39 protein-coding genes and 3 tRNA genes are annotated in these 57,671 nt (G+C 74.2%); 28 read left to right on the top strand and 14 right to left on the bottom strand.

All coding sequences use genetic code 11. The features are described 5' to 3' along the window. Positions 1–21: 21 nt before the first annotated feature. The gene (locus ACTJIY_RS02740; RefSeq protein ID WP_440675013.1) at positions 22–6,294 is read right to left on the bottom strand and encodes a hypothetical protein; all 6,273 of its coding nucleotides are present in this window, start codon (positions 6,292–6,294) and stop codon (positions 22–24) included. A 328-nt stretch (positions 6,295–6,622) separates the two neighbouring features. Here ACTJIY_RS02740 and ACTJIY_RS02735 point away from each other — a divergent pair, with 328 nt between their 5' ends. Further along, positions 6,623–8,242 (top strand): LuxR C-terminal-related transcriptional regulator, encoded by a 1,620-nt coding sequence (locus tag ACTJIY_RS02735; protein WP_440675012.1) that lies wholly within the window; start codon positions 6,623–6,625, stop codon positions 8,240–8,242. A 64-nt stretch (positions 8,243–8,306) separates the two neighbouring features. Here the strand turns inward: ACTJIY_RS02735 and ACTJIY_RS02730 are convergent, their stop codons facing one another. From ACTJIY_RS02730 to ACTJIY_RS02720, 3 genes are all read right to left on the bottom strand, one after another. Continuing rightward, positions 8,307–9,179, bottom strand: coding sequence for a heme ABC transporter ATP-binding protein (locus ACTJIY_RS02730; protein ID WP_440675011.1), 873 nt, complete (start codon positions 9,177–9,179; stop codon positions 8,307–8,309). Further along, on the bottom strand, positions 9,176–10,186 hold the full coding sequence (locus ACTJIY_RS02725) for a FecCD family ABC transporter permease (RefSeq protein WP_253052519.1): 1,011 nt from the start codon (positions 10,184–10,186) through the stop codon (positions 9,176–9,178). The genes ACTJIY_RS02730 and ACTJIY_RS02725 overlap by 4 nt, the downstream gene beginning before the upstream one ends. Positions 10,187–10,317: 131 nt before the next feature. After that, the gene (locus ACTJIY_RS02720; protein WP_253052296.1) at positions 10,318–11,559 is read right to left on the bottom strand and encodes a heme/hemin ABC transporter substrate-binding protein; all 1,242 of its coding nucleotides are present in this window, start codon (positions 11,557–11,559) and stop codon (positions 10,318–10,320) included. A 178-nt stretch (positions 11,560–11,737) separates the two neighbouring features. Here ACTJIY_RS02720 and fdhD point away from each other — a divergent pair, with 178 nt between their 5' ends. Together fdhD and ACTJIY_RS02710 are read left to right on the top strand one after the other, a co-directional pair. Next, the gene (gene fdhD, locus ACTJIY_RS02715; RefSeq protein WP_440675010.1) at positions 11,738–12,604 is read left to right on the top strand and encodes a formate dehydrogenase accessory sulfurtransferase FdhD; all 867 of its coding nucleotides are present in this window, start codon (positions 11,738–11,740) and stop codon (positions 12,602–12,604) included. Positions 12,605–12,699: 95 nt separating this feature from the next. Next, entirely contained in the window at positions 12,700–14,889 is a 2,190-nt protein-coding gene (locus ACTJIY_RS02710; protein WP_440675022.1) for an FdhF/YdeP family oxidoreductase, read from the top strand. A gap of 33 nt (positions 14,890–14,922) precedes the next feature. On the opposite strand, the gene ACTJIY_RS02705 is transcribed toward ACTJIY_RS02710, so the two are convergent. The 3 genes from ACTJIY_RS02705 to ACTJIY_RS02695 form a co-directional block, all read right to left on the bottom strand. Beyond that, the gene (locus ACTJIY_RS02705; RefSeq protein WP_253052302.1) at positions 14,923–15,591 is read right to left on the bottom strand and encodes a heme oxygenase (biliverdin-producing); all 669 of its coding nucleotides are present in this window, start codon (positions 15,589–15,591) and stop codon (positions 14,923–14,925) included. Between the two features lie 96 nt (positions 15,592–15,687). After that, the gene (locus ACTJIY_RS02700) at positions 15,688–16,989 is read right to left on the bottom strand and encodes an MFS transporter (RefSeq protein WP_440675009.1); all 1,302 of its coding nucleotides are present in this window, start codon (positions 16,987–16,989) and stop codon (positions 15,688–15,690) included. Between the two features lie 103 nt (positions 16,990–17,092). Then, a complete protein-coding gene (locus tag ACTJIY_RS02695) occupies positions 17,093–17,707 on the bottom strand; it encodes a TetR/AcrR family transcriptional regulator (protein WP_253052306.1) in 615 nt (204 codons plus the stop codon). Positions 17,708–17,839: 132 nt separating this feature from the next. On the opposite strand from ACTJIY_RS02695, the gene ACTJIY_RS02690 reads away from it, so the two are divergent. The 6 genes from ACTJIY_RS02690 to bsh all read left to right on the top strand — a co-directional run bounded on the left by ACTJIY_RS02690 (position 17,840) and on the right by bsh (position 24,253). Beyond that, positions 17,840–18,415 carry a DinB family protein gene (locus tag ACTJIY_RS02690; RefSeq protein WP_440675008.1) on the top strand — a complete coding sequence of 192 codons (576 nt, stop codon included), beginning with the start codon at positions 17,840–17,842 and terminating at the stop codon, positions 18,413–18,415. A 92-nt stretch (positions 18,416–18,507) separates the two neighbouring features. Continuing rightward, a complete protein-coding gene (locus ACTJIY_RS02685; protein ID WP_440675007.1) occupies positions 18,508–19,515 on the top strand; it encodes a hypothetical protein in 1,008 nt (335 codons plus the stop codon). A 641-nt stretch (positions 19,516–20,156) separates the two neighbouring features. Continuing rightward, complete coding sequence (locus tag ACTJIY_RS02680) at positions 20,157–21,236, top strand: pirin family protein (RefSeq protein WP_440675006.1); 1,080 nt, start codon at positions 20,157–20,159, stop codon at positions 21,234–21,236. Positions 21,237–21,246: 10 nt separating this feature from the next. Further along, on the top strand, positions 21,247–22,071 hold the full coding sequence (locus tag ACTJIY_RS02675; protein ID WP_253052314.1) for a DUF5926 family protein: 825 nt from the start codon (positions 21,247–21,249) through the stop codon (positions 22,069–22,071). Between the two features lie 353 nt (positions 22,072–22,424). Continuing rightward, complete coding sequence (locus tag ACTJIY_RS02670; RefSeq protein ID WP_047232032.1) at positions 22,425–23,156, top strand: glycosyltransferase family 2 protein; 732 nt, start codon at positions 22,425–22,427, stop codon at positions 23,154–23,156. 149 nt (positions 23,157–23,305) lie between these two features. Next, a complete protein-coding gene (gene bsh, locus ACTJIY_RS02665) occupies positions 23,306–24,253 on the top strand; it encodes a choloylglycine hydrolase (protein WP_440675005.1) in 948 nt (315 codons plus the stop codon). A 10-nt stretch (positions 24,254–24,263) separates the two neighbouring features. Here the strand turns inward: bsh and ACTJIY_RS02660 are convergent, their stop codons facing one another. Beyond that, entirely contained in the window at positions 24,264–28,973 is a 4,710-nt protein-coding gene (locus tag ACTJIY_RS02660) for a hypothetical protein (protein ID WP_440675004.1), read from the bottom strand. A 172-nt stretch (positions 28,974–29,145) separates the two neighbouring features. Between ACTJIY_RS02660 and ACTJIY_RS02655 the strand changes: the two genes are divergently transcribed. Next, a complete protein-coding gene (locus ACTJIY_RS02655) occupies positions 29,146–29,670 on the top strand; it encodes an FBP domain-containing protein (protein WP_253052320.1) in 525 nt (174 codons plus the stop codon). 2 nt (positions 29,671–29,672) lie between these two features. After that, complete coding sequence (locus tag ACTJIY_RS02650) at positions 29,673–30,227, top strand: TetR family transcriptional regulator (RefSeq protein WP_253052322.1); 555 nt, start codon at positions 29,673–29,675, stop codon at positions 30,225–30,227. A 16-nt stretch (positions 30,228–30,243) separates the two neighbouring features. On the opposite strand, the gene ACTJIY_RS02645 is transcribed toward ACTJIY_RS02650, so the two are convergent. Next, complete coding sequence (locus ACTJIY_RS02645; RefSeq protein ID WP_253052324.1) at positions 30,244–31,380, bottom strand: diacylglycerol/lipid kinase family protein; 1,137 nt, start codon at positions 31,378–31,380, stop codon at positions 30,244–30,246. Positions 31,381–31,452: 72 nt separating this feature from the next. On the opposite strand from ACTJIY_RS02645, the gene serS reads away from it, so the two are divergent. The 3 genes from serS to ACTJIY_RS02630 all read left to right on the top strand — a co-directional run bounded on the left by serS (position 31,453) and on the right by ACTJIY_RS02630 (position 33,814). Then, a complete protein-coding gene (serS, locus tag ACTJIY_RS02640; protein WP_440675003.1) occupies positions 31,453–32,736 on the top strand; it encodes a serine--tRNA ligase in 1,284 nt (427 codons plus the stop codon). Continuing rightward, positions 32,733–33,557, top strand: a complete 825-nt coding sequence (locus ACTJIY_RS02635; RefSeq protein ID WP_308202298.1) for an HAD family hydrolase — start codon at positions 32,733–32,735, stop codon at positions 33,555–33,557. The genes serS and ACTJIY_RS02635 overlap by 4 nt, the downstream gene beginning before the upstream one ends. A gap of 77 nt (positions 33,558–33,634) precedes the next feature. After that, positions 33,635–33,814 (top strand): hypothetical protein, encoded by a 180-nt coding sequence (locus tag ACTJIY_RS02630; RefSeq protein ID WP_253052328.1) that lies wholly within the window; start codon positions 33,635–33,637, stop codon positions 33,812–33,814. On the opposite strand, the gene map is transcribed toward ACTJIY_RS02630, so the two are convergent. After that, on the bottom strand, positions 33,789–34,580 hold the full coding sequence (gene map, locus ACTJIY_RS02625; RefSeq protein WP_064316124.1) for a type I methionyl aminopeptidase: 792 nt from the start codon (positions 34,578–34,580) through the stop codon (positions 33,789–33,791). The two genes, ACTJIY_RS02630 and map, sit on opposite strands and share 26 nt — an antisense overlap. A 214-nt stretch (positions 34,581–34,794) precedes the next feature. On the opposite strand from map, the gene ACTJIY_RS02620 reads away from it, so the two are divergent. From ACTJIY_RS02620 to ACTJIY_RS02600, 5 genes are all read left to right on the top strand, one after another. Further along, positions 34,795–35,823 carry a LacI family DNA-binding transcriptional regulator gene (locus ACTJIY_RS02620; RefSeq protein WP_440675002.1) on the top strand — a complete coding sequence of 343 codons (1,029 nt, stop codon included), beginning with the start codon at positions 34,795–34,797 and terminating at the stop codon, positions 35,821–35,823. A 262-nt stretch (positions 35,824–36,085) separates the two neighbouring features. Further along, on the top strand, positions 36,086–37,492 hold the full coding sequence (locus tag ACTJIY_RS02615) for an ABC transporter substrate-binding protein (RefSeq protein WP_253052332.1): 1,407 nt from the start codon (positions 36,086–36,088) through the stop codon (positions 37,490–37,492). A 182-nt stretch (positions 37,493–37,674) separates the two neighbouring features. Further along, the gene (locus ACTJIY_RS02610) at positions 37,675–38,658 is read left to right on the top strand and encodes a carbohydrate ABC transporter permease (RefSeq protein ID WP_253052334.1); all 984 of its coding nucleotides are present in this window, start codon (positions 37,675–37,677) and stop codon (positions 38,656–38,658) included. Then, a complete protein-coding gene (locus ACTJIY_RS02605) occupies positions 38,655–39,605 on the top strand; it encodes a carbohydrate ABC transporter permease (RefSeq protein ID WP_440675001.1) in 951 nt (316 codons plus the stop codon). Before ACTJIY_RS02610 ends, ACTJIY_RS02605 begins: the two co-directional genes overlap by 4 nt. 110 nt (positions 39,606–39,715) lie before the next feature. Continuing rightward, on the top strand, positions 39,716–40,642 hold the full coding sequence (locus ACTJIY_RS02600; protein ID WP_440675000.1) for an EamA family transporter: 927 nt from the start codon (positions 39,716–39,718) through the stop codon (positions 40,640–40,642). Positions 40,643–40,706: 64 nt separating this feature from the next. Here ACTJIY_RS02600 and ACTJIY_RS02595 read toward each other — a convergent pair whose 3' ends face one another. After that, the gene (locus ACTJIY_RS02595; protein ID WP_440674999.1) at positions 40,707–41,354 is read right to left on the bottom strand and encodes a bacterial proteasome activator family protein; all 648 of its coding nucleotides are present in this window, start codon (positions 41,352–41,354) and stop codon (positions 40,707–40,709) included. Positions 41,355–41,431: 77 nt separating this feature from the next. After that, positions 41,432–42,409 carry an NAD(P)H-quinone oxidoreductase gene (locus ACTJIY_RS02590; RefSeq protein ID WP_440674998.1) on the bottom strand — a complete coding sequence of 326 codons (978 nt, stop codon included), beginning with the start codon at positions 42,407–42,409 and terminating at the stop codon, positions 41,432–41,434. A gap of 231 nt (positions 42,410–42,640) precedes the next feature. On the opposite strand from ACTJIY_RS02590, the gene ACTJIY_RS02585 reads away from it, so the two are divergent. From ACTJIY_RS02585 to ACTJIY_RS02550, 8 genes are all read left to right on the top strand, one after another. Then, a complete protein-coding gene (locus ACTJIY_RS02585) occupies positions 42,641–46,540 on the top strand; it encodes a nitrate- and nitrite sensing domain-containing protein (protein ID WP_440674997.1) in 3,900 nt (1,299 codons plus the stop codon). Positions 46,541–46,576: 36 nt separating this feature from the next. Next, positions 46,577–47,026: a roadblock/LC7 domain-containing protein gene (locus ACTJIY_RS02580; RefSeq protein WP_024839165.1), complete on the top strand. Its 450-nt coding sequence runs from the start codon at positions 46,577–46,579 to the stop codon at positions 47,024–47,026. Between the two features lie 10 nt (positions 47,027–47,036). Next, positions 47,037–47,447, top strand: coding sequence for a DUF742 domain-containing protein (locus ACTJIY_RS02575; RefSeq protein ID WP_021483501.1), 411 nt, complete (start codon positions 47,037–47,039; stop codon positions 47,445–47,447). Between the two features lie 439 nt (positions 47,448–47,886). Beyond that, complete coding sequence (locus tag ACTJIY_RS02570; RefSeq protein WP_082141054.1) at positions 47,887–48,423, top strand: GTP-binding protein; 537 nt, start codon at positions 47,887–47,889, stop codon at positions 48,421–48,423. A gap of 99 nt (positions 48,424–48,522) precedes the next feature. Next, positions 48,523–48,607, top strand: a tRNA-Ser gene (locus ACTJIY_RS02565). Positions 48,608–48,879: 272 nt separating this feature from the next. Further along, complete coding sequence (locus ACTJIY_RS02560; protein WP_440674996.1) at positions 48,880–53,337, top strand: prealbumin-like fold domain-containing protein; 4,458 nt, start codon at positions 48,880–48,882, stop codon at positions 53,335–53,337. A 109-nt stretch (positions 53,338–53,446) separates the two neighbouring features. Beyond that, positions 53,447–54,724 carry a threonine/serine ThrE exporter family protein gene (locus ACTJIY_RS02555; protein WP_253052344.1) on the top strand — a complete coding sequence of 426 codons (1,278 nt, stop codon included), beginning with the start codon at positions 53,447–53,449 and terminating at the stop codon, positions 54,722–54,724. A gap of 102 nt (positions 54,725–54,826) precedes the next feature. Continuing rightward, a tRNA-Ser gene (locus tag ACTJIY_RS02550) sits at positions 54,827–54,915 on the top strand. Positions 54,916–55,039: 124 nt separating this feature from the next. Here ACTJIY_RS02550 and ACTJIY_RS02545 read toward each other — a convergent pair. Further along, entirely contained in the window at positions 55,040–56,410 is a 1,371-nt protein-coding gene (locus tag ACTJIY_RS02545) for an FtsX-like permease family protein (RefSeq protein WP_440674995.1), read from the bottom strand. Then, entirely contained in the window at positions 56,407–57,324 is a 918-nt protein-coding gene (locus ACTJIY_RS02540; protein ID WP_439159209.1) for an ABC transporter ATP-binding protein, read from the bottom strand. The genes ACTJIY_RS02545 and ACTJIY_RS02540 overlap by 4 nt, the downstream gene beginning before the upstream one ends. A gap of 231 nt (positions 57,325–57,555) precedes the next feature. On the opposite strand from ACTJIY_RS02540, the gene ACTJIY_RS02535 reads away from it, so the two are divergent. Continuing rightward, a tRNA-Arg gene (locus ACTJIY_RS02535) sits at positions 57,556–57,631 on the top strand. Positions 57,632–57,671: the final 40 nt, after the last annotated feature.

Raw genomic sequence — 57,671 nt, 5'->3', positions numbered from 1 at the left:
GTCGGGGCGACCGGCGGTGCCTCAGCCGGTCGTGCTGCGGCGGTTGCGGGCCGCGACGAGCACGATCACGCCGAGCAGGAGCAGCAGTGCCGCACCTCCGGCGACCCACGCGAGGGTCGCACCGGTGGTCGCGAGCGACCCGCCGGGCTTGGCCGGGGTCCCGGGGGTACCGGGCTCGTCCGGGGTGGCGCACGCCTCGGCGGTGTCGGTCAGGTCGTTGTGACCGATGCCTGCGGTGTTCGCGAACCCGCCACGCCCGTCCGTGCCCGGTGCGGGGCAGGTGAACGTGGACTCGTTCACCGCACCCTGGTCGAGCGTGGCGACGACCTGCACCCGGTAGGTGTGGGTTCCACCGGCGGTGAGGGTGACGTCGCTCGCGACGACGTTCTCCGGTGCGCCGGCAGCGCCCTGGCCGGTCCACGTGCCCGACGCCGTCACGCCCTCGGGCGTCGCGGTCACCGTCGCGGACTCGACCCGGATGCCCGCGCCGTAGCGCAGACGGTCGGTCAGGTCGTAGACCCCGGCGGCCGCGCCGTCGTTGACGGCCGTGACGGTGTAGCGCACCGTCCAGGTCCCGTCGGCGTTCTTGGCAGGCTTGCCGTCCATCGACTTCGTGAGGTCGATCGAGGGCACCGGGGCGCAGTCCGTGTCGGTCTGCGTCCCACCCGTCTCGTCCGTGAGCGTGGCCGCGTTGTTCAGCCCCTGCTCGGTGAGGTTCCCACCAGGAGCCGTGGTGCACGCCGGCGAGCCCGTCCCGTCCTCGCCCACGTCGTCGGACGCGAAGTGCAGCGGCACGTTCGCGACCACCGTGACCCGGTAGACGTGCGGGGCGTACCCCTCGTCGTCCAGCCCACCGATCGACACGTCCGTCGCGATCCGCTGGTCGGCGTCACCGTCGAAGCCCTCGTTCACGGTGACCCCGTCGGGGCCGGTCACGCCGACGGACTCGACCGTGATGACGGGCGCGAAGAGCAGCTCGTCGTCCAGGTCGTACGTCGTCGCCTCAGCCCCGACGTTGCCCACGGTGAGGTCGTACACGACCTCCCACCTCCCGTCCCCGACCGGGTTCGCCGAGACGAGGGCCTTGTCCAGGGTCGGCTTGCCCGGACGCACGCACTCGTCGTCCGCGCCCTCGATCCCGTTCCACCCGATGGCGGCGATGTTGTTCAGGCCACCGGGCACCGTGCCACCGTCGCCGGTGGTGCAGGTGTCGGTGTCCGGGATGACGACGTCGGACAGGTCCGCCGCGTACCGCACCGTGACCGTGTAGGTGTGCACCACCGGCGCCGTGCCCGCGCCCGCGATCGGCTGGCCGGTCACGATCCGGGTGTCCTCGAGGCCGTCGAAGCCCTCGTTGACCCCCACGGGCTCCGGCGCGTCGGTGACGACGCCCTGGATCCCGACGACCGTCACGCCTTCGCCCGGCGCGAGGGTGTCGTCCAGGTCGTAGACCCCGGCGCCCGGACCACGGTTGGTCACCGTGACCTCGTACACCGCGTCGTACACCCCGTCCTCGCCCTCGACCGGCGTCACCGCGCCCGAGAGGGACTTGGCGATCTCGATCAGCGGCAGGGACGCGCACGCCTCGCCGTCCGACGTCTCGCCGTTGTGCTCGAGCTCGACCGTGTTCGCCAACCCGCCGTTCTCACCAGAACCCGACGCGGGGCAGGTGAGGTCCGTGGGGGTGACGACGGCCCGGTCGAGGGAGACCACGACCTGCACCTGGTAGGTGTGCGTCCCACCCGCTGCGAGCGAGACGCCACCGGCGACCAGGTTCTCCCCGTCACCGAGCGTGCCACCCTGACCGGTCCATCCGGCCTCCGCGGTCACGCCCGCCGGCGTCGTGACGACGTCGGCGGACTCGACGACGATCCCGTCGCCGTAGCGCAGCTGGTCACGCACGTCGTACTCGCCCGCGGCCTGACCGGTGTTGGTCGCCACGAGGTCGTAGGTGATGGTCCACGTCCCGTCGCCGTTCGGCGTCGGACCGTCCGAGATCGACTTCTCGATCCCGATCAGGGGCAGGGACGCGCACGCCTCGTCCTCGGCGACGATCCCGTTGTGGTCCAGGCTGACCGAGTTGGCCAGGCCACCGTTCGCGCCCGACCCGGGTGGCGGGCACTGCAGCGCGGCCGGGTCGATCGTGGCCTCGTCCATCTCGACGACGACCTCGACCTGGTAGGTGTGCGTCCCGCCCGCGGCAAGGCTCACGTTCTCCGCGACGAGGTTCTCCGCGGAGTCCTTGTCCGGGCCCAGGCCGGTCCAGGTGCTCTCGGCCGTGACGCTGGTCGGCGTGGTGACGACGTCGGCGGAGACGATGTCGATCCCCGTGCCGTAGTCGAGGCGGTCGAATACGTCGTACTCGCCCGACTCGCCACCCACGTTCTCGGCGACGATGTCGTAGACGATCGTCCACGTCCCGTCGCCGTTCGGCGTTGGGCCCGCGCTGATCGACTTGTCCACCACGATGTACGCGATCGTCACGCACGCGGTCGCCTCGTCGGTCAGGTCGTTGTGCTCGATCTCCGCCGCGTTCGACAGGCCACCGCTGTCCCCCTCACCCAGCGCGGAGCAGGGCGTGACCACCGGGACGCCGGTGGCGTCGTCGGCGATGCCGATGACGACCTCGACCTGGTAGGTGTGCGACTCGCCCGCGGGCAGGGTCACGGCGGCGGCGATGACGTTCTCCGGAGCACCCTCCGCGCCCAGGCCCGTCCAGGACCCGTTCGGCGTGACGCCGGCCGGGCTGGTGACGACCGACCCGGACACGACCTCGAGGTCGCCGTCCGCGGTCATGCGGTCGGTCACCTCGTAGGTGCCCTCGAACGCGCCGTCGTTCGTGGCGACGACGTCGTAGGTCACCGTCCACGTCCCGTCACCGTTCGGCACGGGACCTGCGGAGACGGTCTTGGTGATGTCGATCGACGGGATCGGCGCGCACGCCTGGTCGTCCTCGGTCTCGCCGCGGGCGTCGGTCAGCCGCGAGGTGTTGTTGAACCCCTGGTCCGCGTCCGACCCCTCGGCCGGGCACACCGTCGGGTCGGGGTCCGACCCAGCGCCGGGCACCTGCAACGGGACGTCCGCGATGACGGTCACCTCGTAGTGGTGCGCGGCATACCCGGCCTCGTCGTTCCCGAGCAGCGGCACGTTGGCCGCGATCGCGGTGCTGCCCTGCCCGTCCCACGCCGGGGTCGCGAGCGTGACCCCCGCCGGAGCGGTGGTGACCGTCGCCGCGACGACGGTGGCCTCGGACGTGAAGTGCAGCGTGTCGTCCAGGTCGTACGTCGTCGGGTGAGCCGACGTGTTGGTCACGTCGATCCCGTACACGACCTCCCACTGCCCGCCACCGATCGGCGTCGCCGACACGATGGTCTTGGTGTGCGTCGGATCCCCGTCCACCTCGAACCCGGCGGGGTCGCAGTTGATCTGCACCGGGTCCTCGGAGTCCGCGGGCTGGTCGGCCGTCGCGCACGCCGTGTTCACGACCGTGTCCGGGCCACCCTCACCAAGGACGATCTCGAACTCGTGCGACTCGCTCTCCTCGGGCGCGAGCTCCTCCACCACGAAGGACCCCAGCTCGGGCTGCAGGTCGTCGGACACCTCGAGGTGAGTGATGGTGCCCTGGCCGGTGTTCGTCACCACGATCCGGTACCGGACCGTCTCTCCGGGGCGGAACGACGGGTACTCGGCGACGTCGTTGGCGTCGACCCAGGTGCCGTCACGGTCCTGGACGTACTTCTTCAGCGACGCCGAGTAGTCCGTGCCCATCGTCAGCGGCTCGGACGTGCGCATCACCAGCTCGGTGTGCTCCGCGATCGCCTGCGCACGGTTGACGTACGTGTCACCCGGCTGCGCTCCGTCGGGCTCGATGTTCACGGTGAAGGCGAACGTCGCACCCGGCGCCAGCGTCCCCCCGATCACACGGATCGCAGTCGGGTTCGCGACCGGCGTCGTCGACCAGCCGACCGTGTTCCCGGTGACGCTGCCCGGCGCGGTGCCGTTCGACGTGTCGGCCGGGTCGTCCGAGAGGGTCGCCGGGTCCGCGGTCGTGTAGTACACCGTCGCTCCCGCCGGCACGCCCACCGACGTCACGTCGTACGACCCGGAGAACGACGTGCCACGGTCGTCGCCGTTGAAGGGCAGGATGTCGATCGTGTCCGTGAACGCCTGCGGCAGCGGGTCCTCCGAGCGCAGCGTCACCGTCCAGGAACCTGACTCGTCCGAGCCGTCACCGTCCGGGTTCGCGATGAACCACTGGTCCGTCGTCTTGGCGATGCTGGTGAAGCCGTTGGTCGAGACCGTGACCTGTGCGGTCGCGGGCGACGTGGACTCCCCGCCGACGGTCGCCACGACGCTGTTGGTCAGCGCAGTACCGGGCGTGACGTCGACCGCCGCGACAGCCTGGTAGGTGAGTGCGTTCGACGCGTTGGTCGGTACCCCGTCGAGGGTCCAGGTGAGGACCTGCTGGCCGGATCCGTTCGTCGAGACCGTGGGCTCAGGAGTCGCCGAACCGGACACGTAGCTCATCCCCACCGGCAGGGTGTCGACGAGCTCGAAGTCGTCGACCGTCGGGTCGATGGACCCCGTGCCGTTCGCGCTGTAGCTGAGCGTGTATGTCGCCGGGATCCCCGGCTTGACCGAGGCGCGGTCCGCCGACTTCGTCACGGCCGGGGTGACGCCGATGATGTACAGCACGTCCCGGCCGCTGCCGATGAAGGGGTAGCGCATGCCCGGGGTCAGGGGGCCCGTCCGGTCCGCAGGGTTCATGCTGCGGTTGGGGTACTGCCACTGACCGTTGACGTAGGCGGCGCCCCACTGCCACACGTCCGTGCCCACCGGGGTGTCCGCCTTGATCGTGTGGCGGACGTTGAGGCTCGTCCGGGGGTTGCCCGTCATCGCCGAGAAGGGGTAGGTCGCCCGCACTGCCTTGACCGTCTGGCCGGGTGCTGGCGTCGTCGTCCAGCCGCCCGGGTCCTGGTCGCACCGGAACGCGTTCGGGTCATAGCTCGCGCTGGACGCGTCGACGATCGCCGCGCTTCCCACGTAGTACTCCAGAGCGACGCCCGGGAGGGGCTGGCCGCCCCAGCCGTGGCTGATCTCTGCGCTGGTGAAGTCGACGTAGCGGGTATCGAGGACCTGGCACTGTCCGAACACGGTTGCGGGGTCGGACGAGGCCCAGGTGGCGCTCGTCACGGACTGCACCTCGCGCCCGGCGGAGACGCGGAACTCGTTGCTCCACCACGACGGGACCTGGACGCCGGATGCCTCCGGCTGCCAGGCGTTGTTCCAGCCGCCACGGGTCCAGGTCTTGCTGGACTGGTTGTTCGACGGGTCGTCGACGGACGTCGCGCCGGAGGGCGAGGTGTAGGTCGGCGTGCTCGCCGTCAGGGTCATGCTGTTGTTCGTCCCGCTCATGAAGCGGAACCACACCGTGCCGCTCGCCACCGCTTCACGGTTGGCCGGAAGCGCCTGACCCACGGAGTCCTGCGTCGGCACCTGGAGCCGCGAGTAGTCGATCCCGCTCAGCGTGAGGGTGAACGAACCGTCGGGGTTCGGAGTCAGGGTGCAGCTGTCGACGAACGGCGCCGATTGCTGCGCGGGATGGGTACCTCCCGACCAGGGGTGCCCGGTCGCCGCGCCGGTCGTGAACGGCGAGCACGCCTGGGGGCCGACCTGGACGGCTGCGCCGACAGGGTTGGTGACATCGAGCCGGTAGCTCACCGTGTCGGGGCCGGGGTCGCTGCCGGTCTGCGTGAAGAGGGTCCACTGCACGTCGATGTCGACGTAATCGTCGTTCCAACCGACGCCGTTGGTGGGCGTCTGCCACACCATGTCCATCGCGAAGGGGTTCTCGATGGCGATGGGCGGCACCTCGGCGGTGCGGCCGTCGATCGTGCCGACCGCAGTGATCTGGTCGCCGGTCTGGCCGTCGGCCTGGACGGCCGTCTGCACGACGTGCGCCGTGCCCTGGTCCCGGGTGCCGAGATTGCAGACGAGCGTCTTGCGGTCCGGGGAGATGCTCGACGCGGGGTTCACTCCGGTGGTGAGGCACGCGTCCGGCAGAGCACCGAAGAGGCCGTGGTCGATCGTCACCTCGAACGTGACGTCGGCGACCGGGTCGTTGCTCGGCGCGGCGTGGTCGTCGTTGACGTTGACCCGCCACTCCGCCGTCACGACGTCACCCGAGGCCACCACGGTCGGGGTTCCCTCGGCCCAGCGCCCGGTGATCTCGTACACCGTCGCCGCGGCGGCCGGCAGCGCGGCCGACGCCGCGACGCCGGTGCCCGCGGTCACGAGCGCCACGGCGCCGGCGACGGCGCGCTTCCACGTGCCCCTCCGGTGTCGCGGCCTGACGTGGCGGGCTGTCATCGTCCCGGCGCGAGATCCGCGCCGAGTGGCGCGGTCGGCGCCCGTCGTGCTCCATGGTCGTGGTCGCATGAGCTCCCCATCGGTTCCGTGGCACGCGTCCCTCGCGCGCTCGTCAACACCTCATGTGACCCAGGCGACAGCGGTCGGTGACGGAAAAGTGATGGAACTTCATCAACGAATTCATCCGTTCTGAGAAGAATTCACCCACGTCCCTGTCCTCGTCCCCACGAGGGCATGGACGAGGATCGATCAGGTGAACCCCTCGTTCGACGGCGCGACATCCTTGAACGACGAGGCGATCCGAGCGACCATCGCCACCGGCACGCTCGACGACATCGAAGAGCTGTTCGACCTGCTCTGGTACGACCTGCCAGGCCGCTACGCACACTCGGTCATGGAGAGGGTCCGTGGTCTGGACGCCGCGGAGTTCGAGCACCGGCCCCGCCTGTTGCACGCGGCTCTTCTCGCCCACCACCGCGCCGAGGTCGCCGACCGTGACGGCGAGCTGATGAGCGTCCTGCACGTGTACGCCGTCCAGGGCCGCTCCTACGCCGCCCGGCTGGCATCCTTCACCCGGCCGAGCGATCTTGTCACCGCCGGCACGATCGCCGTCATCTCGGCGCGGCTGCGCGGGGCGTTCGAGGAGTCGGAACGCCTGGGCGCGTGGGTCGACAAGCAGCTCGCGCTCCGGGGGACCGGTCACTCCCTGCCCTGGACGTCGACCCACGTCGCGACCAAGCCCGGCTGGCTGTCGGTCCAGCGCGGCGTCACCGCGATGCTGGCGGGCCGGCTCGACCACGCCGCGAAGCTGTACACCCAGGCGCACGTCGAGGCCGGCCCGGCCCCGTACGCACACCACGCCGGTGCGAACGCCCTGGCCAACCTCGCGCTCGTCGCCGCCTACCGTGGGCACCTCGGACTGGCTCGCTCCTGGCTGACCTCGCTCGACGACAGCGCTGCTGTCCCGTCATGGATCGACCACCTGACCACGGTCGGCGCGCGGGTCGCCCGTGCGCTGATCGCGATCGAGGAAGCAGACCCCGCCGAGGCGAGGTCGTCCCTGGACGCCGCCGGGCCTGCGACCCAGAGTCTGGAGCTGTGGCCCTTCATCGCCTACGCGCACTCGAGCCACGCCGCGCTGTTCGGCGACCCCCACATCGCCCTCGCCCACCTGGACGAGGCCCGGACGCGCCACGGCGCGCTCGAGCCCGACCCCACCACGCTCGCGGGTCAGCTCGTGCTGCGCTCCGAGGCCAAGCTGCTGCTCAGGGCGGCCGAGGGCAACCGGCTGCTCCGCCTGGTCGACGCGCACCCCGACGTCGCGTCGTTGCGCCAGTACGCCGCCTGGGTCCGCCTCCTCGCCGGCCACCCGTACGACGCGATCCGCTCCACCGCCCAAGCCCTGCACCAGCTCCACGTCCCTGTCCCGGACATGATGGGACTGCACCTCGTCAGAGCGATCGCGCACCTGCGCACAGGCAACAAGCACCACGCCGCCACGGCGTTCCGCAAGGCCGTCGCCCTGCGCGCGAGCGAGAACCACGTCAAGCCGTTCCTGGCCGCCGAGGCGGACGATCTCGTCCAGCTCGCCCAGCTCGCCGACGTTCCCAACCCGTTGCTCAACCGGCGCGTGCAGCGCGTGAACCTTCCCGGCCCCACCCCCGTCGTGCGCCTCTCACGCCGCGAACGCGCCGTCCTGGCCGCACTCAGCGCCGGCGACACCGCTGAGCAGGCCGCCGCGCGTTTCGAGGTGTCCCCCGCCACCGTGCGCACCCAAATCCGCAGCATCTACCGCAAGCTCGGCGTCTCACGCCGCGCGGCGGCCCTCGCCCGCGCCGAAGAGCTCGGGCTTCTCCTCGAGGCTCGCGAATGAGCGTCCGGACCGCAGCGGTGGTGCACGTGACGCTGGGCGCGCCCGCCTCGTGACCGGGTCCCCGTCAGCGGCGCGGCAGGACGATCAGTGCGCCGCCGCCGGGGTGGTCGACGACCTCGACGGGGTAGTCGTAGACGTCGCTCAGCAGCTCGGCGGTGAGGACGTCGCGCGGGCCGCCGTCGGCGACGACGCGCCCGCCCGCGAGGACGGTGACCTGGTCGGCGTACGCGGCGGCGAGCGAGAGGTCGTGCACGACGACGACCACGGCACCCCCGGCGGCGGCGTGCGCCCGGGCGAGCTGGAGCACGAGCTCCTGGTGCTTGAGGTCGAGCGCGGCGGTCGGCTCGTCGAGCATGAGGAGCGTGGTGCGCTGCGCGAGCACGCGGGACAGCGCGACGCGGGCCTTCTCCCCGCCGGACAGCGACGTGAAGTGCCGGTCGGCGAGGTGCTCGACGTCGGTCGCGGCGAGGGCCTCGGCGACCGCGGCGTCGTCCTCGTCCTCGAACGGGGTGCCGCGCCACGGCGAGCGGCCCATGCGCACGACGTCCACGGCGGTGAACGGGAAGCTCAGCGAGACCTGCTGGAGCATGACGGACCGGCGCAGGGCGAGCTCGGTCGGGGTCCACGCGGCGAGCGGGCGGCCGCCCACGGTGACGTCCCCGGCCTCGGGGCGCAGGTCGCCGGTGAGGACGCCCAGCAGCGACGACTTCCCGGCCCCGTTCGGGCCGAGCAGCGCGCGCACCTCGCCCGCGCGCACGTCGACCGACACGTCGCGCAGGATCGACGCCTCGCCCAGGGTGAGGGACACGCCGTGTGCGGCGGTGACCACGTCGCCGGGCGCGGCCGGCCGGGGGAGGCGGGGCCGCCGTCGGGCACCGGTGACGGCGGTGCGCAGCGCGCCGAGGAACGACGATCCCTCGTGGCGGAGGTCGCTCATGCCCAGCCTCCCTGGCGCGAGCGCGTGCGGCGCAGCAGGTAGAAGAAGAACGGCCCGCCGACGAGCGACGTGATCATGCCGAGCGGCAGCTCGACGTTCGCGACGGCGCTGCGCGCGAGGAGGTCCGCGGCGAGCAGCACGACGGCGCCGCCCAGCACGGACGCGGGGACGAGCGTGCGGTGGCTCGGCCCGCACACCATGCGCACGAGGTGCGGCACCACGAGCCCGACGAACGCGATGATCCCCGTGAACGCGACCCCAGCAGAGACGAGCAGAGCGACGAGGACGATCACGAGCTGGCGCAGCCGCTCGACGTCGACCCCGAGGTGCTGCGCGGCGCGCTCGCCCAGCGCGAGCAGGTCCATCTTGCGCCGCACGAGCATCGCGCCGGTCACGCCGACGACGGCGATCGGCAGGACCACCGCGACGGACTGCCACGTCGCGCCGCCGAGCGAGCCGAGCTGCCAGAAGACGATCTGCTCGCGCGCGGCCGGGTCGGCGACGAACGTGAAGAACGCGAGCATCCCGCCCGCGAACGCGTTGACCGCGATGCCCGTGAGGACGAGCGTCACGACCTCGGTCCGGCCGCCGGCGCGCGCGAGCGCGTAGACGACGAACGTCGTGACGAGCCCGCCGGCGAACGCCGCCGCGGCGACCCACGTGCCGGGCACGAGCGCGCCCGCGGTGACGATGACCGCGCACGCGCCCACGGCCGCGCCCGAGGAGACCCCGATGACGCCGGGCTCCGCGAGCGGGTTGCCGAACACGCCCTGCATGAGCGCGCCCGAGCACGCGAGCGCCGCGCCCACGACGATCGCCAGGACGACGCGCGGGAACCGCACGACCCACAGCGCGTTCTCGCCCTGCGGGTGCGACGGCATGGGCCCCCAGTCGAGCCCGACGTGGTGCGCGAGCGAGCCCAGCACCTCCGCGGGGGACACCGGCACCTGGCCGGTCATGCCGGACACGATCGTGAGCACCGCGAGCGCGACGCCCAGCCCGACCATGAGCCAGCGTGCGGCCCGACGGCGCTGCTGCCCGACGGCGGGACCCACCCGGGCGGATCGACCTCCCGGGCGCGGGGCGTCGTCGGGCGCGGGGGCGTCCTCCGTGGCGCCCGGCGGGCGCGTCACCGCGCTCACGACGCGGGGAGCTCGGGCGCGGGCACGCCGTAGAACGCCTCGACGAGCGACGCGATGGTGTACCCGGTGCGGGGGCCGAACGTGAGGAGGCGCGAGCCGTCCATGTCGACGACGCGCCGCGCCTCGCCCGCGGGCGTCTGCGCGAGGCCGGGGATCGCCATCATCGCGTCGAGCCCGCCCATGGACTCGAGCCCGTCGGTCATGACGAGGTAGGCGTCGGGCGCGGCGCTGATGATCGCCTCGCTCGTGACCGGCGCGTACTGCTGCGTGAGGCCGATCGCGGTCCCGGCGTCCTCGCCGCCGATCTCGCGGACGAGGTCGTCGGCGCCGGAGCCGGGCCCGAACAGCATCTTGATGTTCGCCCCACGCAGGTAGAGGAACGCGACGCGCGGCGTCCCGGTGTCCTGCGGCACCGCGGCCAGGGCCGCGCAGATCTGCCGGTCCGTGCGCTCGACGAGCGCCTCGCCCTGCTCGGGCACGCCCAGCGCGGTCGCGACGGCGCGGATCCGGTCGTCGACGCCGTCGAGCGTGCGGGCCTCGTCGAAGTACACGACGGGGATGCCCGAGCTCTCGAGCTGGCCCCGCACGTCGTCGGTGAGGATCGTCGCGTCGGTGAGGATCACGGAGGGGTCGAGCCCGAGGATCGCCTCGACGTCGAGCGCGTGCCCCGCGCCCGTGACGACGGGGACGTCTGCCGCCTCGGGGAAGCCGGTCGGCAGGTCGCGGCCCACGACGTTCGCGCCGAGCCCCAGGCTGTAGACGATCTCGCCGAGCGTCCCGTACAGGTCGACGGGGATGATGCGGCTCACGTCGGTGATCTCGACCTGGCGTCCGTCGACCGACTCGACGGTCACCGGGAGCTGCGGCACGGGCGCCTCGGCGACCGGGTGGATCGCGTCGTCGGCGAACGTCGCGCTCGTGGGCCCGGTGGGGAAGGACGCCGGGTCGACGTCGGTCCCGCCCCCCGCGGCGCGGGACGCGTCGAGCGTCGTGCAGACCGGCGCGCCCGTCGCCGCGTCGGCCGTCTCCGCGGGCGCCGCCTCGACGGGCGCGGCGTCCTGGCTCGCCTCCGCCGACGGCGTCGCGGGCGGCTCGTAGGGGAGCGGCGCGCACGCGGCGACGAGCCCCAGCACGACGCCGGCAGCCGCCCCGGCCAGGCTCGTCGCCGCGCGTCGGGACCTGCGCGTGGTCGAGGGCGCGCTCGCCGCCCGGGTCGACGAGTCGCTCGGTCGCTGCACGGCGCGGGCACGGTGACGCATGGGGAGATCTCCAGGGGGCAGGTGCGCTGGGGCGGCGCGACACGGCGTGGTCGTCGCCAGGCCCGGGTAAGACGAGCCTAACCTGACTTCGAGGAAATCCCGACCGTCGTCCATGTCACCTCCGTCACCACGTGCCGGGCCTGGCACCATAGGCGGGGTGGGACAACACTCGGCGCGACGACGCGTCACCCGTTACACGCTCGGCCACGACTCCGCGCACGTCTCGAAGCGCGAGGACCAGCTGACGGTCGAGGAGCCCCTCGAGGTCCGCGTCGACGGTCGGGTGCTGACCGTCACCATGCGCACGCCGGGCCACGACCTCGAGCTCGCGCTCGGGCTGCTCGTGGCCGAGGGCGTGGTGCACCACCCGCACGACGTGCGCACGGCACGCCTGTGCACGACGGCCGACAACACGGTCGAGGTGACGCTCGCCGAGGCGGCCCGGCCGCGCGCCGTCGGCCTCGCGCGGGCGCTGCCCACGACCAGCGCGTGCGGGCTGTGCGGCGCGGACAGCATCGACGCGGTGCGGACCCGCTCCGCCCACGCCCTGTCCGACGACGGGCCGGACCTCGACCCCGCCTGGCTCCTCGGCCTGCCGGACCGGATGCGAGCCGCCCAGGTCGTGTTCGCGCGGACCGGGTCGCTGCACGCGGCCGCGCTCGTGGACGTCGAGCGCGACGAGCTGCTCGTCGTGCGCGAGGACGTGGGGCGGCACAACGCGGTCGACAAGGTCGTCGGGTGGGCGGTCCAGCGGGGCCGCCTGCCGCTGCCCGGCACGGTGCTCGTCGTGTCCGGGCGCGCGGGGTTCGAGCTCGTGCAGAAGGCGTCGACGGCCGGGATCCCGGCGATGGTCGCCGTCTCCGCGCCCTCGACCCTCGCCGTCGACCTCGCGGTCGAGGCCGGGATCACGCTCGCAGGCTTCGCCCGAGGTGACTCGATGGTCGTCTACGCGGGCGAGCACCGGGTCCGCGCGGCGGCCCCGGGCGCGACCGCGGTCCCGCGCCCGACGGCGGTCCCGGCCTGAGCGGGCCCGGGGACGAGCTCCGCGTCGGCCCGCCCCAGGACCACGCGGCCGGACCGGAGGCCGTGGTGCGCACGCTCCTCGCGTCGGTCCGGGAGATGGGCCCCGCCCGGGCGGCGCGGCTGCTCACGTCCGCGAACCAGAAGGACGGCTTCGACTGCATGAGCTGCGCCTGGCCGGACCCGGCGCACCGCAGCCACGCCGAGTTCTGCGAGAACGGTGCGAAGGCGATCACGTGGGAGGCGACGCCGCGCACCGTGCCGCGCGAGTTCTGGGTCGAGAACTCCCTCACCGACCTCGCCGGGCGCGACGAGTACTGGCTGGGGCAGCAGGGCCGGCTCACCGAGCCGGTGCACAAGCCGGCGGGCTCGGACCACTACGAGCCCGTGACCTGGGAGCGCGCGTTCGAGATCGTGGGGGACCGGCTGCGTGGGCTGGGGTCCCCCGACGAGGCCGCCTTCTACACGAGCGGGCGCGCATCGAACGAGGCGGCGTTCGTCTACCAGCTGTTCGTCCGGGCGTTCGGCACCAACAACCTGCCCGACTGCTCCAACATGTGCCACGAGTCCACCGGCACCGCGATGCTCGAGACCATCGGGATCGGCAAGTCCACGGTCTCCTACGACGACTTCGCCCGGGCCGACCTCGTCATCGTCATGGGGCAGAACCCGGGCACCAACCACCCGCGCATGCTCACCGCGCTCGAGGGGACCAAGCGCGCGGGCGGGTCCGTGGTGTCGGTGAACCCGCTGCCCGAGGCCGGGCTCGTGCGCTACCGCAACCCGCAGACCGTGCGCGGGCTCGTCGGCCGTGGCACGGACATCGCGGACCGGCTGTACCAGGTGCGCCCGGGCGGGGACATGGCGCTCCTGCAGGCGGTGTCCCGCCGCGTGCTCGACGCCGAGGACGCCGCCCCGGGGACGGTGCTGGACCACGCGTTCCTGCGCGCGCACACCCGCGGCCTCGACGCGTTCCGCGCGCACCTCGCGCACCTCGACGAGGACGCGGTGCTCGCCGCCACGGGCCTGACGCCGGCCGACGTCGACGACCTCGCGGCACGCTACCTCGCCGCGGACCGCGTGATCGTCACGTGGGCGATGGGCCTGACGCAGCAGCGCAAGGGCGTCGACACGATCAAGGAGATCGTCAACCTGCTCCTGCTCCGCGGCCACATCGGTCGGCCGGGCGCCGGGGCGTCGCCGATCCGCGGGCACTCCAACGTGCAGGGCGACCGGACCATGGGCATCTGGGAGAAGGTGCCGGACTCCTTCCTCGACGCGCTGGGGCGCGAGTTCGCGTTCGAGCCGCCGCGCGCGCACGGCGCCGACGCCGTCGAGACGCTCCGGCGCATGCGTGACGGGCGCATCCGCGCGTTCGTCGCGCTCGGGGGGAACTTCGCCGGCGCCATCTCGGACACCGCGGCCGCCGAGGCGGCGCTGCGCGGCACCGACCTCACGGTGCAGATCTCCACCAAGCTCAACCGCTCGCACGTCGTCACCGGGCGCGAGGCGCTCATCCTGCCGACGCTGGGGCGCACCGAGGTCGACGTGCAGAAGAGCGGGGCGCAGATCGTCTCCGTGGAGGACTCGGTGTGCGCGGTGCACGCGTCGCGCGGCAAGGTCGACCCCGTCGCGCCGGGCCTGCGCAGCGAGGTGGCGATCGTCGTCGGCATGGCGGAGGCGACGCTGCGGGGTGGCCCGGGCGCCGACCCGGCGCCGGGGATCGACTGGGCGGCGATGCGGGACGACTACGACGTGGTGCGCGACCACGTCAGCCGCGTCGTGCCCGGGTTCGAGCGGTTCAACGTCGACGTGCGGCGCCCCGAGGGGTTCGTGCTCCCGCACGGCCCGCGCGACTCGCGCACGTTCACGACGCCGAGCGGGCGCGCCGAGATCACGGTCAACGAGCTCGAGCCCGTCGAGTGCCCGCCGGGTCGCCTGATCCTGCAGACGCTGCGCTCGCACGACCAGTTCAACACGACGATCTACGGGCTGTCCGACCGGTACCGTGGCGTGCGCGGGGGCCGCGACGTCGTGCTCGTGCACCCGGACGACCTCGCCGAGCTGGGGTTCGCCGACGGCGACCGGGTCGACGTCCACGCCGAGTGGCCCGGCGAGCCCGACCGCGTCCTCGCCGCCCAGCGCGTGGTCGCCTACCCGACGGCGCGGGGGTCGGCCGCCGCCTACTATCCGGAGGCGAACGTCCTCGTCCCGCTCGAGAGCACGGCCTACGGGAGCAACACGCCGGTCTCGAAGTCCGTCGTCGTCCGGTTGCACGCCGCGAGGTAGAGCCCCGGTCCGGCTGCCGGGGTCGCGGCGGGCTCAGCGGTGGGCGGCGCCCAGGTCGGCGAAGAGGTCGCTGTTGAGGCGGAAGGCGTGCTTGGCCTCGGCGACGGTCTCGTCGAGCTGCTCGGGCGTGAGGACGAGGCCGTCGAGGCGCTCGCGGTAGACGTCCTTGAACGGCTTGGACTTGGGGATCTCGACGAACGTGTAGAACGCGAGGCCGTCGCCCGAGAGGCCGTAGTGCCGCTCCAGCATGCGCTTGATGATCTGCCCGCCGGAGAGGTCGCCGAGGTAGCGGGTGTACGCGTGCGCGGCGTAGGCGGGCAGCGACGCGCCGACCGTGCGCAGGCGCGCGACGTAGCGCTCGGTCGCGGGGTGGAGGGTGATGCGCTCGGCCCAGTCGGCGCCGACGAGGAACGTGAGGTCCTTCTCGATCTCGGGGGTGCGCGTGAGCTCGTCGAAGACCAGCGTGGAGCCCTGGGCGTCGGCGCGGATCGCGGCGCTCGCGTCCTCGAGCGCGCCGTAGATCGCCCACTGCTGGGCCGCGAGGTCCGCGTACGCGGAGACGTCGAGCTGCCCGGACATGAGCCGCTCGACGAACCCGGAGCTCTCGGCCCGCTCGTGCTCGGGGCGCGTGCCCTCGCGCAGGCGCTGGGACAGCGGCACGGACTCGTCGGTGCGGTCGAGGTCCTGGGTGAGAGCAGTCACGGTGGCTCCTGCGGGTAGCGTCGGGTCGGGGCGCTCGTCCTGACGCGACGTCATGACGATGCGTCAGGAACTGTAACCCACCGAGGTGAGGCTTGCCTATCCTCGGTCCGGGATCTGGTCGACGTCCTCCGGGTCGGGGAGCCCCGCGAGGAACCGGAAACCCAGGAGTGCGACCAGCGTGCCGAGCCCGCCGCCGACGACGAGCGGCGTGGTCAGGTCCGCCCGGGCGAGGAGCCCGCCGAGGAAGGACCCGAGCGGCATGGCGCCCCACAGGAGCGTGCGCCACGTGCCGTGCACGCGGCCGAGCAGGCGGCCGGGGATCATCGCCTGCCGCAGCGACATGACGAGCACGTTCCAGACCGTCACCGCGCCGAACCCCACCGCGAGCAGCACGGCCGCGACGGCGACGCCGCCGCCCGGCAGGTGCGGCACGACCCCGAGGAGGACGAGGGCCACGGGCGTCACGAGGTTCGCGACGGCGATGGTCCGCCCGGTCCCGAAGCGCTCCTTGGCGGGGTTCGCGAGCGCCGCCGCGACGAGCGACCCTCCGGCCCCGACGAGCAGGAACGTCCCGTACCAGGCCTCCGGGACGCCGAGCACGTCGAGGACGTAGAGCACGGTCGTCGCGGTCGCGGCCGAGAAGCAGAGCCCGACGACGACGGACAGGACCCACAGGGGTCGCAGCGTCGGGTGCGCCCACAGGTACCGGAAGCCGTCCCCGAGCTGGCGGAACCAGGGCGGAGCGGGCTCTGCGCCCGCGTCGGCCGGGGCGCGGTGCTCACCCGCCGCGACGGCGGGCAGGAACAGCGCGAGCGCGCCCGCGACGGCGTACGCGGCGGCGCCCGTGCCGAGAGGCACGACGACGGCGACCGCGAAGAGCGCCGACGTGAGCGGTGCCGAGAGGAAGTTCTGGACGGTGATCTCGCCCGCCTCGATGCGCGAGTTGGCGCGCGGCAGGTCGGCGGGCCGCACGATCGAGGGCAGCACGGCGCGGATCGCGCCGTCGTACACGGTCTCCAGCGCGCCGTAGAGGAACACGACGGCGTACAGCCACCAGATCGTCAGCGTGCCCGTCGCGGCGAGGGCGACGAGCCCGAGGGCGAGCAGCGTGCGGGCACCGTTCGCGAGCGCGAGCGCGTGCCGACGGTCGACGCGGTCGAGGAGGACCCCGGCGGGGATGGCGAAGAACAGCCACGGCAGGAGCGAGACGGCGGCGATGCCGGAGACGAGGAACGGGTCGTCGGTGAGGCGCGCGGCGAGCAGCGGCGACGCGACGCGCGCGATGCCGTCACCCAGGCTGGAGCTGAGGTTCGCGGTGAAGACGTTGCGGAACGGCGCGCCGAGCCCGGCGCGCGCCCGGGCGGGGGCGTCGGGGGGCCTGCGGCGGCGGGTCGGCACCCCCCGAGGCTAAGCGACCGTTGCCGGGGGCATCACCGACCCTCCGGTCGGTTCTGCGCGCAGCAGAGGGCGCGGCCGCTGGTGTCCGTGCGCGGGCGCAGCCTCAGCGCGAGAGCGCGGGTGAGGTCGCGTCGGCCCCGACGGCACGCAGCACGAAGGCCTCGGTCGCCTCGATCGCCTGCTCGCGCGCGGCCGGGTCGTCGGGGACGAGCCGACCGGACAGGCACGCGTTGACGAGCTGCACGGTGGTGTCGATGTCCTGCTCGGGAAACTCCCCGACCTCGATGCCCGACGCCACGATGCGGCGCAGGATCGTCTCGACGAGCTCGGCGTGCTCGCGCAGGCGCTGGCGCGTCGTGCGCGACAGCACGGTGCGCAGGTCCGGACCGGGGGCGAGGTGGAAGATGCGCTTGAGCTGCGCCTGCTGGCGGATGTAGGTGCGGAGCTGCTCGACCGGGTCGTCCACGTCCTCCAGCGCCCGCTCGAGCGTCCCCACGTACTGCTCCGTCTCGTGGGTGATGAACCCGAGGAGCAGGGCCTCCTTGTCGGGGAAGTGGTTGTACACCGCGGTGCGGCCGACGCCCGCGGCGGCGGCGATGTCGGCGAGCGAGATGGCGTCGAAGCCGCGGTCCATCATGAGGGTCGAGAGCGCCGCGAAGAGCTTCTGCCGGGTCTGGGCGCGGTGCTCGTGGAGGGACCCTCCGATGATCTTGGGCATGCTGACATCATAGGGAGGTCGTGTCAGAACGCTAATCGGCTCCTCCGGGCCGCAACCGTGCCTCAACCGGGCCGCAGCCGGGCCGCAGCCGGGCCGCAGCGGGCGCGCCCCGACGTCTGGCACACTGCCGCCATGGACACGACCGCGGCGCCCGACGGCGTCCCCGCCGGCGCCCCGGACCCGGACTTCCCGCCCGTCCCCGCGGACACCAAGGACTGGACGTGGGTCATGGAGCGGCCGTGCCCGGAGTGCGGGTTCGTGGCGGCCGAAGTGTCGCCCGACCGCGTGGGGGCCGCGGTGCGCGACGCGATCCCGCGCTACGTCGGCGCGCTGGGCCGCGAGGACGTGCGCGTCCGCCCCGACGCCACGACCTGGTCCGTGCTGGAGTACGCCGCGCACGTCCGCGACGTCTTCTCCGTCTTCGACGTGCGCGTGCAGTCGATGGTCGAGGGCGACGACCCGCAGTTCGCGAACTGGGACCAGGACGCCACGGCGGTCGAGCAGGACTACGCGCACCAGGACCCGGCGACCGTGGCGCGCGAGCTCGAGATCGCGGGCGACCGGGTCGCGGGCCGGTTCGACGCGCTCGTCCCGGAGCAGTGGGAGCGTCCCGGACGGCGCTCGAACGGGTCGGTGTTCACGGTCCGCACCCTCGGCCAGTACTTCGTCCACGACGTCGTCCACCACCTGCACGACGTCGGCGCCTGACCGGGCGCGGCCCCGGCCCCGCCGCGGCAGGAGAAGCACGGTCGTGACACGGCCGTAACATCCCGGCATTCCGGACGCCCTACGGTCCGGTCATGGACGCCACCGTCGCCGGCCTCGTGCCGGACGCGCACGCGGGAGCGCACCTTCTCGCGGTGCCTCGCTCCCGCGGCGCGGCTCGTACGCCCGTGGACACCCTCGCGCGCGCCTGGTTCGCCGACGCGGCGTGGACGACGCCGCCCGGCGGCGGGGGAGCGACCCGGCCCATGGTGGGGGCGCGGTTCCGCGGCGTGGTGCCCGAGGGCGTGGTGACGCCGGGCGAGCTCCGGCTCGCCGAGGGCGCGCGCCTCGTCGGACCCTTCCCGCTCACGCCACCGCAGACTCAGGCGCTCGACCTCGCGGGCGGGAGCGCCGAGGCGTTCGCCCTGCACGTCGACGACCCGGCGCCGCGCGGGGCCCCGGTCCCGCTCGTCGACGACCGCGACGGCCTCGCGCGGGCGTTCGCGGCGGGGCTGCCGCAGGGGCTCGAGCTCCAGGTGCTGGGCTGGGCGGTCGCGGCGGCCCGGCGCGTCGGGGGTGCGGTCGTCGCGGACGGCCGGACCGTGCTCACGCCCGACCCTGCCTCGGGGGTCGACCTGACCCTCTACAGCGCCCAGGTCCTCGGCCCCGACGCCGCGCTCGGCGTCCTGCGCACGACGGTCCCGAGCGCGCAGGTCGTCGCGGTCCACCCCCGCCCGGACGGCCTCGCGGAGTACGTGCTGTCGGGGGACACCCCGTACGACGGCGCGGTCCGGCTGGCCGCGCAGCGCGTGCCGCAGGTGCCGCTCGCGCTCGGTGCGCTCGACTGGCGCGAGCACGGGCCGCACGCCTACCGCGTCACGTGGGTCCCCCAGGACCCGTACGAGCTCGAGGTCGAACGGCCGTCGGGGCTGCACGTCATCGCGCGCTCGCGCGCCCGGGTGCTCGTCGCCCGTCTCGCGGCGATGCTCCAGGGCCGCCTCGCGGGGACGCTCGTCGACGACGGCGGCTTCGTCGTGCGGGACCTCGACCTCGACGAGCGGCTCACGCCGGCGGCGACGCCGACGACGCAGTTCTGGGTCTGAGCGACGGCGTGCGCACGAGGCGCGGGTCGTGGTCGAACCGGGCGTGTCGCCCGCGCGAACTGTCCACAGATTTCGTCCACAGGGTTGTGGGTCCCGTGGGAATCGTGCGGGGCCGCCTGTGGACGAACCTGTGGCCTTCGCGACCGGTCAAATGACATCGGTGGGAACCCTTGCAGGGCCTCCGGGTGAGGACTACAAACGTGCTAACGGCCCGGACGGGCGCAGACGGACGACGATGTTCCGCACGCAGGGGTCTGACGGCCCCGCCAGGAGCGCACGACGACCGGCGCGCACGCCAGGGCACGGCTGACCGGAGAACGGTGGACGACCCGCGACCCCCTGCTGCGGGCTGCGCGCGACGGCGCAGGTTCCGACCGGACCCGGAAGGCCGACCGCGATCGGCGTCAGCACGCCTGCCCGGGCCATCCGGAGCGGGCGTGGGGACGCCGGGCCGCCACGTCGCGAGCGGCGCCCCGACGGGCCACCGGCCCGACCGCCCCGGGGTCGCGCGGACACGGCGAGGCCCCTCGGAATCCTGCTCCGAGGGGCCTCGCTGCCATTCTCCCGCGGGCGTCCCGCGACGCGAAGACCCGTCCGCGGGCCGGTGGGCCGGGTGCGTCCGCCGCGCCTACGCTCGTGCCATGAGCAACCTCGAGACCCGGCCCGAGGAGCGCGTCTGCTCCGCGGGCGCCCCTGACGGCGCGGCGCCCGCGGTGGAGATCCTCGAGCACCGCGACGTCCCGCTCGGGGGCACGCGCGCGATGCGGGTGCGCCGCACGATCCCGCAGCGCGCGCGCTCGCTCGTGGGGGCGTGGTGCTTCCTCGACCACTACGGGCCGGACCCGCTGCCCGCGATCGGCGACGGCACCGACGGCATGCAGGTCCCGCCGCACCCGCACACCGGCCTGCAGACCGTCACGTGGTTGTTCGCCGGGGAGATCCTGCACCGGGACGCGGTCGGCTCCCTCCAGACGGTCCGGCCCGGCGAGCTCAACCTCATGACCGCGGGTCGCGGCATCTCCCACTCGGAGGAGTCGCCGCGCGGCGTCCGCCCGCCGGTCCTGCACGGGGTCCAGCTCTGGGTCGCGCTCCCGGGCGACCGGCTCGACGACCCGCCGGCGTTCGAGCACCACGCCGACCTGCCGGTCGCGGACGTCGCCGGTGCCCGGGTCCAGGTCTTCCTCGGGAGCCTGCGGGTCGCGGGCGCGGGGCTGCGCTCGCCCGCGACGACGTACTCGCCCCTCGTCGGGGCGCAGGTGGACCTGGCGGCCGGGGTGCGCGTGACGCTGGACGTCGACCCGGCGTTCGAGCACGGCCTGCTCGTGGACGACGGGACGGTGCGCCTGGAGGGCGAGGTGGTCCCGCCGTCGTCGCTCGGGTACGTCGCGCCGGGCCGTGCGACGCTCACCGTCGAGGCCGGGCCGGACGGCCCCGCGCGGGTCGTGCTCGTGGGCGGCGAGCCGTTCGGCGAGGACATCGTCATGTGGTGGAACTTCGTCGGCCGGTCGCACGACGACGTCGCGCGCGCCCGCGCCGACTGGCAGGCGCAGCTCGTCGTCACCGGCGGGGAGGGGCCGAACCACGGCGGCACGCGGTACGCCGAGGGCGCGCGCGACGGACGCTACGGCGAGGTCGTCGGGTACGACGGCGGCCCGCTCCCGGCACCCGCGCTGCCCGACGTCCGCCTGCGGCCCCGCACCCGCCCGGCGGCGCGCCAGTAGACTGCCGCGCATGGCCAAGAACTCCACGCCCGACTTCGTGCTGCGCCCGTTCGAGGGGCTCCCCGGCGAGACCGACTGGGTCGCGATGCGCGAGGTCGTGCCCTCGGCCACCGCGACCGCCCGCACGACCGCGGAGCACGGCGCGCGCGACGTCACCGTCGTGACCGTCCTGCCCGCGGGCTGGGCCGCGCTGCACCGCCAGGACGGCGCGATCCTCCTCGCGGTCCAGACGCTCGCGGGCTCGGGCGACACGAGCCGCGACCTCGCCGCGGCGCTGCTGGAGGCGATCGACGCCGAGCCCGGCACGTCCATCGAGATGAGCGCGCTGCCCGACGCCGGCCCGCGCCTGCAGGACGTCCTCGACCTCTCCGTCCCGTTCGACGTCACCGTCCACGACGACTTCGCGTTCTGGCTCGACCCGGCCGAGGAGGTCACGCCGGACCTGCGCGCGTCGCTCGACCAGGCGGCCGAGTCGATGGTGCCCACGGTGAAGCTCGACGCCGTCCCCTCGGCGTACTGGTGCCGCATGTCGCGCGAGTTCCTGCGCTGGGCGCGTCCGGAGCCCGAAGACGCGCTCATCGACGCGATCTCGCGCCTGCACGCGCGGCGCGAGTCGGGCCTCGCGGGCGGCAAGTTCGTCGGCGCATTCCGGTCGAGCGGTGTGCTCGTCCCGGTGTGGGAGCTGCCGCGCGGGACGGAGGCCGACGAGCTCGAGGGCCCGGTCGCGGAGCTCGACGCGCTCCTCACGGAGGCGCTCGCCGTCACGGAGCCGCTCGACGCGAACGAGCGCCGGGCGCGCGCGGGGATCGTGTCGCGCCAGGTGACCCTGCGCTGACGCACCCGCTGCCGGCCGGCGGCCCGACGCGCAGCCCGCCGACGCCCCTGTCGGCGGGCTGTCGCGTCGAGTAGGATCCGGGGGACCTGGGAACGCAGCCCGGTCGTCCTGCGAAGATCCCGAGCGGATCTGCTGGTGGAACGACGACACTTCTGCGGCCAACTCTTTGCACTACTAGGCTGGACGGCGTGAACGCGGACCATCGGTCGACTGAGTCGGGGAACAACACGGGCAGTGCTCCTGCCGGCGCGCCGGCGGGCGCGGCGAGCACGCCGCCGACGTACCTCTCGGCGTCCGGCACGCGGGCACGCACGCCCCGGCCGACGACCGGCGAGGGCCGGACCGGCCGCGCGGTGCGGCAGCGCGTCGCCGTGATCGTCCCGGCGAAGGACGAGTCCCGGCGCATCGCCGCGACGGTCCGCGCGGCCAAGGCGATCCCGCACGTCGACCTCGTGCTCGTCGTGGACGACGGGAGCGAGGACGACACCCAGCACGTCGCGCGCGAGGCCGGCGCCGTCGTGGTGCGCCACTCGCACAACCGCGGCAAGGCCGCGGCCATGGAGACCGGCGCGGCCGTCGTCGCGATGCGCGACGCCGCCGACCGTCCCCCGCGCCTCCTGCTCTTCATCGACGGCGACCTCGGCGAGACCGCCGTGAACACCGCGCCGCTCGTCGCGCCCGTGCTCGACGGGTACGCGGACCTCGCGATCGCGCTGCTCCCGCCGCAGCCGGGCGCCGGCGGCCGGGGGATCGTCGTCGGGGCCGCGCGCCGCGCGATCCAGTCGCTCACGGGGTGGACCCCGACGCAGCCGCTCTCGGGCATGCGCTGCCTCACGCGCGAGGCGTTCGAGGCCGCGACCCCGCTCGCGCGCGGGTGGGGCGTGGAGACCGGCATGACGATCGACCTGCTCCGCAAGGGGTACGTCGCCGTCGAGGTGCCGTGCGACCTGCGCCACCGCGCGTCGTCCAACGACCTCAAGGGCCAGCTCCACCGCGCCGCGCAGTACCGCGACGTGCTCCTGGCCGTGAACGCGCGCAAGATGCGCTCCGCCGTCGACCGGGTGCGGGCCGCCGACCAGCACTGAGCCCGGCCCGGCCACCGCCCGGCGCGCGGTCCCGTCCCGCGGGTGGCGAGCGTCTCCGGGGGAGCCCACCCTGGGTGGACGGAGCACGGTGTCGTGCCCGGTGGCTCGCGTCCGCGCGAGGCCGCACCGACGACGACGGGGGCATCGCCATGTGCACGGGCATCAGGTTCTCGGACGGCAGGGGGAGCGTCTACCTCGCACGCAACCTCGACTGGACGAGCGGGTACGGGCAACGGGTGGTGCTGACGCCCACCGGGTACGGGCCGAGGTCACCGTTCGGCGCGGTGCCCGCAATCCGGCACGCGACGCTCGGCATGGGCATCGTGGCGGAGGGGACGCCGCTCTACTTCGACTGCGGCAACGACGCGGGCCTCGCCGTCGCGGGGCTCAACTTCCCGGGATACGCGGCCTACGCGCCCGGCCCGGTCGACGGCGCGGTCAACGTCGCCGCGTACGAGCTCCCGCTGTGGGTGTGCTCGCAGTTCGCGACGGTGGACGAGGTGGAGGCCGCGCTCCAGGACGTCGTGGTCGTCGACCGGCCGATCGACGACACCTACCCGAGCTCGATGCTCCACTGGATCGTCGCCGACGCCACGCGCGCCGTCGTCGTCGAGCACACGGCGGACGGGATGCACGTCTTCCACGACGACGTCGACGTCCTCACGAACCAGCCCGGGTTCGGCTGGCACCACGAGAACCTGCGCAACTACCTCAACACCTCGCCCGACTTCCCCGGGGACACGGAGCTGGGCGGGGCGGTCCTCACCCCGTTCGGCTCGGGCTCGCACATGCGCGGCATCCCGGGGGACTACTACTCGCCGTCGCGGTTCGTCCGCGCCGCCTACGTCAACGCCCACTACCCGACGCAGGAGAGCGAGGAGCAGAACGTCAGCCGCGCCTTCCACACGCTGCAGCAGGTCGCGATGGTCGAGGGCAGCGCCGTGATGGCGTCGGGCGAGTCCGAGATCACCGTCTACACGGGGCTGTTCTCCTCGCGCACGTCGACCTACTACTGGAACACCTACGAGGACCCGGCGGTCCGGAGCGTCGCGATGTCCGACCTCGCGGCGGGCGGCACCGAGCTCGTGCTCGCGTAGGAGGGGAGGCTCAGCGCGCCGCGCTCTGCACCCGTGAGGTGGAGTCCTCCGGCTCGCTCCCGGCCGCGTCCGGCGCGGCGCCCGGCGTGCCCTCCCGGGAGCCCGGCCCCTCCTCGGTCCCGGTGCCGTCGGCGGCGGCGTGCAGCGCCGCGACGGTGACCAGCGGCACCGCCGGGATGAGCGCGATGAGCGCGATGCGCACGCCGAAGTCGTTGACCAGCGACCCGGCGACGCACACGATCCACAGGGCGAGCACGGTCGGGCGCACGAGCGGCCACGCGGCCTCGGTCCGCGCGAACCACCCCGGCGTGTACCGCCGCGGCCAGAACAGCACGAGCGCCGTCGCGACGAGGACGAGGATCGTCAGCCACACGGGCACGCCGCCCAGCACGGAGCGGGCCGCGTAGCCGGCCTTGCGGAGCAGGGTCTCCCACGCCGAGCCGTCCACGACCTGGCCGACGAACCGGCCGAGGTGCGAGCGCTCGTCGGCCGGGCGCAGCCAGTCGAGCACGCCGACGGCGGCGACGAGGCCGACGCCGGCGGCGGCGACGAGCAGGAACCGTCGCCACGTGACCCGGGCCCCGGACGCCGCCAGCCCCAGCACGGCGAACGCCGGCACGACGACGAGCCCGCCGCCGAGGTCGGCCCCGAGGGTCGGCCACACGTCCACGACCATCGTCACCACGCCGATGACGCCCACGACCGTCGCGGCCACGTACCGGCGCCCGCGGGCCACGAGCCACTGGGCGAGCGCGGCCGCGAGGACGAGCGCCGCGACCGCGTACACGGAGAACGTCGGGTTGCCGAACCCGTAGAACCGCGCGCCGAACGTCGGTGCGGAGCCGAGCGGGCTGGCGCGGTTCAGCGGCGTCCCGACGAGCGCGTCGAGCGTGAGCACCGCGAAGGTGATCCCGGCGACGATCCCGGGCCCGAGCCACACGGGACGCCGCGGGGCGAGCGCGCCGAGCGCGGCGACGGCCGCCGTCGCGAGCACGGTCGACACGACGATCGCGAGGGTCTGGTTCGCGAACCGCCACCAGCCGGTGAGCGACACGAGGAAGGCCGCGGTCGGGACGGCGGCCACGACGAGAGCGGCCCCGCGCGCCCAGTGCGCGCCCCGGGCCCAGCGGGCGCGCGCCCGGTCGCCGGTCGCGCGCGCGGCCCGCGGCGCGAGCAGCAGGCACAGCCCGGCGATGGCGAGGCCCGCGTAGAGCGGCACGTCGACGAACGCGGTGTAGACGGCGCGCCGCACGTGGTCGCGCGTCGTGAGGTCGGCGAGCGCGTCCGCGGTCGAGGTCGCGTCCGGGGGCCGCGGCGAGCCCCACGCCAGCGGCGTGTCCTGGATGCGTGCGGGGGTCGCGACGCCGGCGGCGTCGAGCACGGTCGCCGGGACGTCGAGCACGCGCGCGACGCCGTCGGTCCGCGTGGCGGCGCTCGTCACGTAGCGCGCCTGCTCGGGGCCGTCGAACGACGGTCGCACGAGCGTCGCGCCGAGCGCCGGGCGCGTCCCGGGCGTGCCCGCGACGTCGACGACGAGCACCGTCGTCCCGGTCGGGGTGGCGTCGAGCACGGCGCCCACGGTGGCGTCCACGGCGGCGAGCCGGTCCGTCCGCAGGGAGGCCCGCAGCGCGGCGCGCTCCTCGGCCGGGAGGTCGGGGTCGACGGTCGGGGACGTCGCGTCGCCGGCGTCGACGACGGTCACGGGGCACGCGAACGCGTCGCTCCCGGGGGTGGTCGCGCGCGCGAGGTCCCGGTAGCGCGCGACGTCGCCCCGCGAGTCCGCGAGGGCGATCGCCGCACCGGGCCCGACGGCCGTCGCGCACACGGTGCTCGTCGAGGCGCCCGACGAGGCGCCCGCGACGTCGCCGGTGAGCGCGTCGCCGAGCACGCCCAGCCGCGCCTGGTAGCCCGAGCCGCGCTGCAGCGCGACGAGCTCGTCCCAGCCCTCGACCTGCGCGCCGTCGGCGGCCTCGGTGGAGGTGACGGGCTGCGCCGTCGGGCACTCCCACGTGCCGTCGGGCGCACGCTGCGTCGCGACCTCGGCGAGCTGCCCGGCCGAGAGCGCGAGCCAGCCGCCGACGGTGCAGCGGCTCGCCGCTCCGGTCGGCTGGGCGACGCCGCCGGCGCCGGCACCGTCGGTGAGCAGGGCGTGCAGGTTCGGCGTCGTCGCCGCCGTGACGTCGCTCCACGTGACGCCCGTGGTCCCGACGACGACGAGCGGCCGGTCGGTGGCGATGGCGTCCGCACGGGTCACGGCCGCCTCGCCTCCCGCGGGCGCGGCGCTGGACGTGGGACGCAGCCCACCCGAGGCGAGCACCGTCGACACGAGCAGGACGACGAGCAGGAGCCCGCCCCCGACCGTGAGGAGCATCGTGGGCATGTGCCGGATCCCCGGTTCGGGGAGCGCGGACGTCGGGCGTCGCGGCGCCTCGCGCGCGAGGAAGCCGGGCACGATCATCGCGGTCCCGACGACGACGACCATGACGGCGATGATGATGCCCGAGTCGTTGAGCACGGAGCCGACCCCCGCCACGACCACGAGCGCGACCACGAGCTCGCGCAGCAGCGGCCACCGTTCGTAGGCACGCGCGACCTCGGGCAGACGGAAGCGCTCCGGACGCAGCGCGGCGAGGGCGGCGAGCACGACGAGCACCGCCGCCACGGCACCCGCCGGCTGTGCGACGGTGTGCCAGGCGCCGAGGGCCTTGCGTCCGATGACCTCGAGCGCCGCACCGTCGAGGACGGTCTGCACGAACCCGCCGAGGTGCGAGCTGCCGCCGGGCAGCAGCCAGTCCACCACCGCGACGACGGCGACCACGAGCACGGTGAGCCCCGCGACGACGAGCGCCCGCAGCCACGTGATCCGCACCCGGCCGACGAGCAGCGCCAGGACGGCGAACGCGGGGACGAGCGCGAGGATCCCGCCGAAGTCGGCGCCGAACGCGGGCCAGCCGTCGATGACGATCGTCACCGCCCCGACCGCGACCACGAGCCACGCCGCGAGCCGCCGCCGTCCCCGGGCGAGCGCCGTGGACGCCAGGCCGCCGGCGAGCACGAGGCCCGCGACCGCGTACACGGCGAACGTCACGTTGTTGAAGCCGTAGAAGCGCGTGAAGCCCGCGACGGCGGACGTGCCGAGCAGGGACGCCTGCTGGAGGGTCGTGCCCGTCGCGCCGTCGACCGTGAGGACGAGCCACGTGACGCCCGCGAGCGCCGTCGGCAGCGCCCACGGTCGGCGCGGGAGGAGGCGCGAGGCGGCCCACGCGACGAGGGCGACGGCGACGGCGCTGACGGCGAGGGCGAGGGTGAGCGCGGGCGCCGGCGCGCTCCACACCCACCACCGCGACAGGCTCGCGAGGGAGGCTGCGACGGGGGCAGCGGCCGCGACCAGGAGCACCGCGGACAGGACGCGCAGGCCGGCCGGGCCGGGGCGCGCCGGCAGCCCGCGCCGCGCGGCCGCGCGGCGCACCCACAGCGCCCCGCCGAGCGCGACGACGAGCGTCGCGACGAGGAGCCCGACGAGCACGGGGTAGAGCGTCGGGATGGTGCTCGTGAGGACGTTGAGGTACTGCCGGTTCTCGACCGTGCGCGCCACGTCCATGCGTCGGACCTCGCCCAGCGACAGCGGTGCGCCGTCGAGACCCTCGGTGCTCCCGCCCGCCTCCTCGACGACGGTCGCCGTGAGGTCGACGAGCTGGACGATGCCGTCCTTCTGCGTGCTCGGGGAGTGCAGCCAGCGGCTCGTGGGCTCGCCCTTGCGCCAGTCGACGACGACCGGGAGCCCCGGCTCGCCGACCGGCCCCGACGGCACGCCCGCGACGAGCACCCGCGTCCCGCGGTCGACCTCGTCCATGACGCGCGCGAGCGCCTCGTCGAGCGCGTCGAGGCTCTGCCCCCGCCCGGGGGAGGAGTCGACGATCTCGCCCTGGTCGACCACCGTCACGTCGCACGCGTCGAGCCCGCCCTCGGGCAGCGCCGCGAGCGCGGACGCGTACCGCTCGACGTGCCCGTTCGCGTCGGCGAGCATCACGGCCGCGCCCGGCCCGACCGCCGTCGTGCAGACGCCGGTCTCGGCGAGCCGCGTCGCGAGGGTCCCGGGCGCGTGGTGCGTCGTCGGGGCGGCGGCCTCCTCCTCGGAGGGCGCCGTGAGCGTCGCCCACCCGGGGACGTCGGCGGGCAGCGCCTCGGGCGCGGTCGCTCCCGACGTCGTCGGGGTGGGGACGGGGAGCGGCGGGCAGCCCGGCGTGGGCGGCTCGGCGCTGACGGGCGGCGCCTCCACCGGCTCCTCGGCCGCCGGGTCGGAGGACGAGACCATCTGCCCGGCGGACAGCGTGAGCCACGCGTCCGTGGCGCAGGACGTCCGCCCCACGCCGAGCGACGCGACCGACCCCGTCCGGATCATCGACCACAGCGTGGGCGTCGCGGTGGGCGAGACGTCGCTCCAGTACAGGCCCGCCACCGCGACGAGCACCACGGGGCGCGGGTCGTGCGTCGGCGCGGTGCCGGTCGTCGTCCCCGTCGCGGCGGTGCTCGTGGTGCCGGTCGCGGTCGCGGTCGTGCCCGACGGCGTCGCGGCCGCTGCCGGCGCTGCGACGGTCCCGAGGAGGGCGAGCAGGGTCAGGGCGACCGCCGCCGCGAGCGCGGTCGCCCGCGTGCCCGTCGCTCCCCGGCGTGCGGGGAGGGTGCGGGCAGGGGGGAGCGCGGCGGCCGGGAACGTCACCGGACCAGCCTACGGGGGCGCCTCGCGCCCGGACCGGGCCGACGAGCGGCGTCGTCGCAGGTCCGCGCGGGACGCTCACGCGCCCTCCACGCCCGCTGCGCGGGTATGCGCTGGACGGCCAAACTTGTACCCGTGTACAAATTGGGTCCATGTACAAGTTTGAGAGCCGACCGTGCGACCGCTGAGCCGTGCCGAGGCGCGCGCCGCGATCGTGAACACCGACCCGTCGGAGGGCAGGGTCCGCCTGCCTGCGCACTTCGACGCTCTGCGCTGGGACGATCTCGACTACCTCGGGTGGCGGGACCCCCGGGCGCCCCAGCGCGCCTTCCTCGTGGCCGAGGGCCTCGACGGCCGTGCGCTGGGCGCGGTCCTGCGCCAGAGCCCGAGCCACGCGGAGACCGGAGGGCGCGCGGTCATGTGCGCCCTCTGCCGCTTCACGAGGCGTTTCAACGAGGTGGCGCTCTTCGCCGCTCCCCGGCCGTCGTCCGACAAGAGGCGACGCCTGAGCACCGTGGGCATCCTCGTCTGCACCGACCTGGACTGCGGCCGGAACGTGCTGGCTGCCCCCGTGCGAGGCCCGCTCGACCCGCCCGCGGAGGAGGTCGTCCGGGCTCGCCGGGCGGGGCTCCGGGCGCGTACTCTCGCGTTCCTGCACGGCCTGACCGACGGCGTCGGCACGACACGGACGAGGAGCTGACGATGGCCTACCTGCCGCGCGCGGAGCGTCGGGACTCGATCGTCGCCGCAGCGGCCGCCGTCGTGCGCCGTGCCGGGCTCGGCGCCGTCACCGCGCGCGTCGTGGCCGACGAGCTCGGTGGCTCCCCCGGCCAGATCCACCACCACTTCGCGTCGACGGACGAGCTCGTCGCGGAGGCCTGGCGGCGCTATGCCCGAGAGGAGATCGTCGCCTTCGAGGGCGCGTCCCGCGGTCTGGCGCCGCGCGCGGGGCTCGAGCTCTTCTTCGAGGACCTCGTCGGTCCGGACGGTGACGGCCGGGCCCTGGCGCTCTGGGCCGAGGCGGGCGCCCACGCCCAGCTGCGGCCGGAGGTCGCGGACGCCTACGTGGAGACGCTCGACCACCTGGTCGCCGTCCTCGCGGACGTCCTCGGCGGCCCGGACCGCCGCGACGCCGCGGGCAGGGTGCTCATGGTCGGCGTCGGCCTGGCAGGGCTGAGCCGGGTGGGTGGGGCCGCGGCGATCCCTCCGCGCGCGGTCATGCGGTCGGCGATCGACACGGAGACGACGTCGCGCTGACGGCACGGCACGCGGGTCAGGCCGTGCGCACCACGAGCGCGCCGGGGTCGACGCGTGACTCGATCTCCACGGCGAGGCCCAGCACGTCGCCGTCGACCTGGGCCTGCTCGCCGCCCTCCACGCGCACGCGGACGCGCCGGGCGCGCGCGTGGTCGATGCGTCCGATCTTGGCGGGCAGGTCGTTGCGCACGCCGAGGCCCTGCATGACGACCTCACCGAAGAGCTGCGCCCAGCCCACGACCCCGCCGCGCGTGTCGATCGCGGCGATGTCCAGGATCCCGTCGTCGATCACCGCGTCGGGCAGGAGCGTCAGGCCCCCGGGGAGGCGGCCGCAGTTGCCGATGAGGAGCGAGCGCAGCCGCGCCTCGACGGGCGGCGTGTCGTCGAGCTGGATGCGTGCGCGCATGCGGCGCCCGTGCAGGTGCCGGATGCCCGCGACGAAGTAGGCGACCCAGCCCACCTTCGCCTTGAGGTCGTCGTCGGTGTCGGCGACCATCGCGGCGTCGAACCCGAGCCCGGCGATGACGAGGAAGATGTGCTCCTTGTCGGTGTCCTGGGCGGGGTCGGGCGCCGTCCCCGGCTCGTCCCCCTCCGCGGGGGTGACGTCGGCGTAGCGCAGGACCTTGACCCAGCCGACGTCGACCGGGCGGTCGGAACCCGCGATCACGACGGCCAGCGCGGCGCGCGCGTCGCCCACCGGCAGGTCGAGGTTGCGCGCGAGGAGGTTGCCGGTGCCCACCGGGACCAGGCCCATGGTGCGGCCGCTGCCGACCATGCCCTCGGCGACCGCGCGGACCGTGCCGTCCCCGCCCACGGCGACGACGACGTCCGCGCCCTGCGCGAGCGCCGCGCGGGTCTGCCCGACGCCCGGGTCCTCGACCGTCGTCTGGAACCACAGCGGGTCGGGCAGGGCGGCGTCCGCGAAGGCCGCGCGCACGACCGCCTCCAGCCCGGCGACGTCGGGCTTCGACGGGTTCGCGACGAACGCGACGAGCTCGCGCGGGTCGTCCTCGACCGCGGGCTCCTCGACGGGCGGCGCGTCGCCGTGCGCGCGGCGCTGCCGGGTCTGCTGCGCGCGCAGGCCCAGCGCGACGACGAGTGCCACCACCGCGACGGCGAGCGCCGCGATCGCGAGCCAGAGCGTCCAGGACATGGCGACACCGTAGCGGGGTGGGCGCGGGAACGGTCCGCGACCGGGGGCCGCCCGGTTCGTTAGGCTGCTGGCGTGATCGACCTCCGCCTCCTGCGCGACAACCCCGACATCGTCCGTGCCAGCCAGGTCACCCGTGGTGACGACCCCGCGCTGGTGGACACCGCCCTCGACGCCGACGCCCGTCACCGGGCCGCGCTGAGCGAGTTCGAGAGCCTGCGCGCCGAGCAGAAGTCCCTCGGCAAGCAGGTCGCCCAGGCGCAGGGGGAGGAGAAGCAGGAGCTGCTCGCGCGCACCAAGCAGCTCGCGGCCGACGTCAAGGCGCGCCAGGCCGACGCGGACGCCGCGTCGGAGGAGCTGCGCGGGCTGCTCTACCGCATCTCGAACGTCGTCGCGGGCGCTCCCGCGGGCGGCGAGGACGACTACGTCGTGCTGCGCGAGGAGGGGACGATCCGCGACTTCGCCGCGGAGGGCTTCACGCCGCGCGACCACCTCGACCTCGGCGAGGGCCTGCGCGCGATCGACACCGAGCGCGGCGCGAAGGTCTCGGGCGCGCGGTTCTACTACCTCACGGGCGTGGGCGCGCGCCTCGAGCTCGCGCTTCTCAACGCCGCGATGGACACCGCGGTCGCGGCCGGGTTCACGCCCGTCATCACGCCGACGCTCGTGCGGCCCGAGGTGATGCAGGGCACCGGGTTCCTCGGCGCCCACGCGGACGAGATCTACCGCCTCGAGAAGGACGACCTCTACCTCGTCGGCACGAGCGAGGTGGCGCTCGCGGGCTACCACGCGAACGAGATCGTCGACCTCTCGGCCGGGCCGCTGCGCTACGCCGGGTGGAGCGCGTGCTACCGCCGCGAGGCCGGCTCGCACGGCAAGGACGTGCGCGGCATCATCCGCGTGCACCAGTTCCACAAGGTCGAGATGTTCTCCTACTGCGACCCGGCCGACGCCGAGGCGGAGCACCAGCGCCTGCTCGGCTGGGAGGAGCAGATGCTGCGCCTCGTCGACCTGCCGTACCGCGTCATCGACACCGCGGCGGGCGACCTCGGGTCGAGCGCCGCGCGCAAGTTCGACTGCGAGGCGTGGCTCCCCACGCAGCAGCGCTACCTCGAGCTCACGTCGACGTCGAACTGCACGACGTTCCAGGCGCGCCGCCTCAACGTGCGCGAGCGCGTCGAGGTCGACGGCAAGAGCGAGACGCGCACCGTCGCGACGCTCAACGGCACGCTCGGCACGACGCGCTGGATCGTCGCGATCCTCGAGAACCACCAGCAGGCCGACGGGTCGGTCCGCGTGCCGGAGGGCCTGCGCCCGTACCTCGGCGGCCTCGAGGTCCTCGAGCCGGTGGTGGCGTGACGGGTCCCCTCGTCCCGGACGACGCGTCCGGGCCGCTGCTCGTCGCGCTCGACATCGACGGCACCCTCATGTCGTACGACCAGGAGCTGTCGGACGACGTGCGCGACGCCGTCGCCGACCTGCGCGCGGCCGGGCACCACGTGGTGCTCGCGTCCGGGCGGTCGCTCATCGCGATGACGCCCGTCGCGGAGATCCTGGGGATCGACCGCGGCTGGGTCGTCGCGTCCAACGGCGCGGTGACCGCGCGTCTCGACCCGGACGAGCCCGACGGGTACGTCCTCGAGGACGTCGTGACGTTCGACCCGGGCCCGGCCCTGCGGCTCCTGCGCGAGCACCTGCCCGACGCGCGGTACGCCGTCGAGGACGTCGGCGTCGGTTTCCGCATGAACGAGCTCTTCCCCGACGGCGAGCTCGACGGCGTGCACCGCGTCGTCGACTTCGACGAGCTGTGGTCGGGCGAGGTCACGCGCGTGATCGTGCGGGCGCCGGGGTCGACGAGCGAGCAGTTCCACGAGCTCGTCGAGCGCCTCGGCCTGGACGACGTCACGTACGCCGTCGGCTGGACGGCGTGGATGGACATCGCGCCGCTCGGCGTCACGAAGGCGACCGGCCTGGAGCTCGTGCGCCGCACCCTGCACGTCCAGCCGCACCGCACCGTCGCGGTCGGCGACGGCCGCAACGACGTCGACATGCTCCGCTGGGCGGCGCACGGCGTCGCGATGGGCCACGCGGACGCCGTCGTGCAGGCCGCCGCCGACGAGGTCACCGGCTCGATCGAGGACGACGGCGCGGCCCACCTCCTGCGCAGCCTCCTGCCCTGACCGCGAGGTAGAACAGCAGGGCGCGAGATAGAGCTCGCGGGGTTCTACGTCGCGACCTGCGGTTCTACCTCGGCGGGATGGGTAGCGTCTTCGCGACGTCGTTCGTCCCCGAGCGTGCGGCTTTCGACGCGTCGTTCGCGACGCTCCTCGCGGACGACGACGCGCTGCTCCTCGTCGCCGAGGCGGGGGACGTTTCTTCCGGGGTACCGGGGGTCTACCTCGCGGGGGTGGTCAGTCGCGGGGCTCGCGCGCGGTGAGGACGACCGGGCCGTCGGGCGTGATCGCGACCGTGTGCTCGCTGTGGGCGCCGCGCGAGCCGTCGGCCGAGCGCAGGGTCCAGCCGTCGGGGTCGGTGTAGATCTCGTCCGTGGTCTCGAGGAACCACGGCTCGATCGCGATGACGAGGCCCGGCTTGAGGGGGAACCCGCGCTTGCGACGGCCGTCGTTGGGGATGTGGGGCTCGCCGTGCATCGTGCGGCCCACGCCGTGCCCGCCGAAGTCGGTGTTCACCGAGTAGCCCGCGGCGTGCGCGACGTCGGCGATGGCGGCGGAGATGTCGCCGACCTTCTTGCCCGGCTGCGCGGCCGCGATGCCGGCCTCGAGCGCGCGCTCGGTCGTCTGGATGAGCTTCGCGTCGGCCTCGCCCAGCGCGCCGGCGCGCGGCGTCCCGACGACGAACGACAGCGCCGAGTCCGCGACCCACCCGTCGACGGACGCGGCGAAGTCGATGCTCAGCAGGTCGCCGTCGCGCAGCGCGTAGTCGTGGGGGAGGCCGTGCAGCACGGCGTCGTTGACGGACGTGCAGATCACCTTGCCGAACGGGCTCGCCCCGAACGACGGGTGGTAGTCGATGTAGCACGACTCGGCCCCGCGGTCGCGGATCATCTTGTGCGCGACCTCGTCGAGCTCGAGCAGGTTCGTCCCGACCTTGGTGGCGGCGCGCACCGTGGTGAGGACGTCGGCGACGAACCGTCCAGCGGGTCGCATCTGGTCGATCTCCCGCGGGGTCCTCAGCTCGATCATCGTGGTCCTTCCGGTTCGCAGGTGGCGTGCCCGACGGCGGCGCGGCCGGCTCGAGCGGTGCCGAGCGGTGCCGCGGGACGGGCCTCCCCACGATATCGGTCCGCGCTGCCGCGGTGCGGCGGGAGCGGGTGCCGTGCGCACGCCGCCGGGGCGCAAGCGCTTGCATCGATCTGCTCACGATGCGGCACGGCGCCTCGCCACGTGGCCTCCGGGCGTGGCAGCATCACCCGTCGTGGCAGGTATCGACGACGTCGCCCAGGCCGCCGGGGTGTCCACGGCGACCGTCTCCCGCGCCCTGCGCGGCCTGCCCAACGTGTCGGAGGCGACGCGCCTGCGGGTGCTCGCGGAGGCGGCCCGGCTCGGGTACGTGCCCACGCCGTCGGCGTCGTCGCTGGCCACCGGGCGCACCCGCACCATCGGGGTGCTCACCCCGTGGGTCAACCGTTGGTTCTTCGCGAACGTCATCGAGGGCGCCGAGCGTGCGCTCCGCGACCTCGGCTACGACGTCCTGCTGTACACGTTCGACGTCCGCCGGACGTCGTCCCGCCGCCGGGTCGACCCGAGCGTGCTGCGCCACCGCGTGGACGGGACGCTCGTCGTCGGGCTGCCGCTCGACGACGACGAGGTGCGCTCGCTCGTCGGGCTCGCCCGGCCGCTCGCGTTCGTCGGGTCGGGGCCGGCCGACCAGGTGACGGTCCGGCTCGACGACGTCGCGACCGGCCGGGCCGCGACGCGCCACCTGCTCGACCTGGGGCACCGGGTCATCGGCCACGTGACCGGGGTGCCCGACCTCGTGTCGTCGTGGTCGCCGCCGGTCGAGCGCGCGCGAGGCTACGTGCGCGCCCTGGAGGAGGCGGGGATCGTCGTCGAGCCGGACCTCGAGGTGAACGGCGACTTCGACGTCGCGGGAGGGCGCGAGTCCACGGCGGAGCTCCTGCGCCGCCGGCCGGACGTGAGCGCCGTCTTCGCGGCGTCGGACGAGATGGCCATGGGGGCCATCCTCGCGGCGCGGGACCTGGGGCTGCGCGTCCCGGACGACCTGTCGGTCGTCGGGGTGGACGGCCACGACCTCGGGGAGCTCGTCGGGCTGACGACGATCGCCCAGGACGCCTACCAGCAGGGGTTCGACGCGGCGCTCCTCCTGCTCGAGATGATCAACGGCGCCCCGGTGCCGGAGAGCCTCACCTATCCGACCGAGCTGGTGCGCCGCGGGTCGACGGCGCCGCCGGGCGCCGGAGCCTGAGGCCCCGAGCCGCGCCTCGCCGCGCGCTCGACGACGCCGCGTGGGAGCGTGGCCAGGAGGGGAGGGGTGAGAGAGCGCGCACCCGGCGCACGTGACGGAATCGTTACGCAAACTCGCCTCTCCTGTGCTTGCGGCAGCGCGATGCAACCGCTTGCATGGTGCCTAGGGCGAGAGCGCACCCGCGCTCGCGACGTCGCGATGCGCCCGGTCCTCACCGGACCGGGGTGACGGCGTCCGTACCCACGACGAGGTGGAGGCTGACATGACCAGGACCACGAGGACCAGCGCGGCGCGTCGTCGCACGCTGGTGGTCGCCGCCGGCGGCGCGAGCCTCGCGCTCGTGCTCGCGGCGTGCAGCGGCGGTGGCGGCGGCGGAGGCGACGACGAGTCGCCGAGCGCCGAGGTGGACTGCGCCGACTACGAGCAGTACGGGGACCTCTCCGGCAAGACGGTGACGGTGTACTCGACGATCGTCGACACCGAGGCGGAGCAGCAGCAGGCGTCGTACGAGCCGTTCGAGGAGTGCACGGGCGCCACGATCGAGTACGAGGGCTCCAAGGAGTTCGAGGCGCAGCTCCCCGTCCGCATCCAGTCCGGCAGCGCGCCGGACATCGCGTACCTGCCGCAGCCCGGCCTGCTGCGCCGCATCGTCGCCGACTTCCCCGACGCGATCCAGCCCGTCGGGGAGGCGGCGTCCGCGAACGTCGACCAGTACTACACCGAGTCCTGGAAGGACTACGGCACCGTCGACGGGACGCTGTACGCGACGCCGCTCGGCGCCAACGTCAAGTCGTTCGTCTGGTACTCGCCGTCCATGTTCGAGGAGGCGGGCTACGAGGTCCCGACGACGTGGGACGAGCTCATGGAGCTCTCCGACCAGATCGTCGCGGACAACCCCGGCGGCGACGTCAAGCCGTGGTGCGCGGGCATCGCGTCCGGCGAGGCGACCGGCTGGCCGGCCACCGACTGGATGGAGGACGTCGTCCTGCGCACGGCGGGCCCCGAGGTCTACGACCAGTGGGTCAACCACGAGATCCCGTTCAACGACCCGCAGATCGCCACGGCGCTGGCCACGGTCGGCGACGTGCTGAAGAACGAGGAGTTCGTCAACGGCGGCCTCGGCGACGTGAGCACCATCGCGACGACCGAGTTCACCGAGGGCGGCTACCCGATCATCGACGGGCTGTGCTACATGCACCGCCAGGCGACGTTCTACCAGGCCAACTGGACGACCCTCGACCCCGACCTGGTGGTCGCGCCCGACGGTGACGTCTGGGCCTTCTACCTCCCGGGCGAGACCGCGGAGGACAAGCCGCTGCTCGGTGGCGGCGAGTTCGTCGCCGCGTTCAACGACCGTCCCGAGGTCCAGGCGTTCCACGCGTACCTGTCGAGCCCCGAGTGGTCCAACGCCAAGGCGAGCGTGACCCCGCAGGGCTGGATCAGCGCCAACAACGGCCTCGACCCGGAGCTGCTCCAGTCGCCGATGGACCAGCAGGCGTACGAGCTGCTCACGGACGACAGCTACACGTTCCGCTTCGACGGCTCGGACATGATGCCCGCCGCCGTGGGTGCCGGCTCGTTCTGGACCGAGATGACGGAGTGGATCGCGAGCGACAAGTCCGACGAGGCCGTCCTCGACGCCATCGAGGCGTCCTGGCCGACGTCCTGACGCGCGGGCGACCCGGGGCCTGACCGCGCGGCACGCGCCGCGGGCCGGGCTCCGGGTCCACGCGTCGACCCCGGGGGCGGGTCGTCCGGGGGGCCGATCCCCGGACGACCCGTCCCCGGGCCGTCCCCGCCGCACACCACGTCGTCGTCCGGCCCGCCGCCGGCCACCTCAGGAGCTCTCACATGGACTGGTTGCTCGAACCCGCCGGGACGGGGGGCAAGCTCGCGGTGATGCTCGTCGCGATTCTGCTCTTCGTCGTCGTCATGGGCCTGATCCTCTTCCTCGTCGACCGGCCGCGGCGCGTGCCGGGCTGGGTCGTCGCGCTCGCGTTCGCCGGGCCCGCGGTCGTCATGCTCGCGTTCGGCCTGCTCTACCCGGGCCTGCGCACGATCCGGGACTCGTTCTACAACCGCACGGGCTCCGCGTTCGTCGGGCTCGACAACTACGTCACCGCGTTCACGCGCGACGAGTTCCAGATCGTCCTGCGCAACACCGCGATCTGGGTCATCGTCGTCCCGCTCGTCTCGACCTTCCTCGGCCTCGTCTACGCGGTGGTGGTCGACAGGTCCCGCTTCGAGAAGTTCGCCAAGACGCTGATCTTCCTGCCCATGGCGATCTCCATGGTCGGCGCGGGCATCATCTGGAAGTTCATGTACGAGTACAAGCCGGCGAGCCAGCCGCAGATCGGCCTCTTCAACCAGGTCCTCGTCTGGCTCGGGCTCGAGCCGCAGCAGTTCCTGCTCAGCGCGCCGGCCAACACGTTCTTCCTCATCCTCGTGATGATCTGGATCCAGGCCGGGTTCGCGATGACGATCCTCGCCGCCGCGATCCGCGCCATCCCGGACGACATCGTCGAGGCCGCCCGGCTCGACGGCGTCGGCGGCATGCGGATGTTCCGCTACATCACCGTGCCGAGCATCCGCCCCGCGCTCGTGGTCGTCCTCACGACGATCGCGATCGGCACGCTCAAGGTCTTCGACATCGTCCGCACCATGACCGGCGGCCGCTTCGAGACGTCGGTCGTCGCCAACGAGTTCTACACGCAGGCGCTGCGGCAGGGCGAGCAGGGGCTCGGCGCCGCGCTCGCGGTCATCCTGTTCGTCCTGGTCATCCCGATCATCGTGTACAACGTGCGGCAGCTGAAGCAGGCGGAGGAGATCCGATGAGCACCCCACTGTCCGCCTCCGTCCCGGACGCCCCGCTCGTCGACGAGACCGCCGAGGAGGGCAGCGGCAAGGGCATCGTCGCGGGCCTCGACGAGCGCGCGGGCAAGGTGCGGCGCAAGGTCTCGTCGCGACCGGCGTCGATCATCGCGATCGTCCTGGCGGTCCTCTGGACCATCCCGACGTTCGGGCTCCTCGTCACGTCGTTCCGCCCGCCGCGCGAGATCCGGCGGTCGGGCTGGTGGGAGGCGTTCGCCAACCCCGAGTTCACGCTCGACAACTACACCGACGCGCTGTTCGGCGGGTCGACGAGCTTCGCGACGTACTTCATCAACTCCCTGGTCATCACGCTGCCCGCGGTGATCATCCCCATCACGCTCGCGTCGCTCGCGGCGTACGCGTTCGCGTGGGTGAATTTCAAGGGCCGCAACCTGCTGTTCGTCGCGGTGTTCGCGCTGCAGATCGTGCCGATCCAGGTCACGCTCGTCCCGCTCCTCACCCAGTACGTGGACTGGGGGATCGACGGGTCGTTCTGGCCCGTGTGGCTGTCGCACTCGATCTTCGCCCTGCCCCTCGCGATCTTCCTCCTGCACAACTTCATGAAGGACATCCCGCGCGAGCTCGTCGAGGCCGCCCGCGTGGACGGCGCCGGGCACGTGAAGATCTTCTTCCAGGTGCTCATGCCGCTGCTCGTGCCCGCCATCGCGGCGTTCGGGATCTTCCAGTTCCTCTGGGTCTGGAACGACCTGCTCGTCGCCCTCACGTTCGCGTCCGGCCAGGACACCGCGCCCATCACGGTGCGCCTCGCCGAGCTGTCCGGCTCGCGCGGGGCGAGCTGGCACCTGCTCCCGGCGGGCGCGTTCATCTCGATGGTCGTCCCCGTCATCGTGTTCCTCGCGCTGCAGCGGTACTTCGTGCGCGGTCTCCTCGCCGGGTCGGTCAAGGGCTGACGCCCGCCTCCCCGCGCAGGCGTCTGCGGCCCGTCCCGTGCATGGGACGGGCCGCAGCCGTGTGCTCGGCCGGCGCCGTCCCGTGCCGCGCGGGCGCCTAGAGTCGTCGCGTGCCTCGCCACCCCGCCGCCGCCCTCGACAAGGTCCCGGTCCCGGCGCTGTTCGTCGTCTCGGGGCTGACGCAGTACCTGGGCGCGGCGATCGCCGTCGGGCTGTTCGCCGTAGCCGGAGCGATCGAGATCGGGTGGCTGCGCATCGCGGCGTCCGCGCTGCTGCTGCTCGCATGGCGTCGGCCGTGGCGGCACCGGTGGACCCGGCGCGACCTCGCGTGGGTGGCCGTGTTCGGCGTCGCCCTCGCCGCGATGAACCTCGCGTTCTACGTCGCGATCGACCACCTGCCGCTGGGGACGGCCGTCGCCATCGAGTTCCTCGGCCCCGTCGCGGTCGCCGCGGTCACGGGCAGCGGGTGGCGCGAGCGGGGCGCGATCGCGGTCGCGGCGGCGGGGGTCGTGCTGCTCGCCGGGGTGACGATCGAGTCGGACCTCCCGCGCGCGGACGCCGTGCTCGGGCTCACCGCGATCGGGGTCGCGGCCGCGTGCTGGGCGGCGTACATCCTGCTGGGACGGCGGGTCGCCGTCTCCGGGTCGGGGGTGACGTCGCTCGCCGTCGCGATGACCGTGGGCGCGGTCGTGTTCGCGCCCTTCCTCGCGCGCGACGCCCTGCCGGTCCTCGGCGACTGGCGGCACGTCGCGGCCGTCGCCGGGATCGCGCTCTTCTCGTCCGTCGTCCCGTACGCGCTCGAGCAGGTCATCCTGCGCCGCGTGAGCGCGGCGACGTTCTCGGTGCTCCTCGCGCTGCTCCCGGCGTCCGCTGCGGTCGTGGGCGCCGTCGTGCTGCGGCAGGTCCCCACGGTCCCCGAGCTCGTCGGCCTCGTCCTCGTGTCCGGGGCCATCGCCATGACCGCGGCGCGACCGGGCGGGCGCGCGGGCGGGACGCCGCCCGGGGACGACGTCCCGCTCGACCCGCCGCCCGCCTGACGAGCGACCGCGCGCCACCGGTCCGGGCGCGTCCGCCCGGGACCGGCGAGGCCGAGCAGGGCCGTCAGAGGTACTGGCCCGGAGACGGCCGCCCGTCGTGCTCGTCGGGACGCCCGCCGGGATGTCCCGGAGCGGCGCCGGGGCCACCGGGGCCCATGGGCGGCAGCGAGCCGGGAGGCAGCGCGCGCCGGATCTGCGAGAGCTGCGCCTGCGCAGCCATCTGCTGGGCGACGAGCGCCGTCTGGATGCCGTGGAACAGGCCCTCGAGCCAGCCGACGAGCTGCGCCTGCGCGACGCGGAGCTCCGCGTCGGTCGGGACGGTGTCGTCCGAGAACGGCAGCGTGATCCGGTGCAGCTCCGCCACCAGGTCGGGGGAGAGGCCCTCCTCGAGCTCGGTGAGCGAGCGCTCGTGGATCTCGGCGAGGCGCGACCGCGCCGCCTCGTCGAGCGGGGCGTCCCGGACCTCGTCGAGGAGCTTCTTGATCATGCCGCCGATGCGCATCACCTTGGCGGGCTCCTCGATGACCGTCGCCGGGTTGCGGTCGGGGTCGGTCGAGTCGTCGCTCTCGACGACGCTCACCCCCGTCCCGTCCGGCATCACGACGGTGGCGCGGGCGGGCTCGTCGGCGTCGTCGGCGGCGTCCTGCGCACCGTTCGCGGACTCGGGGGCCGTGGGGTCGTCGGGGCGGGGGTCGCGCGGTTCGTCAGCCATGGGTCCAGTCTGGCGCGCGGCGCCCACGTGCGCACCGAGGCGCGGGATCTCCACCCGTCGTCGGCCGTCGCCCGTGGTCAGGGCACGAGGAGCACCTTGCCGAAGACGTCGCCCGAGTCGAGCAGCTCGTGCGCCGTCGCGGCCTCCTCGAGCGGGAGGCGCGCGTGCACCACGGGGCGGACGCGGCCGTCCTCCACCATCGGCCAGACGTGCGTGAGGACCTCGTGCACGATCCGCGCCTTCTCGGCCGGCGGGCGCGCCCGGAGCGTCGTCCCGGCCACCGTGGCGCGCCGGGCGAGGAGGAGGCCCAGGTCGAGCTCCGCGCGTCGGCCCTTCTGCATGCCGATGACGACCAGTCGCCCGCCCGTGGCGAGCACCTCCAGGTTGCGCGGCAGGTAGGCGGCGCCGACGACGTCCAGCACGACGTCCGCGCCGTGCCCGCCGGAGGCGTCCCGCACCGCGGCGACGAAGTCCTCCTCGCGGTGGTCGACGGCGAGGCTCGCCCCGAGCGCGAGGCACCGGTCGGCCCGGTCGCGCCCGCCGGCCGTGACGGCGACGCGGGCGCCGAGCGCGGCACCCACCTGCACGGCGACCGTCCCGACGCCGCCCGACCCGCCGTGCACGAGCAGCCACTCGTCCGGGCCGAGGCGGCCCACGTCGACGACGTTGCTCCACACCGTGCACGCGGCCTCGGGGAGCGCGGCGGCGTCCACGAGGTCCACGCCGTCGGGGACGGGGAGCACCTGCGTCGACCGGACGCGCACCTGCTCGGCGTAGCCACCACCGTCGAGCAGCGCGACCACGCGATCTCCCACGGACCACCCCGTGACGGACTCGCCGACGGCCGCGACCGTGCCCGAGACCTCGAGGCCGGGCCAGTCCGGCGCGCCGGGGGGAGGTGGGTAGGATCCGGCGCGTTGTAGCAGGTCAGCACGGTTCACGCCAGCGGAAGCGACGTGGACCACGAGCTCGTCCGGCCCGGGGGTCTGGTCAGGGAGCGCGGAAACCGTTAGTTTCTCAGGGCCACCGGGGGCCGATATCGTGACGCCTCGCACATCGCCGAGACTACGCGGACGGCCCGGGAGGCGCCGGTTCGCCGACGGGGCACCGCGGGCGCGGGACGAAAGTTCACGCTCCTCGCGGATTAGGTGTCCGGGGGATGTGCACCGATAGTTAGTACGCACGACCGGGGAGCGGAGCCCGGGAGGCGCCGCTGCCACGCGCGCCGACCGCGCCGCCGAACGGGTGGACCAGGGTGATGGAGGCAGGTTCGTATGCTCCGCAGGTTGAGCGTTCGCGGGAAGATCCTTGCGGCCCTCGCGGTGCCCGTCCTCGTCCTCTTCGCCGCCGCCGCGATCATCTCGGCGCAGGCCATCGGGTCGGCGCGCGACGCCAGCCAGACGAGCGCGCTCGTCGCGGCGCTCGCGGCACAGGACGCGGCGGGGACCGAGATCGCGGCCGAGCGCACGTACTCGTTCCTGGACGCGAACGAAGGCTCCGAGGAAGCCGCGGCGCAGATGATGGCGCAGCGCGAGAAGACGGACAAGGCGCTCGACGCGCGCGACCGCGCGTACGAGAAGCTCGACACGTCCGCGCTCGACCCGCGGGTGCGCAAGGCGGTCTCCGACACGATCGCGGACAGGGCCGACCTCCTGGCGATCCGGCAGGGCATCGACAGGTCCTCCATCGGCCAGCTCGCGCGCAACTCGCAGTACAACGCGCTCATCGACGATGCGCTCGAGGTGCCGCGGACGCTCGCGGACACGGCCCCGGACCGCGAGCTCGCGCAGTACCTCGACGCCTACGTCCTCCTCGACGAGCTCCTCGCCCAGCAGGCGCTCGAGCAGCCGCTCGCCGGCGCGGTCCTCGCCGCGGCCCAGCAGGGCGTCGACAGCACCGAGACGAACCAGCAGGCCGCGGTCCTGGTGACCAACGGCGACGCCCTCACGGCGCGCACGGCCACGGCCGTCCGACGGCTCCCGGGCGACTTCCTGCTGGAGCCGCCGAGCGCCACGTACAACCAGATCCGGCAGAACCTCGCCGGCTCCCGACCCAAGTCGACGCCCCCCAGCCAGGCCGCGCAGTGGCCGACGCTGTCGCAGGCGGACCGCGACCAGACGAGCCCGGTGCGCGACGACGTCCGCACCGCCACCGCGGAGAAGGCGTCCGACCTCGCGGGTGCGGCGACGACCCGCGCGGTCGTCACGATCCTCGCGACCCTCGCGGCCGTCATCGCCTCGATCCTCGTCGCGGGCTTCATCGCCCGTGCGATCGTCAACCCGCTGCGGCGCCTCACCGACGCGGCCGAGGACGTCCGTGACCAGCTGCCCCGCCTCGTCGAGCAGGTCGCCGTCCCGGGCCAGGGCCCCGGCATCGACCTGGCGCCGATCACGGTGGAGTCCACGGACGAGGTCGGCCAGCTCGCGACCGCGTTCAACGACGTCAACCAGACGACCATCAAGGTCGCGCGCGAGCAGGCCGCTCTCCGTGGCTCGATCGCGGAGATGTTCGTCAACGTCGCGCGCCGCGACCAGGTGCTCCTCAACCGACAGCTCGCGTTCCTCGACGACCTCGAGCGCTCCGAGGAGGACGCGGGCACGCTGTCCAACCTCTTCCGCCTCGACCACCTCGCGACGCGTATGCGCCGCAACGCGGAGTCCCTCCTCGTCCTCGCGGGCATCGACTCGGGTCGCCGCGTGCGCCAGCCCATGCCGGCCTCGGACGTCATCCGTACGGCGTCGTCCGAGATCGAGCTGTACGACCGCGTCCGCCTGAACCTGGTCGTCGACCCGCTCATGCTCGGGCACAACGCGCTCAACGCCGCGCACCTGCTCGCCGAGCTCCTCGAGAACGCGACGATGTTCTCGGAGCCGCACACCCCCGTCGAGGTCACGACCGGCCGGGACGAGCACTTCGTCTACGTGACGGTCCGCGACCACGGCCTCGGGATGACGCCGGACGAGATCGCGGAGGCGAACCGCAAGGTCGCGACGCACGCGGCGTCCGACGTCGTCGGCGCGCAGCGCCTGGGCCTCTTCGTCGTCGGTCGTCTCTCCGACCGCCTCGGCGCGAAGGTCCGGTTCAGCACGAGCGGCGAGGACCAGGGGACCGAGGTCGTCGTGTCGTTCCCGGCCGCCCTCTTCGTCCCCGACTCGAACGTGCCGCTCCCGCAGCCGACGGACCCCCTGGAGACGAGCACGCAGGCCGCCGCCCAGCAGCTCGCCGGCACGGGGGTCCTCCCGGCGCTCCCCGCCGCCGACGTCGCGGCCCCGGCCGCGCCGTCCGTCCCCGCACCCGCGGCGACGGCGTCGTTCCCGACCGTCGAGCCCGAGGCGCCCGTCGCGGTGCCCGTCGACCTCGACGCGCTCACGGACGGCACCACGCAGACCGGCATGCCCCGCCGTCGTTCGCGCACGGTCGACCCCGCCGCCGCGGCACCGAGCGCGTCCTTCGCGTCGGGTCCCCAGACCGGCGCGATCGTCCTCCCGCCGCTGGCCACGCCGGCGCTCCCGGAGCAGCTCCCGGCGGCGGACGAGGCATGGACCCCGCCCGCGGAGGTCGCCGACGCCGGCGCTGCCCTCCCGAGCCGGTCGCGCCCGGCCGCGACCCCCGTGGAGCCGGTCTCCGCCGAGATCCCGGTCCTCGACGTGAGCACGCGCAGCGCGCTCTTCTCGAGCTTCCGCCCGGTCGGCGACCGTCCGGCCACCGAGAACCCGGTGGAGCTGCCCGTCGCCCCGGACGTCACCGCCACGGACATCCCGCTCGTCGCCGAGGCCCCGGCCGACACCCCGGTCCAGCAGGACGTGTGGACGCCGCAGGACCCCGCCGTCGCGCCGGTCCAGGACACGTGGGCCCCTGCGCAGGCCTGGGCGCCGGAGCAGCCCGCCGAGCAGGCGTGGACGCCCGAGCCTGCCGCCGACGCCTGGGCACCCGAGCAGGCGTGGACGGCTGAGCCGGCTGCCGACGCGTGGGCGCCGTCGTCCGTGGCCGACGCGCCGCTCGACGCGACGCGTGTCGTGCCGGCGGTCCCGGCCGAGCCCGTCGACGACGCGACCGTCGCGCGCGTCCCGCTGGTCCAGCGCACCCCGGCGGCCCCCGAGCCGGCCGCGGCCCCCGCGCCGGCGGAGACCCCGGTCGAGGCGGAGCTCCCGACCGACGTCCCGGTCGTGGCGACCGGCGGCGAGGCCGCGGTGGCGGAGGACATCCCTGCGGAGCTCACCTTCGAGGCGCTTCCCCGCTTCGAGGAGCTCATGGCCGACCTGCCGACGCGGCGGTCGCTGCGGGAGAGCCAGGCGCGCAAGCGCGGGCTCTTCGGCCGGCGTCCTCGGACGACGGCGACGCCGTCGGCGCGGCCGGCCGGACCGTCCCCGGAGGCCCTGGCCTCGCGCCCGGTGGGAGCACCCGGGGCCCCCGCTCCGACCCCGGCCCCTGCTGCCCCGGCGTCCGCGCCCGCCGTCGCGGCAGCCCCGGTCGCCGCTCCGCCGGTCGCCGCGCCCGCCGCTCCGCCGCAGGAGGCCCAGGCCCCCGCGCGGTCGTCGGCGTTCGCCCCGCGAGCCGGTCAGCCCGCAGGAGCCGCGAACGCGTCGTCGTTCGCCCCGGAGGCGCCCGTCGCCCCGGTGCAGGAGACGCGTGCGCTCGACCCGGTCCAGGACGCGCCGCCGGCCGGTGCCGGCTACACGGTGCCGGAGCCGTCGGTCGCTGCCCCCGACCCTGCGCCGAGCCCGGCTGCGACGGGGTACGGCCCGCCGACCCCGCTCGTCCGACGACAGGTGGGCGACGCGATCGAGCCGCTGGAGCCCGGGTACATCGCCGACTCGGTCGAGGCGCGGTCGGACTGGATGGCGTCCGCGGTGCTGTACGAGGAGATGTCCACCCTGCTGCAGGGCAGCACCGACTTCCAGGAAGCGACCTTGGCGGACCCGAACGACGGCATCTACCAGCCCCTCCAGGTCGACGGCACGACGGCGTCGGGCCTGACCCGACGCTCGCGCGGCGAGGAGCGGGAGGGCTACGTCGACCGCTTCACGGCCCGCATCGACCGTGACCCGGAGCAGCTCCGGGCCCGTCTGTCGGCGTTCCAGTCGGCCACGGCCCGTGGCCGTGTCGAGGGCCAGGACGAGACGAGTTCGACCTGGACCCCCCAGGCCATGGATTATGTCCCTGATTCAGCGCCGCAGGCGCGGTGACGACATGCCGTCTGCGGCAACTGACGAGGAGGAAGAGTGAACGCGCTCAGCACCGAGGCAACCAACTTCGGGTGGCTGCTCGACAACTTCGTGCGGACGGTCCCGGGCAGCCGGCACACGCTCGTGGTGTCGGCGGACGGCCTGCTCATGGCGATGTCGGACCAGCTCGACCGCACGAGCGGCGACCAGCTCGCGGCGATCGTCTCCGGCATGTCGAGCCTGACCCGCGGGGCGGCCCGGCAGCTCAACGGAGGGAACGTCCGCCAGGCCATCATCGAGATGGACAACGGGTTCCTGTTCCTGATGAACGTCTCGAACGGGTCCGTCCTGGGCGTCGTGGCGGAGGCGAACTGCGACATCGGCCTCATCGGCTACGAGATGGCGCTCCTGGTCTCCCGCACCGAGGCGACACTGACGCCGCAGCTCATCTCGGAGATGCGGGGTAGCCTTCCCGTCGACGGCGCGACGCGAGCCCCGGTGGGATGAGGACTGATCGATGACGAACGTACCTTTCGGCAGCATGGGAGCACACGACGGGTACGAGGCGGCCACGGTCCGCCCGTACGCGGTCACGGGCGGTCGTGTGCGCTCCGCCACGTCCGACCTCCCGCTCGAGGCGCTCGTCGAGGTCATGCCGGGCGCCGTGAACAGCTTCGGGCTCCCGCCCGAGAAGCGCTCGATCCTCCAGCACGCCGCGCACACGTACGTCTCGATCGCCGAGCTCTCCGCGCTCCTGCGCCTGCCGCTCGGCGTGACGAAGGTGCTCGTCGCGGACCTGCAGGAGGACAACTACATCACCGTCCACACGTCGACCCCGCTCAACGTCCACACGGGTCACGGCAGCAACCACTCGGGTCTGTCCCTGAGCGTCTTGGAGAGTGTTCTCAATGGCATTTCCACCCTCTGACGGCTCGGGCAGCGCGCCGCAGGCCGGGCAGCCGTCCGGGGTGATCGGGGGTGTGCCCGGTGGCCAGGCGGCCGCCCGTCAGACCGCGTGGGCTCCGGTGAGCGCGCCCGCCGGCGTGCCGACGCAGGCGCCGGCGGCGTCGGCTCCGGCGCGTCCCGTCGCGGCACCGGCACCGGCACCGACGGCGCCGTCGGTCTCGGCCGTCGCCCCGGCGACGCCCGCCGTGGCGCCGGCACCGGTCGCCCAGGCTGCGGCTCAGCCGCGCACCGCGCCGCAGCCCGTCGCCGCCGCGCAGCCCGCGGCCCCGGCCCAGCCCGCCCCGTCCGTCGCCCCGGCGCAGCCCTCCGCGGCGCAGGCTCCCGCGGCAGGCCAGCCGTCGGCCGCAGCCCAGCCCGCCGGTGCCCCGGCCGCGGCGCGGACGGCGCCGACGGTCGTCAAGATCGTGGTCGCGGGCGGGTTCGCCGTCGGCAAGACCACGTTCATCGGGTCGATCTCCGACGTCGAGCCGCTCAACACCGAGGCTGCGATGACGGAGCACTCGGTGGGCGTCGACGACGCGGGCGGCGTGTCCGACCGCAAGACGACGACGACCGTCGCGATGGACTTCGGCCGCGTGTCCCTCCCGGGCAACCTGTGGCTGTACCTGTTCGGCACGCCGGGCCAGGACCGCTTCCTCTTCATGTGGGACGACCTGGTGCGCGGCGCGATCGGTGCCGTCGTGCTCGTGGACACCGACCGCCTCGAGCAGTGCTTCCCGGCGATCGACTACTTCGAGTCACGCAACATCCCGTTCGTCGTCGGCGTGAACTGCTTCGACGGCGTGGCCAAGCACAAGCTCGAGGACGTGCGCGAGGCGCTCCAGATCCCTGCGCACGTGCCGATGCTCTACACGGACGCGCGGTCGCGGGCTGCCACCAAGCAGACGCTCATCGCGCTCGTCCAGCTCGCGATGCGCCAGCTCCGCGGGGCGGCCTGACCTCCGCGGTCCCGGTCCCACCGCCCGACGGCGGGTCGCCCTCCACGGGGCGGCCCGCCGTCGTCGTGCACGGGACGGGCGTGCCACAATGGCTCGCCGGGAGGGCTGACAGAGCGGCCTAATGTGACGGTCTTGAAAACCGTTGTGCGGCAACGCACCGGGGGTTCGAATCCCTCGCCCTCCGCAGGTCGTCGGGGGGGGGGGGGGGGGGGGGGGGGGGGGTCCGGAGCAGTGCTCCGGACCCGGCCCGACGTGCGTCCCGGCGACGCCCGCGCGACGAGGACCCCTTCGTACTATCGTCGGTCGGACGAGGACGGTCGGACGTGCCTGCGCGCGTCGCCACGGGTGGTCCGGCGGGCGGGGGCGCGTGCCACGGGGACCGGCCTGGGCGCACGGGACGGCACGGCGCGGTGCGTCCGCCAGCGGGTGAGGTGCGGTCTCTGGGGGGAGCGGCCCATGACGAGCACGACCGGGACGGTGCACGAGCGCGGTCTGCCTTCGTCGCGCGCGCGGGTGCGGCGGCTGCTCGCCGGGCTGGTCGCGGCGCTCCTGCTCGGCGCCGTGCTGGTGCCTCTTACCCCGCCGCCGACGGCGGACGCCGCGACGCTCCAGCCGTCCGGCCTGCAGACGGGCATGGAGATCGACGGGACGTCCGGTTCCGGCAGCCCGCCCGAGACGTTCAACTGGGACGACTTCCTCACCGACGTGCAGCCCGACGGCGCGTTCACGTTCACGCCGACCGGCCCCTACACGACGCCGCAGGGGTTCGAGTCGTCGGGGATCGTGCAGGCCAGCTTCGCGTGGGACAACGGGAGCCTCGCCGAGTCGTGCAACGCGAACCCCGACCAGACGGGCGCGCCGCCGAGCCAGAGCCCGAGCACGAACCCGTGGCGGCCCGGGCCAGCGAACCCCAACGCGAAGGGCGACCTCTGCTCGACCGCCTACGGGCTCGAGTACGTCGTCGACGACGACGGGATGCGGCACGCGATCCTCTACGGGTACTGGACGCGGTACTCGGGAGCGGGCGAGGTCAGCGTCTTCCAGCACCTCGAGGGCCCCGGGCCGGGACGCTGCGACGACGTCCTGCTCGAGTTCAACTACGCGTCGTCGGGCACGACGGCCGCCGTCCACCGGTGGGCGCCGACGGCGGGGGACGGGTGCGCGAACCCGCTCGGGCCCGGGACCTGGGCGGCCGACGCCGGCTCGGTGGACTTCGCCTGGGCGGTCGGCGTGCGCTCGGAGGGCCCGCCCCTGACGAACCAGCCTCAGGACACGTTCGGGGAGTTCGCCATCGACCTGAACACGGCGGGCGTCCTCGCGCCCTCCGAGTGCGCGACCTACGAGGTCTCGGAGATGCTCACGCGCACCGGCAACTCGCCGAACGCGAACATCCAGGACTTCGCCGACCACGCGCCGGACCGGATGACCATCGCCAACTGCGGTGCGCTCACGGTGACCAAGGCGACGGTCCCGCAGAGCGCGGACACCGGGGCCCGGTTCGGCTTCACGGTGGCGAGCGACACGGGCCCGGTGCAGCCGGGTCCGCCGCCCGTGCCGACGGTCTCGGGGACGCTCGCGAGCGGGGAGACCGTCCGGTTCGACGACGTCCTGTTCGGTTCCGCCTTCTCCCTCACGGAGACCGACGTCCCGCCTCCGTGGGACCTGCAGTCCGTCGTGTGCACCGCGGTCCCCGCGGCGGGAGGGCCGCCCGAGCAGTTCGTGCTCGACGACCCGGCGGACCGGTTCCCGGTGCGTCCGCTGAGCACCACCGACTGCGTCATCACCAACGAGGCCGCCGTCGTCACGGTGACCAAGCACACCGACCCCGACGGGTCGCCGCAGGAGTTCTCCTTCGAGGCGACGGGGCAGGCGGGCTTCACGCTCCACGACGGCGAGAGCGCGTCCTTCCCCGTGCCCGCCGGCGTGCCGTTCACGGTCTCCGAGGAGGCGACGCCGGGGTGGCTCCCCCCGGGGATCGTCTGCACGGCCCCCTCCACGCCGGCCGGGCAGGCGGTGACGGTGACCCCGGTGGCCGGGCAGAACATCGAGTGCACGTTCACGAACACGCAGCTCGGCACGGTGATCGTCTCCAAGGAGGCGCACGGCGTCGACGGGCGCACGTTCGACTTCACGAGCGACCTCCCGGGGAACGAGGACTTCTCGATCACGGTCGAGCAGGGCGACGGGACGCTCTACGAGCACACGATCCAGGACGTCCCGGCCGGGACGTACACGATCGAGGAGCTCACGGACGACGAGCTGCCCGCGACCCGGCTGGCCGACCTTGCGTGCACCTACGGCGGCGAGGACCACTCCGCCGACCCCGAGGGCCGCACGATCGGCCTGACGGTGCTCCCCGGGGAGACGGTGCGCTGCTTCTTCACGAACGTCACCCCCGGGTCGATCGCGGTCGTCAAGCGGACCGTCCCGGTCGAGTACGAGCAGGACTTCGACTTCCTCTTCGTCCCACCGGTCGGCGACCCGACGCCGTTCAGCCTGAGCGGAAGCTCCACCCCGCCGAACGTCGCCCTGCGCTCGTTCGACGGGCTCGAGCCCGGGACCTACACGATCACCGAGCCGGCGGACCCGGTCGGGTGGTCGCTCGCGGCCGACCCGCCCACGTGCAACGCGGACTTCTGGTCCCCCAGCGCGGACGGGCGCGGCGTGACGGTCGACCTGCCGGACGGCGGCGTCATCGTGTGCTTCTTCACGAACCTGGCCGCGCCGGCGTCGCTCTCCCTGACCAAGACGGTCGTGGGCGCCGACCCCGCGTTCGGGTGGTCCGTCGACGTCGAGCTCGTGGCTCCCGACGGCACGGTGGACGGCCGGACGGCGACGACGGCGGCGCCGACGGTCGCGTGGGGAGAGCTCGTCCCGGGCGCGCTCTACACGGTGCGGGAGGCCGGAACGGTCCCGCCGGGATGGACCCGGGGGGAGGTCACGTGCGAGGGGCTCGCGGACGCCGACGCCACGGCGCCCGGGTTCCAGATCGAGGCGACGCCCGGGCAGCAGATCGCCTGCTCGGTGCAGAACACGGTCGCGACGTCGAGCATCTCCGTGGCCAAGGTGGCCACCGGGATCGGCGGCGACCTGCCGTGGTCGTTCGACGTCGCGATCGACCCCGTGCCCGCAGGGCAGACGTCGCCGCAGACCGCCTCGGGCGCCGGACAGGCGGCGGACGTCGTCACGTGGTCCGGTCTCGTCCCGGGCACCGCCTACTCGATCACCGAGGCGCCGGTCCCGGGATGGACCGCGGTCGACGTCGCGTGCACGGGAGTCACGGACACCGACCCGGGCACGCCCGGGATCCAGTTCGTCGCCCCGGTCGGGCTGGACGTGTCGTGCACGCTCACGAACACCGCGGTGCAGGGGAGCGGCACGCTCACGAAGACCTCCCTGGGCGGTGACGGGACGTTCGAGTTCGTGCTCACGGACGTCGACGGCGCCGTCGACCCCATCACGGTGCCGGTCACCACCGTCGACGGCACGGCGACGCTCGGCCTCCCGCAGATCGTCCCGGGTGTGCGGTACTCGTTCGTGGAGTCGGACGGGGACGGCTGGGTCGAGGGCGCGCTGACGTGCCTCGTCACCCCCGCGGACGGTGGGGAGCCGTTCCCGCTGACGGACCTCTCCGACTTCTCCGTCGGGCCCGGCGACGTCGCCGCGTGCACGGCCGAGAACGCGCGCCACGGCACGATCGTGGTCGCCAAGGTCGTCGACGGCGCCGACGGCGAGTTCGACTTCAGCGGGGACTGGCCGGACGCGGAGGACTTCTCCGTCGTCACGGAGGGCGGGGTCGGGACCGCGACGTTCGAGGACGTGGCCCCGGGGCCGTACGTCGTGACCGAGGTGGCGCAGGACGGGTTCGAGAACACGGCGCTGACGTGCGTCGACGGCGACCCGGACGGGTCACCGTCCACGGCCTCGGGCAGCACCGGGGCGATCGCGCTCGACCCCGGCGAGACCGTCGTGTGCACCTACACGAACACGCCGTGGGGCACCCTCGTCGTCGACAAGGTCACCGAGCCCGCGGGGTCGGACCAGGAGTTCGGGCTCGCGTGGGCGCCGGAGGGCGGCGCGCCGTCCCCGTTCACCCTCACCGACGGCGACGAGCCGTTCTCGCCGGGCCCGCTCGCACCGGGGACGTACACCGTGACGGAGACGCCGACCCCGGGCTGGACCCTCGCGGACCTCGTGTGCGTCGGGTCCAGCGCGCCGACGACGGTCGACGGCGCGACCTCGACCGTGGACGTCAGGTCCGGGGAGACGGTGCTGTGCACCTTCACGAACGCCCGCCCGACGGCGCTCGAGGTCGCCAAGACCGTGGTCGAGGGCCCGGTCGCCGTCGCGCCCGGCGTCGTCCGCGTCGTCTACGAGGTCGCGGTGCGCAACGCCGCGGCCGTCGAGCGGACCTACGACCTCGTCGACCGGCTCGCGTTCGGCGGGGGCATCGTCGTGCGGGACGCGACGGTCGAGCCCGTGGACGGCCCGCCGGTCGCCGACGACTGGGACGGCGTGGACCGCACGACGGTCGTCTCCGGCGCGACCCTCGCCGCGGGAGCCACGCACCTCTTCCGGGTGACGGTCACCGCGCAGGTCCCGGCCGACGTCGTCCCGGACGCGCTGCTGTGCGACCCGGCGGGTGCTGCCCCGGGCGGCTTCCTCAACACCGCGGCCGTGCTCGGGGAGGACGGCGCGACCGAGTCGGAGGCGGCCGCGTGCGCGCCCGCACCCGAGCCCCCGGACGACGGCGGCCCGACGCCTCCGGCTCCCGAGCCGACCGTGCCGCCCGGGCAGGCGGACCGGCCGCTCCCGGCGACCGGTGCCGACCCGGGCTGGCTGCTCGGGGTGGCCGGGGCGCTGCTGCTCGTGGGAGGCGGCCTCCTCGCCGTCCGGCGGGTGCGACGCTCCTGACCGGGCCCGGGCCGGGCGGACCGGGGACGTCCGGCGTCCGGCCCCTGGGCACCGGGGACCGGGACCTTCGGCGAGTGCCGCGCGGACGGACCTACGGGATCATGGCCTCGTGACGCCTGAGCCCTCCCCGGCCGACGAAGCCGGTCTCGAGCCCGTCGACCTCATCCGCCGGTCGGGCACCGTGCTGCGGATCGGTCGCCTCGCGCTCTCCGCCGGGACGGGCAGCTACCGCGTCAAGTCGCACATGACCCGCGCGGCGCGCGCGCTGGGGCTCGACCACATCGCCGCCCACGTGACGCTCACGGAGATCACGGCGACGTCGTACCGGGGCCCGATCTTCCGCACCGAGCTCACCGAGGTCCGGTCGATCGGGATCAACGCCGACCGCCTGGCGCAGCTCGAGCGGTTCTCCGCGGCCCTCCCGGCGGGCGCCGACCTCGATGCCGTCGAGGCGGAGCTCGACCGGATCTCGCGCCGCCCGCCGCTGTACGGGGCGCTGCTCAACGCCCTCTGGGCGGGGATCGCGTGCGCGGCGTTCGCGTTCCTCAACAACGGCGGGCTCGTCGAGTGCGGGGCGGTGCTGGTCGCCGCGGCGCTCGGCCAGGGCGTGCGCCGCGCGATGCTGCACCGGGGGATCAACCAGTTCGGCGTGACGATGCTCGCGGCAGCGGTCGCGAGCATCGCCTACCTCGCGCTCGTCCTGGCGCTGTCCGCGCTCGCGGGCGTCGACGGCGGGCACGAGGCCGGGTACGTCTCCGCGGTGCTGTTCCTCGTGCCGGGGTTCGCGCTCGTCACGGGCGCGCTCGACCTCGCGAAGCTCGACTTCTCGGCCGGGGTCGCGCGCGTGACGTACGCGCTCATGATCCTCGCCTCGGCCGCCCTGGCCGTGTGGGGCGTGTCGGCCGCGGCGGGCCTCGCCCCGGACCCGGTGCCGCCGCCCGGCCTGGCGGAGCCGCTGTTCCTCGGCCTGCGGAGCGTCGCGAGCTTCCTCGGGGTGCTCGGGTTCGCCCTCATGTTCAACAGCCCGTGGGCGATGGCGCTCGGGGCCGCGTCGATCGGCATGGTCGCGAACGTGGGGCGCCTGCTCCTCGTGGACGCCGACGTCGTCCCGCAGGCGGCCGCCGCGGCGGCCGCGCTGCTCGTGGGCCTGCTCGCCGCCACGGTCGCCCCGGCGCTGCGCGTCCCGCGCATCACCGTGTCCGTGCCCGCGGTCGTCATCATGGTCCCCGGCGTCACGGCGTACCGGGCGGTGTACGAGTTCAACACCGGCGCGACGGCGCAGGCGCTCGCCTACGCCGTCGAGGCCGGGCTGGTGATCGTCGCGCTCGCGATCGGGCTCGCCGTGGCCCGGATGCTCACCGACCGGGAGTGGACCTTCGAGCGGTAGCGGTCCGGACGGCGGCGCGGGCGACCCGCAGGGCTCGGCGGTTTGGTCTCGCGGCGGCGCCCTTGTACCCTGGGCGACGCAGGCTCTCCGCCGAGCCTGCGAGGAGACGTCGCATAGTCAGGTCTAGTGCGCCACCCTGCTAAGGTGGTAACGGAGCAATCCGTTCGAGGGTTCAAATCCCTCCGTCTCCGCTCAGGAAGGTCCCGGCTGCCGAGCGCCCGGGGCCTTTTCTGTTGCCCGACTCCTGTCGCCCGGCACAGAGCCGTCAGCGCCCCACCGGTCGGGGGACCAGGGGGCGCTGACGGGTGGGGGCGGCTACGCGCTGCCCGACGTCGCGAGCGCGGACCGCACCACGAACCGGGACGCCCCGGCCCCGGCGAGCACGAGGGCCGACGCGGCGGCGACGCACAGCAGGAACTGCACGACGACCCCGACGTTCGCGAACGCGTTGAGCCCGATCACGGGGACCATGAACAGCAGCGCGGCGAACGTCGCCACGCCGACGCTCACGACGAGCGGGACGAGCGTCTCGCGGAACCGCGCCTGGTCGAGCGTGCGCAGGTCCGTCCCGGACAGGACGAGCGTGCGGTACTCGTTGCGCTGGTCGATCACGCGACCGGCCTGCATCACGCCGGTCGAGACGGCGGCGAGCACGCCCGCGATGGCGAGGGTGAGGAACCCGCCGGTCTTCATGTCGGTGAGGTACTGCACCTCGTCCGGGTCCGCGCCCGTGCCCGGCTCCAGGAGCGCGAAGATGCTCGTCAGCCCGGCGATGAACGTCGCGAGGGCGACCCCGCCGACGGAGCGCCACGCGGTCTTCGGGTTGTCGACGATCCGCCTCCCCGCGAGCAGCGTCGGCACGCGGCGGGCGCCGCCGGCCGTCATCCTGCCGACGAGCCAGATGACGAACGGCCCGACGACGTTCACGGTCGCGAAGCCGACCAGGAGGATGACCGTCAGGACGGTGAGGACGACCGCCACCGACCCGAAGGAAAGGTTCGTCGCGACGATCAGCGCGACGAACGCGACGCCCATCGACAGCAGCCGCACGGCCTTGAGCCCCGGAGGCGTCACGCGGGCCGCGACGCCCAGCGGCGTGATCGCCACGCGGCGCAGGCTGACGAGGGCGGACACGAGCGCGACGGCGACCACGAGCACGACCGCCCCGAGGAGCGCCGGGACGCCGACCCACAGCTCGCCGAGGTCGAACGTGCGGCCCTGGAAGCGGAGCTGGGCGACGAGCGGCAGCAGCGCTCCGTAGCCGACCAGCCCCACGAGCGCCCCGATCACGGCCTGCGCGGCGGCGTCGAGGGCGGTGAGGGTCGTGACCTGGCCCGTCGTGGCGCCCGCGAGGCGCAGCGCCGCGAGCCGCGCGTCGCGGCGGGCGACGGCGAGGCGCGCGGCGGCGGCGCCGAGGGTCACGAGCGGGATGAGCAGCAGGAGCGACGCGATGCCCGCGAGGAACGGGTACTGCGCGTCGTAGGGGGTCACGCCCTCCATGCCCTCGCGGACGCCCTCGAGACCGCCGGCGCGCAGGAGGAAGGCGTGGAAGCCGCCCATGACCACGAGCAGGATCGCGGTGGTGACCGCGAAGGCGATGATCGCGAGCACGTTCGTCAGGCCCTGCGGATCGCGCTCGTCGGCGCTGCGACGGCGCAGGAGCCACCAGAGGCCGACGGTCCTCATCGGGCGCTCTCCTGGCTCGGTGCGGCGGGAGCGGCCGGCGCCACGGGCGCGGGCGCGCCGGGTGCGTGTCCCGCGGCCGGGTGCGCGGCCATCGCGGCCCGCGTGGCGGCGTCGTACGGGGCGGGCGGCAGGGGAGCGGGCTGACCGACGACGGCGGTCGCCGCGGGCTGCGTCGTGCCCGGGGCGGGCTGGGCCCCGGGCGCGAAGAACTCGCCGGAGATGCGCCCGTCGCGCATCGTCACGGTGCGCGAGCAGTGCCGCGCGACGCCCGCGTCGTGCGTGACGACGACGAGCGCGGCGCCGGAGTCCCGGGTGGCGCGCGTGAGGACGTCGAGGACCTCGGCACCGGTCGACTGGTCGAGCGCGCCGGTCGGCTCGTCGGCGAACACGACGCCGGGCGACCCGACGAGCGCGCGGGCGATCGCGACGCGCTGGGCCTGGCCGCCGGACAGCTCGCCCGGGCGGCGCTGCTCCATCCCGGCGAGGCCGAGGTGCGCGAGCCAGCGGGCGGCGACGGCCGTCGCCTCCGTGCGCGCCGTCCCCGCGAGCATGAGCGGCAGCGCGGCGTTCTCGACCGCGGGCAGCTCCGGCAGGAGCTGGCCCGACTGGAACACGAAGCCGAAGTCCTGGCGCCGCAGGACGGTGCGACGGGCCTCGGAGAGCGTCGTGACGTCCTCGCCCCGCCACGACACGGAGCCGGAGGTCGGGGTGACGATGCCCGCGAGGACGTGCAGGAGCGTCGTCTTGCCGGACCCCGAGGGGCCCATGATCGCGAGCGACTCGCCCGGGTGGACCGTGAGGTTCACGCCCGCGAGGGCGTGCGTCGCGGTCTGGGCGGAGCCGTAGACCTTGGTGAGCGCGCTCGCGACGAGGGGCGAGCCGCCGGGGGCGGAGGAGGGGCCGGTGAACGTCATGGACCGATCGTCCGACGGCGGCGGGTGCCGCCGCGTCGGGCTGAGGACGGGACGTCGTCGCGTGCGGGTCCGACCCTGGGGGGACCGTCCGGCGCGTCGCGTGCGGCGAGGGTCGGACGGCGTGGCGTCCGTCACCTCGCACCCGTCCGGGGCCGGATCGGTTTGGGTTCGGGGCGGGGACACGGTAGTGTTCTCGACGGCCGGTGAGCGATCAGCGGTCAGGCAGGACCGGCGCCCGTAGCTCAACGGATAGAGCATCTGACTACGGATCAGAAGGTTGGGGGTTCGAATCCCTTCGGGCGCACCACACGAAGGCCTCCACCGGGACCACCCTGGTGGGGGCCTTC

The sequence above is a fragment of the Cellulosimicrobium sp. 22598 genome (genome assembly GCF_052044445.1).
Classification (GTDB): Bacteria; Actinomycetota; Actinomycetes; order Actinomycetales; family Cellulomonadaceae; genus Cellulosimicrobium; species Cellulosimicrobium cellulans_G.
This window is presented reverse-complemented; position numbering and strand designations above follow the sequence as displayed.

Excerpts from the sequence above, each read along its gene's own strand:
- ACTJIY_RS02675 (WP_253052314.1), top strand. The coding sequence starts at position 21,247 with ATGGCCAAGAACTCCACGCCCGACTTCGTGCTGCGCCCGTTCGAGGGG.
- ACTJIY_RS02645 (WP_253052324.1), bottom strand. The coding sequence starts at position 31,380 with ATGTCCTGGACGCTCTGGCTCGCGATCGCGGCGCTCGCCGTCGCGGTG.
- ACTJIY_RS02605 (WP_440675001.1), top strand. The coding sequence starts at position 38,655 with ATGAGCACCCCACTGTCCGCCTCCGTCCCGGACGCCCCGCTCGTCGAC.
- ACTJIY_RS02650 (WP_253052322.1), top strand. The coding sequence starts at position 29,673 with ATGGCCTACCTGCCGCGCGCGGAGCGTCGGGACTCGATCGTCGCCGCA.
- ACTJIY_RS02725 (WP_253052519.1), bottom strand. The coding sequence starts at position 10,186 with ATGGTCGGGCTGGGCGTCGCGCTCGCGGTGCTCACGATCGTGTCCGGC.
- ACTJIY_RS02545 (WP_440674995.1), bottom strand. The coding sequence starts at position 56,410 with ATGAGGACCGTCGGCCTCTGGTGGCTCCTGCGCCGTCGCAGCGCCGAC.
- ACTJIY_RS02595 (WP_440674999.1), bottom strand. The coding sequence starts at position 41,354 with ATGGCTGACGAACCGCGCGACCCCCGCCCCGACGACCCCACGGCCCCC.
- ACTJIY_RS02560 (WP_440674996.1), top strand. The coding sequence starts at position 48,880 with ATGACGAGCACGACCGGGACGGTGCACGAGCGCGGTCTGCCTTCGTCG.
- ACTJIY_RS02685 (WP_440675007.1), top strand. The coding sequence starts at position 18,508 with ATGGACGCCACCGTCGCCGGCCTCGTGCCGGACGCGCACGCGGGAGCG.
- ACTJIY_RS02575 (WP_021483501.1), top strand. The coding sequence starts at position 47,037 with ATGACGAACGTACCTTTCGGCAGCATGGGAGCACACGACGGGTACGAG.
- bsh (WP_440675005.1), top strand. The coding sequence starts at position 23,306 with ATGTGCACGGGCATCAGGTTCTCGGACGGCAGGGGGAGCGTCTACCTC.
- ACTJIY_RS02680 (WP_440675006.1), top strand. The coding sequence starts at position 20,157 with ATGAGCAACCTCGAGACCCGGCCCGAGGAGCGCGTCTGCTCCGCGGGC.
- ACTJIY_RS02710 (WP_440675022.1), top strand. The coding sequence starts at position 12,700 with ATGGGCCCCGCCCGGGCGGCGCGGCTGCTCACGTCCGCGAACCAGAAG.
- ACTJIY_RS02615 (WP_253052332.1), top strand. The coding sequence starts at position 36,086 with ATGACCAGGACCACGAGGACCAGCGCGGCGCGTCGTCGCACGCTGGTG.
- ACTJIY_RS02695 (WP_253052306.1), bottom strand. The coding sequence starts at position 17,707 with ATGCCCAAGATCATCGGAGGGTCCCTCCACGAGCACCGCGCCCAGACC.
- ACTJIY_RS02690 (WP_440675008.1), top strand. The coding sequence starts at position 17,840 with ATGGACACGACCGCGGCGCCCGACGGCGTCCCCGCCGGCGCCCCGGAC.
- ACTJIY_RS02630 (WP_253052328.1), top strand. The coding sequence starts at position 33,635 with ATGGGTAGCGTCTTCGCGACGTCGTTCGTCCCCGAGCGTGCGGCTTTC.
- ACTJIY_RS02540 (WP_439159209.1), bottom strand. The coding sequence starts at position 57,324 with ATGACGTTCACCGGCCCCTCCTCCGCCCCCGGCGGCTCGCCCCTCGTC.
- ACTJIY_RS02610 (WP_253052334.1), top strand. The coding sequence starts at position 37,675 with ATGGACTGGTTGCTCGAACCCGCCGGGACGGGGGGCAAGCTCGCGGTG.
- ACTJIY_RS02730 (WP_440675011.1), bottom strand. The coding sequence starts at position 9,179 with ATGAGCGACCTCCGCCACGAGGGATCGTCGTTCCTCGGCGCGCTGCGC.
- map (WP_064316124.1), bottom strand. The coding sequence starts at position 34,580 with ATGATCGAGCTGAGGACCCCGCGGGAGATCGACCAGATGCGACCCGCT.